The 57,671-nt window shown below is 47.6% G+C and carries 53 protein-coding genes, 1 CRISPR repeat array and 1 other annotated feature; of the genes, 45 read left to right on the forward strand and 8 right to left on the reverse strand.

Annotated features, from left to right (window positions below):
* From L696_RS0118700 to L696_RS0118820, 25 genes are all read left to right on the forward strand, one after another.
* A partial coding sequence (locus L696_RS0118700) for a cell wall hydrolase (protein WP_025684997.1) occupies window positions 1-251 on the forward strand: 251 nt, incomplete at its 5' end.
* 143 nt (window positions 252-394) lie between these two features.
* Window positions 395-1,675, forward strand: a complete 1,281-nt coding sequence (yfmF, locus tag L696_RS0118705) for an EF-P 5-aminopentanol modification-associated protein YfmF (RefSeq protein WP_025684998.1) — start codon at window positions 395-397, stop codon at window positions 1,673-1,675.
* Between the two features lie 3 nt (window positions 1,676-1,678).
* Window positions 1,679-2,959 (forward strand): EF-P 5-aminopentanol modification-associated protein YfmH, encoded by a 1,281-nt coding sequence (gene yfmH, locus L696_RS0118710; RefSeq protein ID WP_025684999.1) that lies wholly within the window; start codon window positions 1,679-1,681, stop codon window positions 2,957-2,959.
* On the forward strand, window positions 2,959-3,747 hold the full coding sequence (gene ymfI / locus L696_RS0118715; RefSeq protein WP_049827447.1) for an elongation factor P 5-aminopentanone reductase: 789 nt from the start codon (window positions 2,959-2,961) through the stop codon (window positions 3,745-3,747). The genes yfmH and ymfI overlap by 1 nt, the downstream gene beginning before the upstream one ends.
* 106 nt (window positions 3,748-3,853) lie before the next feature.
* Window positions 3,854-4,108, forward strand: a complete 255-nt coding sequence (locus tag L696_RS0118720; RefSeq protein WP_014281144.1) for a DUF3243 domain-containing protein — start codon at window positions 3,854-3,856, stop codon at window positions 4,106-4,108.
* Window positions 4,109-4,346: 238 nt separating this feature from the next.
* A complete protein-coding gene (locus L696_RS0118725; protein ID WP_025685001.1) occupies window positions 4,347-5,120 on the forward strand; it encodes a DUF3388 domain-containing protein in 774 nt (257 codons plus the stop codon).
* A 30-nt stretch (window positions 5,121-5,150) separates the two neighbouring features.
* A complete protein-coding gene (locus tag L696_RS0118730; protein ID WP_025685002.1) occupies window positions 5,151-6,263 on the forward strand; it encodes a helix-turn-helix domain-containing protein in 1,113 nt (370 codons plus the stop codon).
* Between the two features lie 84 nt (window positions 6,264-6,347).
* A complete protein-coding gene (locus tag L696_RS31240) occupies window positions 6,348-6,512 on the forward strand; it encodes a hypothetical protein (RefSeq protein WP_162833917.1) in 165 nt (54 codons plus the stop codon).
* Between the two features lie 145 nt (window positions 6,513-6,657).
* On the forward strand, window positions 6,658-7,149 hold the full coding sequence (locus tag L696_RS0118740; protein ID WP_025685003.1) for a YajQ family cyclic di-GMP-binding protein: 492 nt from the start codon (window positions 6,658-6,660) through the stop codon (window positions 7,147-7,149).
* Window positions 7,150-7,357: 208 nt separating this feature from the next.
* Window positions 7,358-7,945, forward strand: a complete 588-nt coding sequence (gene pgsA, locus L696_RS0118745) for a CDP-diacylglycerol--glycerol-3-phosphate 3-phosphatidyltransferase (RefSeq protein ID WP_025685004.1) — start codon at window positions 7,358-7,360, stop codon at window positions 7,943-7,945.
* A gap of 95 nt (window positions 7,946-8,040) precedes the next feature.
* Window positions 8,041-9,309, forward strand: coding sequence for a competence/damage-inducible protein A (locus L696_RS0118750; RefSeq protein WP_025685005.1), 1,269 nt, complete (start codon window positions 8,041-8,043; stop codon window positions 9,307-9,309).
* 247 nt (window positions 9,310-9,556) lie between these two features.
* The gene (gene recA, locus L696_RS0118755; RefSeq protein WP_025685006.1) at window positions 9,557-10,618 is read left to right on the forward strand and encodes a recombinase RecA; all 1,062 of its coding nucleotides are present in this window, start codon (window positions 9,557-9,559) and stop codon (window positions 10,616-10,618) included.
* Between the two features lie 195 nt (window positions 10,619-10,813).
* The gene (locus L696_RS0118760; protein ID WP_025685007.1) at window positions 10,814-11,563 is read left to right on the forward strand and encodes a regulatory protein RecX; all 750 of its coding nucleotides are present in this window, start codon (window positions 10,814-10,816) and stop codon (window positions 11,561-11,563) included.
* A 374-nt stretch (window positions 11,564-11,937) separates the two neighbouring features.
* Window positions 11,938-13,482 carry a ribonuclease Y gene (gene rny, locus L696_RS0118765; RefSeq protein ID WP_014281153.1) on the forward strand — a complete coding sequence of 515 codons (1,545 nt, stop codon included), beginning with the start codon at window positions 11,938-11,940 and terminating at the stop codon, window positions 13,480-13,482.
* A 76-nt stretch (window positions 13,483-13,558) separates the two neighbouring features.
* Window positions 13,559-14,353, forward strand: coding sequence for a TIGR00282 family metallophosphoesterase (locus tag L696_RS0118770; protein WP_025685008.1), 795 nt, complete (start codon window positions 13,559-13,561; stop codon window positions 14,351-14,353).
* 129 nt (window positions 14,354-14,482) lie between these two features.
* A complete protein-coding gene (locus L696_RS0118775) occupies window positions 14,483-14,743 on the forward strand; it encodes a stage V sporulation protein S (protein WP_007430104.1) in 261 nt (86 codons plus the stop codon).
* A 127-nt stretch (window positions 14,744-14,870) separates the two neighbouring features.
* Window positions 14,871-15,884 (forward strand): dipeptidase, encoded by a 1,014-nt coding sequence (locus tag L696_RS0118780; RefSeq protein ID WP_025685009.1) that lies wholly within the window; start codon window positions 14,871-14,873, stop codon window positions 15,882-15,884.
* Window positions 15,885-16,077: 193 nt separating this feature from the next.
* Window positions 16,078-17,166, forward strand: a complete 1,089-nt coding sequence (locus L696_RS0118785) for a low temperature requirement protein A (protein WP_025685010.1) — start codon at window positions 16,078-16,080, stop codon at window positions 17,164-17,166.
* A gap of 164 nt (window positions 17,167-17,330) precedes the next feature.
* On the forward strand, window positions 17,331-17,903 hold the full coding sequence (pduL, locus tag L696_RS0118790; protein ID WP_013309962.1) for a phosphate propanoyltransferase: 573 nt from the start codon (window positions 17,331-17,333) through the stop codon (window positions 17,901-17,903).
* A gap of 295 nt (window positions 17,904-18,198) precedes the next feature.
* Window positions 18,199-19,752, forward strand: a complete 1,554-nt coding sequence (gene miaB, locus L696_RS0118795) for a tRNA (N6-isopentenyl adenosine(37)-C2)-methylthiotransferase MiaB (RefSeq protein WP_025685011.1) — start codon at window positions 18,199-18,201, stop codon at window positions 19,750-19,752.
* An 83-nt stretch (window positions 19,753-19,835) separates the two neighbouring features.
* Window positions 19,836-20,288 carry a YlbF/YmcA family competence regulator gene (locus tag L696_RS0118800; protein ID WP_025685012.1) on the forward strand — a complete coding sequence of 151 codons (453 nt, stop codon included), beginning with the start codon at window positions 19,836-19,838 and terminating at the stop codon, window positions 20,286-20,288.
* 121 nt (window positions 20,289-20,409) lie between these two features.
* Window positions 20,410-20,832 (forward strand): PaaI family thioesterase, encoded by a 423-nt coding sequence (locus L696_RS0118805; RefSeq protein WP_025685013.1) that lies wholly within the window; start codon window positions 20,410-20,412, stop codon window positions 20,830-20,832.
* Between the two features lie 65 nt (window positions 20,833-20,897).
* Window positions 20,898-21,686, forward strand: coding sequence for an NUDIX domain-containing protein (locus L696_RS0118810; RefSeq protein WP_025685014.1), 789 nt, complete (start codon window positions 20,898-20,900; stop codon window positions 21,684-21,686).
* Between the two features lie 68 nt (window positions 21,687-21,754).
* The gene (locus tag L696_RS0118815; protein WP_025685015.1) at window positions 21,755-22,321 is read left to right on the forward strand and encodes a cysteine hydrolase family protein; all 567 of its coding nucleotides are present in this window, start codon (window positions 21,755-21,757) and stop codon (window positions 22,319-22,321) included.
* Window positions 22,322-22,440: 119 nt separating this feature from the next.
* A complete protein-coding gene (locus L696_RS0118820) occupies window positions 22,441-23,904 on the forward strand; it encodes a nicotinate phosphoribosyltransferase (protein WP_025685016.1) in 1,464 nt (487 codons plus the stop codon).
* Between the two features lie 71 nt (window positions 23,905-23,975).
* Here the strand turns inward: L696_RS0118820 and L696_RS0118825 are convergent, their stop codons facing one another.
* Window positions 23,976-24,491: a MogA/MoaB family molybdenum cofactor biosynthesis protein gene (locus L696_RS0118825; RefSeq protein ID WP_025685017.1), complete on the reverse strand. Its 516-nt coding sequence runs from the start codon at window positions 24,489-24,491 to the stop codon at window positions 23,976-23,978.
* A 260-nt stretch (window positions 24,492-24,751) separates the two neighbouring features.
* On the opposite strand from L696_RS0118825, the gene L696_RS0118830 reads away from it, so the two are divergent.
* The 3 genes from L696_RS0118830 (at window position 24,752) to L696_RS0118840 (ending at window position 28,375) form a co-directional block, all read left to right on the forward strand.
* Window positions 24,752-25,081 carry a four-helix bundle copper-binding protein gene (locus L696_RS0118830; protein ID WP_025685018.1) on the forward strand — a complete coding sequence of 110 codons (330 nt, stop codon included), beginning with the start codon at window positions 24,752-24,754 and terminating at the stop codon, window positions 25,079-25,081.
* 78 nt (window positions 25,082-25,159) lie between these two features.
* Window positions 25,160-25,416, forward strand: a binding site (T-box leader).
* A 61-nt stretch (window positions 25,417-25,477) separates the two neighbouring features.
* Window positions 25,478-27,202: an arginine--tRNA ligase gene (gene argS / locus L696_RS0118835; RefSeq protein WP_025685019.1), complete on the forward strand. Its 1,725-nt coding sequence runs from the start codon at window positions 25,478-25,480 to the stop codon at window positions 27,200-27,202.
* Between the two features lie 204 nt (window positions 27,203-27,406).
* Entirely contained in the window at window positions 27,407-28,375 is a 969-nt protein-coding gene (locus L696_RS0118840) for an S-layer homology domain-containing protein (RefSeq protein WP_025685020.1), read from the forward strand.
* A 109-nt stretch (window positions 28,376-28,484) separates the two neighbouring features.
* On the opposite strand, the gene L696_RS0118845 is transcribed toward L696_RS0118840, so the two are convergent.
* Both L696_RS0118845 and L696_RS0118850 read right to left on the reverse strand, forming a co-directional pair.
* Window positions 28,485-30,677 (reverse strand): ABC transporter ATP-binding protein, encoded by a 2,193-nt coding sequence (locus L696_RS0118845; RefSeq protein WP_025685021.1) that lies wholly within the window; start codon window positions 30,675-30,677, stop codon window positions 28,485-28,487.
* On the reverse strand, window positions 30,677-32,434 hold the full coding sequence (locus tag L696_RS0118850; RefSeq protein WP_025685022.1) for an ABC transporter ATP-binding protein: 1,758 nt from the start codon (window positions 32,432-32,434) through the stop codon (window positions 30,677-30,679). The genes L696_RS0118845 and L696_RS0118850 overlap by 1 nt, the downstream gene beginning before the upstream one ends.
* A gap of 590 nt (window positions 32,435-33,024) precedes the next feature.
* Here L696_RS0118850 and L696_RS0118855 point away from each other — a divergent pair.
* Window positions 33,025-33,327 carry a HesB/YadR/YfhF family protein gene (locus L696_RS0118855; RefSeq protein ID WP_014281172.1) on the forward strand — a complete coding sequence of 101 codons (303 nt, stop codon included), beginning with the start codon at window positions 33,025-33,027 and terminating at the stop codon, window positions 33,325-33,327.
* A 135-nt stretch (window positions 33,328-33,462) separates the two neighbouring features.
* On the opposite strand, the gene L696_RS0118860 is transcribed toward L696_RS0118855, so the two are convergent.
* The 3 genes from L696_RS0118860 to L696_RS0118870 all read right to left on the reverse strand — a co-directional run bounded on the left by L696_RS0118860 (window position 33,463) and on the right by L696_RS0118870 (window position 35,553).
* Complete coding sequence (locus tag L696_RS0118860; RefSeq protein WP_025685023.1) at window positions 33,463-33,975, reverse strand: hypothetical protein; 513 nt, start codon at window positions 33,973-33,975, stop codon at window positions 33,463-33,465.
* Window positions 33,976-34,115: 140 nt separating this feature from the next.
* Window positions 34,116-34,559: a DUF441 domain-containing protein gene (locus tag L696_RS0118865; RefSeq protein WP_025685024.1), complete on the reverse strand. Its 444-nt coding sequence runs from the start codon at window positions 34,557-34,559 to the stop codon at window positions 34,116-34,118.
* Window positions 34,560-34,581: 22 nt separating this feature from the next.
* Window positions 34,582-35,553 (reverse strand): YpdA family putative bacillithiol disulfide reductase, encoded by a 972-nt coding sequence (locus L696_RS0118870; RefSeq protein WP_025685025.1) that lies wholly within the window; start codon window positions 35,551-35,553, stop codon window positions 34,582-34,584.
* Between the two features lie 321 nt (window positions 35,554-35,874).
* Here L696_RS0118870 and L696_RS0118875 point away from each other — a divergent pair, with 321 nt between their 5' ends.
* The 3 genes from L696_RS0118875 (at window position 35,875) to L696_RS0118890 (ending at window position 38,431) form a co-directional block, all read left to right on the forward strand.
* Window positions 35,875-36,471 (forward strand): DUF2087 domain-containing protein, encoded by a 597-nt coding sequence (locus L696_RS0118875; protein WP_025685026.1) that lies wholly within the window; start codon window positions 35,875-35,877, stop codon window positions 36,469-36,471.
* A gap of 447 nt (window positions 36,472-36,918) precedes the next feature.
* Window positions 36,919-38,016 carry a ribosome small subunit-dependent GTPase A gene (gene rsgA, locus L696_RS0118885; RefSeq protein WP_025685027.1) on the forward strand — a complete coding sequence of 366 codons (1,098 nt, stop codon included), beginning with the start codon at window positions 36,919-36,921 and terminating at the stop codon, window positions 38,014-38,016.
* Window positions 38,017-38,092: 76 nt separating this feature from the next.
* A complete protein-coding gene (locus L696_RS0118890) occupies window positions 38,093-38,431 on the forward strand; it encodes a L,D-transpeptidase (protein ID WP_025685028.1) in 339 nt (112 codons plus the stop codon).
* Between the two features lie 43 nt (window positions 38,432-38,474).
* Here the strand turns inward: L696_RS0118890 and L696_RS0118895 are convergent, their stop codons facing one another.
* Entirely contained in the window at window positions 38,475-39,494 is a 1,020-nt protein-coding gene (locus L696_RS0118895) for a flagellar motor protein MotB (protein WP_245233399.1), read from the reverse strand.
* 216 nt (window positions 39,495-39,710) lie between these two features.
* Between L696_RS0118895 and L696_RS31245 the strand changes: the two genes are divergently transcribed.
* Window positions 39,711-39,863, forward strand: a complete 153-nt coding sequence (locus tag L696_RS31245) for a hypothetical protein (RefSeq protein WP_162833918.1) — start codon at window positions 39,711-39,713, stop codon at window positions 39,861-39,863.
* Between the two features lie 125 nt (window positions 39,864-39,988).
* Here L696_RS31245 and L696_RS32075 read toward each other — a convergent pair whose 3' ends face one another.
* On the reverse strand, window positions 39,989-40,228 hold the full coding sequence (locus tag L696_RS32075; protein ID WP_081473730.1) for a hypothetical protein: 240 nt from the start codon (window positions 40,226-40,228) through the stop codon (window positions 39,989-39,991).
* 395 nt (window positions 40,229-40,623) lie between these two features.
* On the opposite strand from L696_RS32075, the gene L696_RS0118905 reads away from it, so the two are divergent.
* The 12 genes from L696_RS0118905 to L696_RS0118965 all read left to right on the forward strand — a co-directional run bounded on the left by L696_RS0118905 (window position 40,624) and on the right by L696_RS0118965 (window position 56,880).
* On the forward strand, window positions 40,624-40,944 hold the full coding sequence (locus L696_RS0118905; protein ID WP_025685030.1) for a hypothetical protein: 321 nt from the start codon (window positions 40,624-40,626) through the stop codon (window positions 40,942-40,944).
* A gap of 67 nt (window positions 40,945-41,011) precedes the next feature.
* Entirely contained in the window at window positions 41,012-45,007 is a 3,996-nt protein-coding gene (gene essC / locus L696_RS0118910; protein ID WP_025685031.1) for a type VII secretion protein EssC, read from the forward strand.
* Between the two features lie 16 nt (window positions 45,008-45,023).
* Window positions 45,024-45,866, forward strand: a complete 843-nt coding sequence (locus tag L696_RS0118915) for a hypothetical protein (RefSeq protein ID WP_025685032.1) — start codon at window positions 45,024-45,026, stop codon at window positions 45,864-45,866.
* Between the two features lie 5 nt (window positions 45,867-45,871).
* Window positions 45,872-46,408: a WXG100 family type VII secretion target gene (locus L696_RS0118920; protein ID WP_025685033.1), complete on the forward strand. Its 537-nt coding sequence runs from the start codon at window positions 45,872-45,874 to the stop codon at window positions 46,406-46,408.
* Between the two features lie 245 nt (window positions 46,409-46,653).
* Window positions 46,654-46,929, forward strand: coding sequence for a WXG100 family type VII secretion target (locus L696_RS0118925; RefSeq protein WP_013309990.1), 276 nt, complete (start codon window positions 46,654-46,656; stop codon window positions 46,927-46,929).
* A gap of 207 nt (window positions 46,930-47,136) precedes the next feature.
* Window positions 47,137-49,161, forward strand: coding sequence for a serine/threonine-protein kinase (locus L696_RS0118930; protein ID WP_025685034.1), 2,025 nt, complete (start codon window positions 47,137-47,139; stop codon window positions 49,159-49,161).
* Between the two features lie 75 nt (window positions 49,162-49,236).
* Window positions 49,237-49,989 (forward strand): vWA domain-containing protein, encoded by a 753-nt coding sequence (locus L696_RS0118935; protein WP_025685035.1) that lies wholly within the window; start codon window positions 49,237-49,239, stop codon window positions 49,987-49,989.
* Window positions 49,990-50,001: 12 nt separating this feature from the next.
* Entirely contained in the window at window positions 50,002-50,838 is an 837-nt protein-coding gene (locus L696_RS0118940) for a hypothetical protein (RefSeq protein WP_025685036.1), read from the forward strand.
* 247 nt (window positions 50,839-51,085) lie between these two features.
* Window positions 51,086-51,895, forward strand: coding sequence for an SDR family oxidoreductase (locus L696_RS0118945; protein ID WP_025685037.1), 810 nt, complete (start codon window positions 51,086-51,088; stop codon window positions 51,893-51,895).
* Between the two features lie 245 nt (window positions 51,896-52,140).
* A CRISPR array of direct repeats spans window positions 52,141-52,914; the repeat unit is 32 nt; unit sequence GTCGCACTCTATATGAGTGCGTGGATTGAAAT.
* A 256-nt stretch (window positions 52,915-53,170) separates the two neighbouring features.
* Entirely contained in the window at window positions 53,171-54,655 is a 1,485-nt protein-coding gene (locus L696_RS0118955; RefSeq protein WP_025685038.1) for an aminotransferase-like domain-containing protein, read from the forward strand.
* Between the two features lie 109 nt (window positions 54,656-54,764).
* A complete protein-coding gene (locus L696_RS0118960; RefSeq protein WP_025685039.1) occupies window positions 54,765-55,694 on the forward strand; it encodes a D-alanine--D-alanine ligase in 930 nt (309 codons plus the stop codon).
* Between the two features lies 1 nt (window position 55,695).
* Window positions 55,696-56,880: an aminotransferase class I/II-fold pyridoxal phosphate-dependent enzyme gene (locus tag L696_RS0118965; protein ID WP_025685040.1), complete on the forward strand. Its 1,185-nt coding sequence runs from the start codon at window positions 55,696-55,698 to the stop codon at window positions 56,878-56,880.
* Window positions 56,881-57,671 lie beyond the last annotated feature (791 nt).

Here is a 57,671-nt window from a genome sequence, read left to right on the forward strand (position 1 = left end):
TAAAATCACCCAGCTTTCCGAACACTCCATCGGGAGTCATTTTTCAGCCCGGGGCTTTTACAGCCGTGGCAGACGGTCAGATTTGGCTAAAGCCGAATGAAAGCGCGCAGAAGGCGGTACGTCAGGCGTTAAATGGCTGGGACCCGAGCGGAGGGTGTCTGTATTATTTTAATCCAAGAACAGCCACCTCCAAATGGATTTGGACCCGTCCTCAGGTGAAAACCATCGGGGAACATATTTTCTGCATGTAAAACGCCGAAGCAGCCGGGAGCTTGTCTCCGGTTGCTTCTTGGCTTTTGCATGGTTAGAATAAAGATTGGTACACTTTACCTCTTTACAGGAGGATACTAAACAAAGGCTAGACGCAAATTGACGTCACAAAGGAGTTTTGGACTTGAACAAAACAGGTTTCGAGCGTGGTACGAGCAGACAATTAAGGATTCATGTACTGCCGACCAAGCGCTTCAAGACGTTTGCCATATCATTGTATGTAGGCACTCCGCTACGGGAGGAAACCGTAACCCGCGTAGGTCTTGCGCCTTTCGTTCTGCGTCGTGGTACGGAATCATATCCTCAAACCACGCAATTTAGAGAGCAATTGGAGCAATTGTACGGTGCCGGCTTTGGATTCGATGTATATAAACGCGGAGATTATCAAATCGTGCAATTTCGAATGGATACGATTAATGACAGCTTTGTAAACAGCTCGGACAGCTTGCTGGATCGTTCATTTGCTTTTCTCGGAGAGGTGTTGACGAAGCCTGCCTTGGAGAATGGAACATTTCAGACCGGATACGTCCAGCAGGAGCGGGAAAACGTACGCAAGAAGCTGGAATCTATAGTCAATGATAAAATTCGTTATGCTGGAGAGCGCTGCATGGAGGAAATGTGCAAAAATGAGCCTTATCGTCTGCACCCCCTCGGTCAGCGGTCTGATCTGGATAGTATAGATGCGCAAGGCTTGTATCAGGCTTATGGAGAATGGCTGAACAACGCCAGCATGGATTTGTATGTAGTTGGAGATACGACGCTGGAGGAAGTGGAGAAGTTCGTAGACCGCTATTTCCAACTGAACCGTTCGGAAGTAAAGGGCTATGCTCCTGAACAACCAAAATCGGTGGAGCGTGATGTACAAACGGTGGTAGAGCGTCTTGATGTAAATCAGGGCAAGCTGAACATGGGATTGCGCACCCCGATTACGTATGGTGATGATCGATATGCCTCTGCATTGATGTACAACGGGATTTTAGGCGGTTATCCTCACTCCAAGCTGTTCGTCAACGTGCGTGAGAAGGAAAGCTTGGCGTATTACGCCTCATCAAGGTATGACGGGCACAAGGGCATAGGTACGATTCAATCCGGTATCGAAATTCCCAATTATGAAAAAGCGGTTACCATTATCCGCAAGCAATTGGAAGATACGCAAAATGGGGCGATTACCGAGCTGGAGATGACTCAAACACAGGCGATGATTCGCAACTTGTTAAAGGAAATGCAGGATTCCGCTTTTGAAATGATTGCTTACGATTTTAACAGACAGCTTTCCGGCAAAGAGCGGACGGTAGATGAGCTGCTGAGTCAGGTGGAGGCCGTCAAGGTGCAGGATGTTCAGGATGCCGCCCGGACGTTCCGACTGGACACCATTTATTTCTTGAGAGACCAGAAGGGGGAATAGCGGGTGGAGCACATACCTTATGAGCATTTGCAGGAAACGCTGTACTATGAAGTGATGGATAACGGATTACACGTCTATGTTTTGCCCAAACCGGGCTTTCAAAAGACATACGCTACATTTGCAACCAAATACGGTTCGGTCGATAATCATTTTCGCGTGGAAGGTCAGCAGCCGGTTAAAGTGCCGGATGGCATCGCCCATTTTTTGGAGCATAAAATGTTTGAAGAGCCTCAAGGCGATATTTTTGCTACTTTTTCCTCCAATGGAGCATCGGCCAATGCATTTACGAGCTTTGATCAAACGGTATATTTATTTTCCGCAACCGAGCATATTCAGGAGAATTTGACCACATTGGTCAATTTTGTACAGCACCCTTACTTTACAGATGAAAATGTGGAGAAGGAAAAAGGCATTATCGGCCAGGAAATCAATATGTATGAGGATAACCCGGACTGGCGGAGCTACTTTGGTCTGATCGAAGCGCTATACAAGGTCCATCCGGTACATATTGATATTGCAGGTACCGTTCAATCCATCAGCACGATTACGAAAGAAACGCTGTATAGCTGTTATGAGGCTTTTTACCACCCGAGCAATATGATTCTTTTTGTGGTAGGCGGAGTGGACCCGGCGGAAGTAATGGAACTGGTGCGTAACAATCAGGCGAAAAAGGATTACAAGTCGCAAGGAGAGATTGAGCGAATTTTTGACAATGAGCCTGCTACTGTGGCAGAGAAGCGTCGTGAGGTAAAGCTGGCGGTTTCTCTGCCCAAGCTGTTGTTCGGATTCAAGGAAGCCAAGGTAGGCCTAACGGGGAAAGAACTGCTCCGTCATGATCTGGAAACCAAGCTGATGCTCGATCTCTTGTTTGGCTCCAGTACGCAGCTGTATCAAAAGCTCTACGATGAGGACCTCATTTCAGACAGCTTCGGGCATGAGTACAACAGTACCCCACAGTATGCGTTCTCTGCTATCGGCGGAGATACAAAGGACCCGGATCGGCTGTTGGCGCGGATACGTGAAGAGGTGGAGTCCATCCAGAAGCAGGGCTTCACGGCGGAACACTTTGAACGGGCACGTAAAAAGAAAATTGGCGGTTACCTGCGCATGCTCAATTCGCCCGAAAATATTGCGCATGAGTTTACGAGACATCGCTTCCGGGACAGCGATTTTTTCCAACTGCTTCCGGTCTATGAAAGCATTACGCTTGAGGATGTTAACCGCCGTCTGAAAGATCATATTCAGTGGGATCAGATGGCCATATCGCTGGTGGTGAGTCCGTAATGTCCAGGGAGAGGGAACCGATTACCACCAAGGATGGGGAATTAAAAGCTATTGGCGATACGACTGTGCTGATCACAGGAGCAAGCGGCGGGATTGGAGCGGCAATTGCTGAGCGTTTTGCGGCTGTTGGGATGAACGTGGTCATTCACTACATGAAATCCCATGAAAAAGCGAATGAAGTTGCCCGTCGCTGTATGGCTTATTCAGGCAAGGTGATGACCGTGTCAGCGGACCTGCGGAGCAAGGAACAGATTGAACGCATGCGCGAGAAGCTGGAGAATCACGGGATGAAGCCAGATATTCTTGTGAATAACGCCGGATTATCTCATTATGGATTGCTGACGGATGTGTCGGAAGAGGAATGGGATGAAGTGATGGCCGTCAATGTGAAGGGAACCTTTCTGTGTACGCAGGTATTTATGCCACATATGATTTCCCAACGCTATGGCCGTATCGTGAATGTGTCATCTGTATGGGGAATATGCGGCGCTTCGTGCGAGGTGCTGTATTCCACCACCAAAGGGGGGATTAACGCATTCACTAAAGCGCTGGCTCAAGAAGTTGCGCCTTCAGGGGTAACGGTCAATGCTGTAGCTCCGGGAGCGGTGGATACGTCGATGCTGGATCATCTGGACGAAGGGGAAATCTCCAGTCTCGAAGAAGAAATTCCTGCCGGTCGATTGGCTCGGCCTGATGAAATTTCGTCATTGGTTTATTTTCTGGCGCTTCCTGAATCGGGTTATATTAACGGGCAGGTCATAAGTCCTAACGGAGGATGGGTAACTTGATGGGAAGTACAGATTTTGGAGGAAACCTTCCAGTATAGTGAGCACCTGAGAAGAGCATATTATAACTGTTGATTTTAAATCTGAATCATCTAAGGAGGATTTAAGTATGTCAACAGTTGTTCAGAATTTCGATACCTGGAAGAAGTTCCTTGGTCAGCGTGTGGAACAGGCGGAGAAGCTGGGAATCAGCCAGGATACCATTTCAGAGCTTGCTTATGAAATCGGTGATTTTCTGGATGAGAAGGTCGATCCGGCCAACCACTCCAACCGCGCACTGAAAGAACTGTGGGGAGTTGCCGATGAGGACGAGCGTCACACTATCGCCCGGCTGATGGTCAAATTAGCCAAAAGCAACGCATAAGCAGGAACCAACATGAAAAGCTCCCTTTTGGGGGCTTTTCTGTAATGGTTACAGAGCTGTTCTTGTAATTCCGTTGTAATTTATATATCATAAACGTGATTGAGGCTTATGCAATTGTGTTGAATACAGGAAGCCTTTGTGGTCTCAATAATTGGTTTTGTCGAATGGTGTTATTTTATGATACAATAAGGCTTTGATTGGAAATGTTGACGGTTTTGAATGTGAATGAGGTGCTAATGTGACGGAAGAAATGAAACAGTGGTACATGGAGTACAAGATACATAAAAATCGTCCCGGATTGCTGGGAGACATTGCTTCCATGCTTGGTATTCTGGGGGTTAATATACTAACGATCAACGGTGTTGAAGGCGAAAGACGGGGGATGCTGCTGGAAACGGACGATGACGAGAAGATACGCATTCTCGGAGATACCTTAAAGAAGGCCAGCAATATTACAGTTACGGCCTTACGTGCCCCGAAGCTGGTCGATATATTGGCAGTAAGACACGGACGATACATTGACCGGGATTCGGATGACCGCAAAACATTCCGCTTTACACGGGAGGAGCTTGGGTTACTGGTCGATTTTTTGGGTGAAGTATTAAAGAGGGATGGCAATCAGGTCATTGGACTTCGAGGAATGCCCCGTGTGGGAAAAACCGAATCCATTATAGCCAGTAGCGTATGCGCCATGAAGCGCTGGACTTTTGTGTCTTCAACGCTGCTACGGCAGACGGTGCGCAGCCAGCTCTCCGAAGAGGAAATGAACCCTAACAATGTTTTTATTATTGACGGCATTGTGAGTACGATTCGGTCAAATGAAAGACATTATCACCTGCTTCAGGAAATTATGAGCATGCCGAGTACAAAGGTTATTGAGCATCCTGACGTTTTTGTACGTGAATCGGGATACAGCTTCGACGATTTCAATATCATTATTGAACTTCGCAATAATCCGGCTGAGGAAATTACTTATGATACCTTTACAGCCAGTTATACAGAAGATCTTTAAATAAGCGTAATTATACAAGGAGATGATGACATGTCAGAACTGGGTCAGCAATTAAAGGAGGCCCGGCTGCAAAAGGGATTGAGCCTTGACGATGTTCAGGAAATGACGAAGATACGCAAACGTTATCTGGAAGCCATTGAGACGGGCGATTACAAAGTGCTGCCGGGAAGCTTTTATGTCAAAGCTTTTATTAAAACGTACGCTGAAACGGTCGGTTTAAACCCCGACGAGATTCTTGAAGGACATAAAAGCAATGTGCCTGAACCGGAGCCGGAAGCTGTCATGGAGCCTGTGACACAGAAACGCTCCAGCCGTCCGGCTACGATTGGAAATCTCAAATGGTTGCCGACAGCTTTAATGTGGCTTTTTCTGGTTCTCATTGTTGGGGTTATTTATGCTTATTGGGTGAGTAACAACCATACGGCTCCAAAAACAGCCGAGAATACAACACCGATTACGACACCAAGTACGTCCACTCCTGACAGCACTAATAAGGGGACTACGACACCGCCACAAAATACGACAACAACTCCTCCTCAGGGAAGCGGGCAGACGACAACGCCGAATAACGGTCAAACGGCAGCTCCCAATGGTGGCGGCGGACAAACCACTCCTGATACGGGACAAACAGGGCAAACCCAACCGGGAGGTACAGGAACGGATACGACCACTCCTGACAGTAGCCAGCAGCCGATTACTACTACGCCGCAACAAGGTGTAACCGTGGCTCAGGATGGCAAGCAAGGTAAAACGACGATTTTCAAAGTTTCCAGTGCAACCGGAGCTACAGTCAAGGTCGATATTAAGGCAACGGGAGAAAGCTGGCTTGAGGTGTACAAGGGACAAAACTCGCGTGGTGAAAAGCTGAGCTATGGCATGACCAAAAGCGGAGATGCTATGTCCTTTGACATCGGTCCAGAAGGCTTGTATATCAAATCAGGACGTTCTTCTGCCACGGATATTTCCGTAGCAGGTCAACCGATAACTGATAATAAATCGACGACTCGTGTTTTGATACAGCAAGGAGAAGCTTCTTCGACCGGAACAAGTGCCGGGGTGAGTGGTACTACTACGGATTCGACCACAGGCAGTACGGATTCAACACAGAGCGGTACAGCTCCTTCGACTACTGGTGGTGAATAAACCCTCTATTGCGCGGAAATACTAATGACTGTAATTCATGGAAAGCCAGTCATTTCATTTTCCGCAAAGTGAGGTGTATCTATTATGACCGTCAGCTGGATTGTGACAGGGCTTGGTATAATTGTCAGTCTACTTGGCTATTATCTGACCCCAAGTGCTTGGGGCTATGGCATACTGGGCTTTGGTCTTGCTCACATTGTGCTCGGACTTCTGGATATGTTCCGGAATCCGACCCGTAGCCACAGTTAGATATGTTGACTGTGGAATGAAATAAAGGCGTTTTTGTCAGCTTAACTGGCAAGAGCGCCTTTTTAGTGAGCGGATTATTGGATTTTTGTAAATGACTAGCCTATAATTAGTTATTGAACTTTGTTGTGGAAAGGAAAGTGAAACGATGGCTTCAGAAAATTCATTTGATATCGTCTCCAAAATGGATATGCAGGAATTGACCAATGCGGTTCATCAGACGGAGCGTGAAATTGAAACACGATTTGATTTTAAGGGGAGCAAAAGCAGCCTTAAGCTTGAAAAGGAAGCTCTTACGATTGCATCGGAAGACGAATACAAGCTCAATGCGGTAATTGATATTTTGCAATCCAAAATGGCCAAGCGCGGTTTATCCCTTAAAAACGTGGAGTACGGTAAGCTGGAACCAGCCTCTTTGGGTTCAGTACGCCAGCGTCTTGCACTCAAGCAGGGGATTGATCAGGATAATGCCAAAAAAATTAACATTCTTATTCGGGACTCCAAGCTGAAAGTGAAAAGTCAGATTCAAGGTGATCAGATCCGTGTGACTGGAAAAAACAGGGATGATTTGCAAGCAGTCATTCAGTTGTTGCGCAAAGCTGATCTGCCATTGGAGCTTCAATTTACGAATATGAAATAAAGCCGTTTTCCCTCATGCAGATTGTAAGAAAAAATGATACTTGATGCGCGGCAGGTTATTTTGACATGCGTTTTGCACCATATTATACTTGTAACGAAAATGCAGATGATCAGGTGTATAGCGGTAATCAAAACGATTTACATAGGATTGAATTCAATCCGAAAACTGCCATTTTTAATCAAGTACGATAATCAGGGGAGAGTGTGTTGTGAATTTACCCAACAGAATTACAATAACGCGGATTTGCCTCATCCCGGTGATGATGCTGGCCTTGCTGGTGGATTTTGATTTCTATCCGCCGCCGATTGAGATCGGAGCTTTCAAGTTGCCGTATAATCAGTTGATTGCGGCTATTATTTTCCTCATAGCCGCCAGCACGGATGGTCTTGACGGATATTTGGCCCGTAAAAATAACATGGTCACCAACTTGGGAAAATTGCTGGACCCTCTTGCGGATAAGCTTTTGGTAACTGCTATTTTGGTTTCTTTGGTGGAATTGGGCAAGATTGATTCGTGGATTGTTGTTGTCATTGTTAGCCGTGAGTTTGCGGTTACCGGTCTGCGTCAAATTGCTTTACTGGATGGCTCTGTGGTCGCTGCAAGCAACTGGGGCAAAATAAAGACTGTCATCCAGATCGTTGCCATTGTAGCGTTACTCATTAATAATTTCCCGTTTGTTTTTCTGGGTATTCCGTTTGATTTGATAGCGATATGGGCGGCTGCGTTAATTACCATTTACTCGGGCATTGACTATTTTGTAAAGAACAGTCATTTACTCCGCTCATCCAAGGTTTAACAGGATACGTTTCATGGGAACAGCGATAGGAAGTTTGCTTATTGCTGTTTCTTTGTATAATTCCCACAACATTCGCTCTACAGGAGGCAGAAACGATGAAAGCTGAAATCATCGCAGTAGGAACTGAATTATTGCTTGGACAAATTGTGAATACAAATGCCCAATATTTGTCACAAGAGTTGGCTACGATTGGGATTGATGTATATTTCCAGACGGTTGTCGGCGATAACATGGATCGACTTCAGGAAGCGGTGCGTCTGGCTCAGAAGCGTGCAGATATTATTTTGTTCTCGGGCGGTTTGGGACCGACTCAGGATGATTTGACAAAAGATGCAATTGCTGCTGTGCTGGGGCGTAAATTGCATATAGACCGTCTTGCTATGGATAAGCTGGAACAGTTTTTCCGTAATCGCGGGGTGGAGATGACCGAGAATAACCGCCGTCAGGCGCTTTCTATTGAAGGAGCTAGCCCTCTTGAAAATGAGACAGGGCTGGCTGTGGGCGATGCGATTGCACAGGAAGGTAAATATTATGTGATTTTGCCTGGTCCGCCGAAGGAACTTAAGCCGATGTTCGAGAATCAGGCAAAACCTTGGTTGCTCCAGCAAGCACTGAGCGGTAAGGAAATGCCGATTTATTCGAAAATGCTAAAGTTTGCAGGAATCGGTGAGTCTGCTCTCGAAACCCGGTTGCTGGATCTGATCAAATCACAGACAGACCCGACCATTGCTCCTTATGCCAAGGAGGGAGAGGTCACGATCCGTATATCCACCAAGGCGGCCAGCGAGAGCGAGGCGCTGGTTAAGCTGGGGGCTACGGAAGCAGAAATTCAGCAGCGTCTTTCGGAATACATGTATGCGAGCGAGGACGTCACGCTGGAGAAGGTTATTGTGGATTTGATGTCCAATCGCGGACTGACTGTTAGCGCGGCAGAAAGCTGCACAGGTGGAATGCTGATGGAGCACATCACTTCCGTTCCAGGCAGCTCAGTTATGTTTCAGGGCGGTATCGTGTGTTATTCCAATGAAATGAAGAAGAAGCTGCTCAACGTGCCTCATGATTATTTGGAGGGGGACAATGCGCCCGGGGCAGTAAGCGAGGAAGTAGCCCTTGTCCTTGCGGAGCAGGCAAGAATGGTCATGGACACTGATTTCGGACTCTCGGTTACAGGTGTAGCTGGACCCGGATATTCTGAGCGGAAGCCAGTCGGTCTGGTTTATATCGGTATTGCCGAGCGTGACAAGGAAACTGAGGTTTACGAGCTGAAGCTGAGCGGGAATCGTGAAACGATCCGGTTGCGGTCTGTTAAGGCAATCCTGTACAGATTATGGCGCAGACTGGTGGAAAATGAGAAGTTCTCTTAAGGAGCTGTATACGACGCGAGTTTTCATAGAGTTGTTTTAGGTAGATGATTAATGGTATAATCCTATTATCGGAAGAACCGTTGCAAAAGCTTTTTTGCCTGCGGTTCTTTTTTTGATTTAAGAGACAGATGGAAGTATAGAAGAGAACCGACCAAACAAAAAAACGAATGTATGTTCGAAAAAATGCTTGGCAAGCGTGTCAAAACAAGGTATTATTAAACTACAAACAATGAAGGATGTGAGTTTATTGTCAGATCGTCGTGCTGCGCTGGATATGGCGCTCCGTCAAATAGAAAAGCAATTCGGTAAAGGTTCCGTTATGAAGTTGGGTGAGTCCACCCACATGCAAGTGGAAACGATTACCAGCGGTTCGATTGCTTTGGATATTGCGTTAGGAACGGGCGGCTTCCCGAGAGGCCGAATTATTGAAGTATATGGACCAGAATCATCCGGTAAAACAACGGTAGCTCTTCACGCTATAGCAGAGGTACAAAAAACAGGCGGTCAAGCCGCTTTTATCGACGCCGAGCATGCTCTTGATCCGTCGTATGCCAGCAAGCTGGGTGTCAATATTGATGAGTTGTTGCTATCGCAGCCAGATACAGGAGAGCAAGCACTTGAGATTGCTGAAGCGCTTGTACGTAGTGGAGCAGTAGACATTATTGTTGTTGACTCTGTAGCGGCACTTGTGCCAAAAGCGGAGATTGAAGGTGAAATGGGAGATTCCCATGTTGGTCTTCAAGCCCGTTTAATGTCACAGGCATTGCGTAAGCTGTCCGGTGCTATTAACAAGTCGAACACCATTGCTATCTTTATTAACCAATTACGTGAAAAAATAGGTGTTATGTTCGGTAACCCTGAAACGACACCGGGTGGACGTGCTCTGAAATTTTATTCTACAGTTCGTTTGGATGTCCGTCGCATTGAAAGCTTGAAAAACGGTAATGATGTTGTAGGTAACCGCACACGTATTAAAGTGGTGAAGAACAAAGTCGCACCTCCTTTCCGTCAGGCGGAAGTGGACATTATGTACGGCGAGGGCATCTCCAAGGCAGGCAGTTTGATCGACATTGGTACGGAGTATGACATTGTTGATAAGAGCGGAGCCTGGTATTCCTATGAAGGTGAACGACTAGGTCAGGGACGTGAAAATGCGAAGCAATTTTTGAAGGAAAATCCGAACATTGCTAGCACGATCGAACAAAAAATTCGGGTGGCCAGCAATTTGATTACGACGGTAGCTCCGCCGACAGAAGAAGAGTTGGCACAGCAAGCCAAGGAAGAACAGGAATTGCTGGAGCTTGAATAAAGCTTGGTGAATCCTGATTTGTGAACTGGAGCCAAGGGTTATGGCACAGCCGTTTGAATAGCATGATTCTGATGCCCTGTACAGTTGTGCAGGGTATTTTTGCATCGAATGTGGCCTGCGTGTCAGCTACATTTTACTTTTGCGTGGCGGGCGTTCTCAGCTTGCTTTCGTGAATATCAAAGTGAGGGAAGCACATTGCAATTGGGAGATGAAGGTGAACACACTTCGAAGGAAAATGAGCAGCAAGGCATTTCCCTTTTTCCTGATCATGAGGAATTGATGGTTACGAGGGTGGAACAGGGGCAGGGTAGGAAACGCGGAAGATACACGATTCATTTTGGCCCGTATTCATTGTCCATATTGGAAGATGTAATGATCAAGTACAATATGTTCAAAGGAACGACTTTCGTCAAAAAGGAACTGGAAGAAATCGTTCTGGCGGACGAAAAGCAACAGGCATACGTGCACGCGCTTCGTTATTTGGGACGAAAGCCGCGTACACGTCAGGAGATTGAGCAGCGTTTGACGCAAAAGGAAATGGGTCAAGCTGTTATTGACGAAGTGCTGAACCGTCTGGAGCGGGAGCGACTTGTGGATGACGATCTATACGCCCGTCAGTGGGCAAGACAGCGCATAACGAGCCAGCGGAAGGGGAAGATGTGGGTAAGGCAGGAACTGCGTCAAAAGGGCATCTCTAAAGCCTCTATCGGGGAAGCTTTAGGTGAGGTCAGCGAGCAGGAGGAATGGGAGAGCGCTTTGGTTGTCGGACGCAAGAAATGGAATCAGGTGCGTGGAGATATAATGGAGAAAAAACGCAAAACGTATCCCTTTCTTGTGAGGCGTGGATATTCGGGAGATATGACACGCCGCGTAGTTAATCATCTCACGATGGCCGAGCAGGATGAGACTTCCGATGATGAGGAATTATCGCAGTGGGATGAATAGTTATTAAACAGTCGGGTATCCATTAGCTGGCACAAGTGAACAGGATGAGCTGGCTATCGTATGGAAAGCCACATGGTAATCTACTAAAGTTTGCATTCCCTTGACAATGCCATTTGTCAAATAATAAAATATACATGAAACGATGCTTGTGGAACACCCTTTTTCCTTCCAAAAAAGCGGAGTCCACGGGTACGTTCTCATCGCCAAATAACAAGTGATGCCGCTATGCCAGGCGGAATTGTACATGTGAAAGCATGTGCATATGAAATGAAACGGCCGCGTGCCGTTATCTTAGTTTGACGATCAAAGCTAATGTGACAATTGCAAAAAGTCCCAAGGAATGCCTTGGAGGAACCAACGAGGAGGTGAACAGTATGATGACTGCGATCTGGTTCGTTCTCGTTGCTGTAGCCGCGTTATTCTTTGGGTTCGGGATTGGTTATTTTATTCGCAAATCTATTGCAGAGGCTAAAATCTCCAGTGCGGAAGAAGCTGCCGCGCAAATCGTGGAGAACGCGAAAAAAGAGGCAGAAGCGCTGAAGAAGGAAACGGTATTGGAAGCGAAAGACGAAATTCACCGCATCCGTGCCGAAGCTGAAAAGGAAACTCGTGAGCGTCGTAATGAAATTCAACGGCAGGAACGAAGACTGCTGCAAAAAGAAGAGTCGCTGGATAAAAAATTGGAATCGCTGGAACGTAAAGAAGAACAAGTGGCCAACAAAGAGAAACGAATCGATGAAACCCAGCAGCAGATTGATTTGATTTACAAGAGTCAGGTAACTGAGCTGGAGCGTATTTCCAATCTGACGACGGAAGATGCGAGAAGTATTATTCTGTCCAACGTAGAACAGGAAGTTCGTCATGAAACCGCTCAGATGATTAAGGAAATTGAGCAACAGGCCAAAGAGGAAGCGGACAAAAAGTCTCGTGAAATCATCACACTGGCCATCCAACGCTGTGCAGCGGACCATGTGGCGGAAACGACGGTTTCCGTGGTCACATTGCCGAATGAAGAAATGAAAGGCCGGATTATCGGACGTGAAGGCCGTAATATCCGTGCGCTTGAAACCCTTACGGGAATTGACCTCATTATTGATGATACGCCGGAAGCTGTTATTTTGTCCGGATTTGATCCGATTCGCAGAGAGATTGCGCGTACTGCGCTTGAGAAGCTCGTAGCGGACGGACGGATACATCCGGCTCGTATTGAAGAAATGGTGGAAAAATCCCGTAAAGAAGTGGATGAACGAATTCGCGAGTATGGCGAACAAGCCACCTTCGAGGTGGGTGTGCATAGCCTGCATCCGGATTTAATCAAGATCCTGGGACGTCTCAAGTTCCGTACAAGCTACGGACAGAACGTATTGAAGCACTCGATGGAAGTTGCATACTTGACAGGTCTGATGGCCGGAGAACTGGGCGAGGACGTTACACTGGCAAGACGGGCAGGGTTGCTGCATGACATCGGGAAGGCGCTGGATCACGAAGTGGAAGGATCACACGTTGAAATTGGCGTGGAACTGGCGAAGAAGTACAAGGAACACCCGGTCGTCATCAACAGTATTGCTTCACATCACGGCGACTGCGAAGCGACTTCGGTGATTGCCATGCTGGTTGGGGCGGCAGATGCCCTGTCGGCAGCAAGACCGGGAGCGCGGCGTGAAACACTGGAGACGTACATCCGTCGTCTTGAGAAGCTGGAACGCATTTCCGAATCTTTTGAAGGCGTGGAAAAATCGTACGCCATTCAAGCTGGACGCGAAGTTCGCGTCATGGTGCAGCCAGAGAAAATTGATGATGCGGAAGCATTCCGACTGGCTCGCGATATAACGAAAACGATTGAAAATGAACTGGATTATCCAGGGCATATCAAGGTTACCGTCATTCGCGAGACCCGTGCGGTAGAATACGCAAAATAAAAGCAATTTAACGAAAAGTGGCCGCTGTTTGTAGGGCCACTTTTCGTTATGTAAGGCATACCAGGGAGGGTTTTCTATCAACGTACTATTTATTGGAGATATTTTCGGTAGTGTAGGCAGAAAGGCATTAAGGGAAAATCTCCCTTCGCTAAAATCAAAATACAACCCGCATATTATTATCGTGAACGGGGAAAATTCAGCTTCAGGAAGAGGTATTACTCCAGCTATCGCCAGAGAATTTTTTGATTGGGGCGTACATGGGATTACAATGGGTAATCATACTTGGGACAATAAGGATATATTTGATTTTATAGATGATGAGCCGCGTATCATACGTCCGGCAAACTTCCCGCCAGGAACGCCGGGGCGAGGCTATACCGTGGTGAAAGGTGGAGGCAAGGAGCTGGCGATCGTTAACTTGCAGGGCAGAACCTTTCTGCCACCCATCGATTGCCCGTTCCGTGCAGCAGATGAGATCGTAGATGAATTGCGCAAGAAGCATAAGCACATTCTGGTTGATTTTCATGCCGAAGCGACATCGGAAAAAATCGCTATGGGTTGGCATCTAGATGGCCGTGCTTCAATTGTTGTTGGTACACACACCCATGTGCAGAGCAACGATGATACGATTTTACCGCAAGGAACTGCGTATCAGACAGATGTGGGCATGGTAGGTCCCTATGAAGGAGTACTTGGCATGCAGAAAGACGCCGTGTTGCAGAAATTTCAGACTCAGCTTCCAGTACGTTTTCAACCGGACAACGGAAAATGGCATTTTCACGCAGTTAGCGTAGAGTTGAATGACACCGACGGTATGGCGCGCAAAATTCAGAAAATCAGACTCAAAGAAGATGAATGGCGGATGGATTAACGTTTTTGGAAGCTGATTAAGGAAAGAATAAGGAAAACTGTCACCAAAAAGCAGGAATTTTTTGCTGACCCTCGAATAACATCTAATAGTGGAATCAAACCATCATCATTCCCAGGGGAGGTACTTACTATGGATGTATTAAAAGTATCAGCAAAATCCAATCCCAATTCAGTTGCAGGCGCACTCGCAGGGGTACTGCGTGAACGCGGAAATGCCGAATTGCAGGCGATTGGAGCAGGTGCACTGAACCAAGCCATTAAAGCTGTAGCCATTGCCCGGGGATTTGTCGCACCAAGCGGAGTGGATTTGATTTGTATTCCTGCTTTTACGGATATTGTTATTGACGGAGAAGACCGGACTGCAATCAAGCTGATTGTAGAGCCAAGATAATAAATGCTAGTTGCCTGAGCCTGTTTACGATGGTGTAAACGGGCTTTTTTGCATGGAAGTCTCCTTTTATTACATAGATTGTAAGATAACTTCATCACGCTGTAATCTATGAATGGAGGTAAGATGCATGAACAGTAAACTACACATGAAATGGTCGGTTGCCGATTTGCATTGTGATGTGTTGTGTAAGATGCAGCTCAATCCGCAGGTGGATTTCAGTCATCCGTCGCTTGATGTTACAAGAGAGCGTTTGCTAGAAGGCCATGTGCACTTGCAAACATTCGCTATATATATTTCTCAGGTGCTGGGTACGCCAAGATTTGAGCATGTAATTCGTCAGGTTGAACTGTTTAGGCAGCATATGATATCCCCACCTGGCGGGTTGAAGCCGCTATTGTGGAAGGAAGACTTGGAAGAACGTAAGGATACATTAGTGGGACATCGGGAAGGCAATGGAATGCAACAACTTCAAGGATCACCGTGGGCTCTGCTATCACTGGAGGGAGTGGACGCGTTGGAAGGGAATCCGTTTTATGCTGAACTGTGCTATGCCTTGGGAATCCGTTTGATTGGGCTGACGTGGAATTATGCAAATTGGGCGGCTGACGGCATTATGGAGCAAAGAGGCGGCGGCCTGACGCGCAAGGGGCATGAGCTGGTCAAGCGCTGTAATGAGTTAGGCTTGCTGCTAGATGTATCGCATTTGTCCGTACAAGGCTTCTGGGAAGTTCTGGAGGCGGCGTCTCAGCCGCCGATTGCTTCGCACTCTAACTCCTTCGCGATATGTCCTCACCCACGTAATCTTCGGGATGAACAGATTCGTGCGCTGATCGCGCGTAACGGACGGATCGGTTTGACCTTCGTCACGATGTTTCTCAAAGAGCAGGGTACGGTGACCGCTGAGGATTTGTTGCCACACATTGAACATATTTGTTCACTAGGCGGCGAACGTCATTTGATGTTCGGATCTGATTTTGACGGTATCGAGCATCATGTGCAAGGGCTGGAGCATCCGGGGAAATATCCGGGTTTTGCAGAACTGCTGCTGAAGCATTATCCTGGGGAACTGGTCAAGGGGTGGCTGGGGGGACATGCGCTGGAATATTTGCAAACGAATCTGCCTTCCAAAATGTCTTCTTAAATAGCTATTTAATAGCAGTTATTTTTAGTTGCTTAATACCCTTGACAATGCGAGCTATATTACGAAATAATTGGAGCATCCTAGTATTGCATGGTGCTAAAAAACAACGCTTGCTGAAATATGACATACCTTGGGGCGAGCCTGACGAGTCACCATGCTGTACCGCCATGTCAGAGGGGAGCTCCATTACATAATGTTGATAAAAAAGGTTACCTGGCTTGAACTCTTTTATGACTTATTATTCGTAGCCGCTGTCTCCAAGGCCACTCATGTTTTACTACATGTTGAGCATGATAGTATTTCTTGGGAGCATCTGGAAAAGTTTATTTTGATTTTTATTCCGATATGGTGGGCTTGGGTGGGACAAACTGTCTACAACAACCGTTTTGGTCAAGACAGTATAACGCATCGAATCTTTATGATCCTTCAATTGTTTTTCGTGTTAATCATGACTGCTAGCCTTAATATAGATTTTGACGCGTATTATGTATCTTTTTTTGTTGGCTATATTGGTTTAAGAGGCTTGACTGCCGTTCAATATTTACTTTCGGCACCCAAAGAAACGGCTCATAAACAGGAAACAGCTCATTTTTTCGGTACCTATTTTTGGATCGGAATAGTCATCTCCAGTTGCTCGCTCTTCTTTGACTCTTGGGTTCGATATTTGATTTTATATGCCGGCATTGCTGTTGATATCCTCGTTCCTTTGATTGGTCGTAAAAAATTGGTGATTACACCTATCCATACGGAGCATCTATTAGAGCGCTTTGCACAGTTCACCTTAATCCTGCTTGGCGAATCAGTGATCAGTATGCTTGCTGTTTTACAATCTGATCATTTTACGGTCTCTTCCGTTGTATTTGCTGCCTTGGCTTTTGTATTAGTCATCGCAATCTGGTGGCAATATTTTGAGAATATGGAGAAGCGGGTAGATAAATCAAAACAATCAGCAGGACAGACTATTATTTATGGTCATTTGTTTATTTATTGTTCACTTAGCATGCTAGCAGCTTCGATACAGCTCTTGTTTTTGGGACAGGTCGCCTATATCTTTGCACTTTGCTTTACCTTTGCTTCTGTATTTATTTACTTTCTGTCAGTTCTGCTGGTATTCCATCGGTACAGATTAAGCCATCTTAAACCAAGTCTTAGAGTCATTCTTTTCTTAACTGGAGTCCTCTGTGTCTTGTTTATCCTTAATGTATTTATTGTTGTTCCCTCTCATCTCATCGTAGCTGAAATCATGCTGTTCTTTCTCCTGTTTGCTAAAACGACGGTTTGATCTGTCAAGGATGTAGTGTTAATCTGGCGAGTGGGACGATATTTAACGCTGATTGGGGCGAAAAACGGAACTTTGTCCCGCGCTCCTTTTCTTTCTTGGCAAAGTAGGAGTATAATATCATAGATGTGTAAAGTATTGTATAGAGAAAAAGGAGTGACCATACGATGAGTAAAATCGTACCTGTCGGCGTTTCTGCACGCCATATTCACCTGACTCAAGAGCATATTGAAATTTTGTTCGGAGCAGGATATCAACTGACTGAATTTAAACCACTGTCCCAACCAGGACAATTTGCCGCAAATGAAACGGTAGCTGTAATTGGTTCTAAGGGCCAATTTGATAAGGTTCGTATTCTAGGACCAGCTCGTCCAGCTTCCCAGCTTGAAATCTCTCGCACAGATTCCTTTGCTATCGGTGTAAAAGCGCCTGTACGCGAATCTGGCAGCATTGACGGTACACCAGGAATCACAGTAAAAGGCCCAGCCGGAGAAGTGGAACTGCAAGAGGGTGTAATCGTAGCTGCCCGTCATATTCATTTCCATACATCTGATGCAGCGAAATGGGACATTAAGGACAAACAGTTGCTGAAAGTACGTGTCGGCGGCGAACGTGGTCTTGTATTTGAAAATGTTCTTGCGCGTGTGTCCGATTCTTTTGCTTTGGATATGCACATTGATACGGATGAAGCGAACGGAGCCGGTGTGAAAAACGGTGACAACGCTGAAATCGTAGACTAATATACGTATATAATGCCGAAAGGTAAGGGCCCGATTCTTGCTAAAGAGTCGGGCTTTTTTTACATACTAAGGATTCTCAAAATTTTTATCTATAAAATTATGGGCATTAGATTCACTGCGTAACCAATTGGCGTTCACGGGGATATATGGCGATGGCTTATAAATCATGCTATAATTTAATGTAATGCCTTTTTCAAAGGAGTTTTTACGGGCTTAAAAGAGATTTACCCATATGCAAAGATACAGTAAAAGCGTGATTGGCGTGAAATAGATGGTGTAAGGAGTGACCGAAGGAATGGCCAAGGAAACGAAAGATTACTCTAAATATTTTGATTTCTCGGATGCAAAGATCATTTCTCAGGATGAGCATAGCAAAAAGATCCGCATTCGCGGACGTGAAATCAATATTATTGCGGAGCCGAATCATAGAAAAGAAAAGCAACGCGGTAAAGAAGACGTACAGGTATTGTACGATAACGCAGTTCCGGATGAGCTGAAGCATATCGGCGAGGGAAAGCATTACATCGTGTACACATTCGGTTGCCAGATGAACGAGCATGATTCCGAAACGATTAAAGGATTGCTGGAGCAAATGGGCTATCAGGCGACAGCGGATCGTAAGGAAGCGGACATCATCTTGCTGAATACGTGTGCGATCCGTGAAAATGCGGAGGACAAAGTATTTGGCGAACTGGGCCACCTCAAGCATCTTAAGACAGAGAAGCCGGGCATGCTGCTTGGCGTTTGTGGCTGCATGTCGCAGGAAGAGAGTGTCGTCAACCGGATTTTGCAAAAGCACGGTTTTGTCGATATGATTTTTGGTACCCATAATATTCACCGCTTGCCGCAGCTCGTCAAGGAAGCACTCTTCAGCAAAGAAATGGTGGTCGAGGTGTGGTCCAAGGAAGGCGACATTATCGAAAACCTGCCGAAGAAGCGCGAGGGTATGCGGGCTTGGGTGAACATTATGTACGGCTGCGATAAATTTTGCACCTATTGCATTGTTCCCTTCACTCGCGGTAAGGAAAGAAGCCGTCGCCCCGAGGATGTCATTGCTGAGGTACGGGATTTGGCGCGCCAGGGCTTTAAGGAAATTACCTTGCTGGGTCAGAACGTCAATGCCTATGGCAAGGATTTGAAGGATATGAATTATAGATTCGGGGATCTGATGGACGATATGCGTAAAATTGATATCCCGCGTGTACGTTTTACAACATCACATCCGCGTGATTTTGATGACCATTTGGTTGAAGTGCTTGGTAAGGGCGGCAATTTGGTGGAGCATATCCATCTGCCTGTTCAATCCGGCAATACGGATATATTGAAGAAAATGAACCGAAAATATACTCGTGAGCGCGTTCTGGAGCTGGCGGCGAAGATCAAAGCGGCTGTTCCGCATGTTTCGCTGACAACGGATATTATCGTAGGTTTTCCGGGCGAAACGGACGAACAGTTTGAAGATACCATTTCTCTCGTACGTGAGGTCGGTTACGACTTTGCCTACACCTTTATTTATTCACCACGTGAAGGTACTCCAGCCGCGTCCATGGAAGACAATGTGCCTATGTCGGTCAAAAAAGAGCGTCTACAGCGTCTGAACAATGTGGTGAACGAAAACAGCCTCCGCTTTAACGGTAGACTGCGTGGCGAGGTGGTTGAGGTGCTGGTGGAAGGCGAGAGCAAAAATAACAGCAAGGTGCTTGCCGGCCGGACCCGTTCCAATAAGCTGGTGCATTTTGAAGGCTCCAAGGATCTGATCGGTACCTTTGTGCAGGTGAAAATTACGGAGCCTATGACCTTTTACATCCAGGGTGATTTGGTTCAAACTGCCGTGACGGTTAACGGTTAACAAAATAGCGTAGCAAGGCTTGCATGTGGATCAAATATGAGTTGTATGTACGACCGTATAAGTGAGAAAAGGAGCGATGGACAGTGACAGAGGAGCGGTTGCAACAGTCAGAGCTTCAATCGGCAGCGCGCCAGCATGATCATTTGGTCAATCGTGATATGATATTGGCGAAAGCTCAAGAGTTGGCGGGGATTTTGGGCAACAGTGAGGAAGTGCAGGTATTTCGGAAAGCAGAAGATAAAATCCGTGATCATCAGCGCATCCAGCATCTGATTGCAGCGATGAAGAAAAAGCAAAAGGAAATTGTGGCCTTTGAATCCTTGAAGAATCAGACGATGATTGCCAAAATAGAGGCCGAGCTTCAGGAGCTTCAGGAAGAGCTTGACGGCATTCCGATTGTAACGGAGTTTCAACAAAGCCAGGTGGAAATTAATGAGCTGCTGCAAATGGTTATCATGGCGATTCGTGATACAGTTGCCGAAAAGGTGAATGTAGAAGAGGGAAAAAGTACTTCTTCCTCCAATTGCAGTGACTAGAATGATGTGTGGTGTGGAGGCTCAGCCTCCACGCCTTTTTTTCAGGTGCAACTTGTAATCATATGTACTGTGCCAGACCTCAAGAGGAAATGGGACACATAGAAAGGATGAAGGCTAGGAAATGGATATTTTGCGTAGTTTGGTAGAGGGTGAAGTAAATACATTTTGGGAGTATTTGGGCTGTGAATTGATCGAAGCTGATGCAAAAGAGGTACATATCGCTTTACAGGCCGGACCACAGCATACCAACGTGGTGGGTATTGTTCATGGGGGCGTACTCACAACATTGATGGATCAGGCGATGGGGATGGTTAGTATGGTTTCACGCAATATGGAATTATGTGTGACGACGAATCTGAACGTTCATTTTTTGTCAGCGATGAAACAAGGACGATTGGAGGTTAAGGCGCGAATTCTCCATCAAGGAGGGCGTACCATAACGACTGAGGCGGAAGTGAAGGATAGTGAAGGAACGCTCGGCTGCATGGCTACGGCGACATTCCGGGTATTGCGTAAACAACCAGATCATTTGGATAAGGCCTGACGCTTGACAAAACTTTTTATTATGTCATAATGAATTTATCAAAATGATATAATATGGTGATGCCAATGGATAACGAACGTATAAACGAAGAGGCGCAGAAGGCGTCGTATAACATTAAGAAATATCGCACCCCGGATGGTGCTCCGGCAGATATCGTCATGTTCACCTTGACCAAGCGGGAGCGCAAGACGGTGACGAAGACGTTGCCGATCCGTGAGCTGAAGGTAATGCTTATCAAGCGCCGCAGATGGCCGTTTGCTGGACGTTGGGCGTTGCCCGGGGGCTTTTGTCAGGAAGATGAATCCATGTACGGAGCCGCCAAGCGCGAGCTGTTAGAGGAAACCGGCGTAGATGGTGGGCATCTGGAGTATCTAGGTGTGTATAGTGGACCTGGGCGTGATCCGCGCGGGTGGATTATATCACATGCGTTTTTTGCACTGGTAGAGGAGTGGATGCTGGAGCAGCGGCAAGCGGCGGATGATGCTTCGGAGGTCGGACTGTTTACGATCCGTGAAGCGCTGGAGGAGTTGGAGCTGGCGTTTGACCATCGGGACATTATTGTGGATGCCTACCGGAAGATTCAGTTGCAAATGCTTCAGACGACGATAGCCAAGCAGTTTTTGCCTCTGCATTTTACATTGGGCGAGCTGTATCAGGTCATTCAAAGTGTCGTACCGGATTTCGAGGAGCCGAACTTTATTCGTAAAATAACGTCGACTCGCAGCAGACAGGGAATATTAGAAGAGGTACGGGACGAGAACGGCAAACCGCTCAGCTCCAATCAGTATTCACAGAGACCTGCACAGCTTTATCGTTTTAGTGACAGGGTGCCGCGGTTGTCTATCTACACCTAATGTATTGTAGTAGGTCACGTAAAGAAGCGCACAATCCCCAATTTGAGGATGAAGGAGCTGGCTGTACGATGAAGGCGTTGATTGTTATTGATTACACGAATGATTTTGTGGACGGTAGTCTGCCTGTAGGCCAACCGGCAGTTGAGCTGGATGACCGGATGGCAGCTATAACGCAGGCGTATGTAGATCAAGGGGACTTTGTCGTAATGGCAGTGGATCTGCATGAGGAAAAAGACCTTTATCACCCGGAAAGCAAGCTGTTTCCTCCACATAATATTCGTGGAACCGGGGGACGAGATTTGTATGGCAAGCTCCATAATCTCTATGCGAAACAGAGGGATTCCATCTATTGGATGGACAAAACACGATACAGCGCCTTTGCTGGCACGGATCTGGAACTCAGGTTGCGTGAACGTGGTATTACGGAAGTTCATTTGATCGGTGTGTGTACGGATATATGTGTACTGCATACGGCTGTAGACGCTTATAACAAAGGCTTTGCGATTACGGTATACAAGGACGCTGTGGCGAGCTTTAATCAGGCCGGACATGATTGGGCTTTGGGTCATTTTCAGGGCAGTCTCGGAGCCGACGTATGGTCGGCTGAGGATACGATTTTACGCCAGAAGAAGTAAATAACTTAACGATTGTGCACCCATATCCGATAACAGAATGGAGTTGGATATGGGTGCATACGGATGGACAAGGCGGTACGCCGCTGCCAAACCGGGGACAGTCAGAGAGGATGATTACGATGCAGTCAACGAGCCTCGCATTACATACAGATAAATATCAAATTAATATGATGTACGCCCACTGGGTGAACGGAAGTCACCAGCGCAAAGCTGTGTTTGAGGCATATTTTCGCAAGCTGCCTTTTGGCAACGGATATGCGGTGTTCGCAGGTTTGGAACGCATTGTGAATTATATTGCAAATCTGCGCTTTACAGAAGAGGATATCCGTTACCTCTCAGAGCAAGAGGAGAAGTATGATCCCATGTTTCTGGAGGCATTGCGCCAGTTTAGGTTTGGCGGAACCGTTCATTCGATGAAAGAAGGGGCGCTTGTTTTCCCAAATGAGCCTCTGGTACGCGTCGAAGGAACGATTATGGAAACACAACTGGTTGAGACAGCGTTGTTGAATTTTATGAACTACCAGACGCTGATTGCGACGAAGGCGTCGCGCATCAAGCAGGTGGCAAGCGGCGATACGCTGCTGGAATTTGGCACACGGCGGGCGCAGGAAGCAGATGCGGCGATTTGGGGAGCACGGGCAGCTTATGTAGCGGGCTTTGACGCAACTTCTAATATGCTGGCAGGTGAGCACTTTGGTATTCCGACCAAGGGAACGCATGCTCATTCCTGGGTGCAGACCTTTATGAGCGAGCAGGAGGCTTTTGACGTGTATGCGAAGGTTTTACCGGATCAGGTCACACTGCTGGTGGACACCTTTGATACGCTGGAGAGCGGTGTTCCCCATGCGATTCGGACAGCGAAGATGCTGGAGAGTCAGGGCAAACGCATGAAGTCGATCCGTTTGGATAGTGGTGACTTAGCTTATTTGTCCATTCAGGCGCGAGAAATGCTGGATGCCGAAGGCTTGGATTACGTACAAATTGTAGCCTCCAATGATTTGGATGAAAATACGATTTTTAACTTAAAGGCCCAAGGTGCGCGTATTGATGTATGGGGTGTGGGAACACAGCTCATTACAGCTTCGGATCAACCTTCACTGGGCGGGGTGTACAAGCTGGTCGAGCGGGAAGTAGAAGGCGAAATGCTGCCGACGATTAAAATTTCGGGCAATCCGGAAAAGGTATCCACACCGGGCAAGAAGGATGTATATCGTATTATAGATAAGAAGAAAGGGAGAGCTGTCGCCGATTATATTTCTTTTCCGGACGAAGATCGTCCGCGCAATGGAAAGCGGCTGAAGCTCTTTAACCCGCTGCATCCGTATATGAAGAAGTATGTGGAAAATTACGAAGCAGTTCCGATGCTGGAGCCTATTTTCGTAAATGGACAGAAAGTGTATGAGCTTCCCGAGCTGGATGAAATTCGTGCTTACCATACTTCCCAGTTGCAATTGTTCTGGCCGGAATATTTGCGGAAGCTAAACCCGGAAATTTACCGTGTAAATCTCAGTGAAAAGGTATGGGGGCTGAAACAAAAGCTGATCGACAGCTATATGCAGCCAGAAGTAGAAGAAAAGGAATAGCTTTAAGAAGGCACCCTGCAAGTGATGAGGTGCCTCTTTGTGTTTCAGAGCGTGGGAGGGAAATATGTGTGTTATTTGTAAATTTCCCTCATGACATGCCGCAGCTCAGGTATAATGATGCGCTCCATCGCCAAACGGACGGCTCCACGCGAGCCTGGCATGGAAAATACGGCTGTCCGGCCCACGGTGCCTGCCACAGCACGACTCAATATCGCTGCTGAACCAATATCCTCGGCAAAGCTTAAATAACGGAAGATTTCCCCGAATCCGGGCAGTTCCTTATCCAGCAGAGAGGAGACGGCTTCATATGTTGTATCACGCGGGGAAATACCGGTGCCGCCTGTCAAAAGAACAGCCTCAATGTCATCGCGTTCGGCGGCTTCGGATACGAGCTGCCGGATGCCGTCATAGTCGTCTTTGACGATAACATATCGGACTACCTGATAGCCGTTCGTTTCCAGCAAATCCACCAGTAGTCGTCCTCCGGTATCTGTCTCCATGGTACGGGTGTCGGAGACGGTTACAACCATGCAGCTAACCTGCTGTGGGGCCTCCAGTCGATGCTCCTCTACAGAAGATATATTCATTGCAATGCTCACTCCTTGATCTATGTTAGACATACTCTTTTTACAATAGAGGAATGATTGCTGGTGTGCAAGTCAGTAGTAGGCACGAGGAAGGGGTGTGATTTATTCCCTTGCACGGATGGGTTGGAATATAGTACACTTCCTTACATAAGTCGGGATTTCTTGTCTGGTCATTGATGAAAGCGTGAACAACGGTTGATTAATCTCAATTGTCGGCGGGTAATAATGCAGCAGGGTCAACAACAGGGAGGTAATGTATTATGAAACATTCATACCAACAATGCGTAGATGCTTGCCTGGAATGTATGAACGCTTGCAACGTTTGTTACGTGGCGAGCTTGAAGGAATATGATTTGGCTATGCTGCGTGAGTGTATTCGAGTGAGCAGGGAATGTGCAGAAATATGCGGGTTTGCTGCTCAAATGCTGGAACGCGGAACGGAATTTGCCGAGCAAATTTGTGAGTTGTGTGCCAAAGCCTGTGAAGTATGTGCTGCTGAATGCGGTAAGCACGCCCATGAGCATTGCAAGCAATGTGCAGAAGCCTGCCGCCGTTGTGTTCAGGCTTGTCGCCAAATGGTGGCTGTGTAATTACATATTATCGAGTCAGCGCCTGAACAGAAAATAAAAGATTGCTTTCCACTGGATAGGTTTGTATAATGATGGGAATTAACGTCTTGGAACGGGAGAGTAGCAGGGGAGCCATATCATTACAGCGAGCCGGAAAAGGTGGAAGCCGGTATGAGGCCCAACGTGAAGCGCACCCGGGAGACGGTTGTTCCAACACGGAGTTCCGTTAGTAGATCAACCCGGTGGACACCGTTATTTGTCATTGGAGTGAAATCGGCGATTAATGCATAAGTTCGTTGCGCAATCCGATTTACGAAGAGTGGTACCGCGGGGATATTGAAGTTCTCGTCTCTTGAATAATTCAAGAGGCGGGAGCTTTTTTTGTTAGATTCTAAATGAAAAAAAGGAGAGAAAGCTATGCTGCTGTCGATCGCTACTCAGGCTATTTCCGCCCATACGGGCTTGGAGGAAAAGGAGATTTCGTCTTTATTGGAGGTACCGCCACAGCCGGAATGGGGAGATGTGGCGTTTCCCTGTTTTTTGCTGGCTAAAAAGTTTCGGAAGTCTCCACAGCAAATCGCACTGGAACTGGCGGAAGCAATAAATCGTGAGGAAGGACTGACTGCTTCGGCATCAGGAGCCTATGTAAATATAACACTGGGGCGTTCCGTTCATATTCCACTCATGCTGGCTGAATTGAGCCAACCCGAATTTTTCAAGCCAGATATCGGACACAGACAGCGGATAGTGATAGATATGTCTTCGCCCAATATTGCCAAACCGTTTGGTATCGGCCATCTTCGCTCTACTGTCATCGGTGCTGCATTGTACCGCATTCTCGGAGAAATGGGATATATTCCGGTTAGTGTGAATCATCTGGGGGATTGGGGAACACAGTTTGGTAAGCAAATTGCGGCTTATAAAAGATGGGGAAATGAGGAGCAGCTACAGCAGGATCCGATTGGAGAATCTCTGAAGCTGTACGTGCGTTTTCATGAGGAAGCCGAGCATGACTCATCTTTGGAGGACGAAGGTCGAGAATGGTTCCGCCGTCTGGAGCATGGAGATGCCGAGGCTCAGCGGCTATGGGAGTTTTTTGTTGAAGTCAGCTTGCGTGAATTTGATCGTATGTACCAGCGTCTGAACATTACATTCGACCATGTGCTGGGAGAGAGCTTTTACAATGATAAAATGCAGGCGGTTGTTGTCCAATTAAGGACGAAAGGGCTGCTGGAAGAAAGTGACGGTGCACTTGTGGTGCGTCTGGAGGATGAAGGGCTGCCGCCTTGTCTTATTTTGAAAAAGGATGGGACTACCATCTATCCGACACGTGATTTGGCTACGGCGATCTACCGTCATGAGGTTATGAAAGCTGATCGGTTGCTGTACGTGGTAGGTGGAGAGCAGCAGTTGCATTTCCGTCAGGTGTTTGCGGTGCTAAAGCGTGCGGGAGAGACGTGGGCGGAGCAGTGTGAGCATGTGCCGTTTGGTCTGATGCGCTTTGCAGGTAAAAAAATGTCCACAAGACGCGGCAAGGTCGTAAAGCTGGAGGAGGTGCTGGATGAAGCAGTAGCCCGTGCTCGATCTATCATAACCCAGAAGAATCCCGATTTACAGGATCAACAGGAAATAGCCGAGGACGTCGGCATTGGGGCGATCATTTTTGGCGACTTAAAAAATAACCGCCTGAACGAAGTGGATTTCTCACTGGAAGACGCGTTAACCTTTGAAGGTGAGACAGGCCCTTATGTACAATACACACATGCACGTATACGTAGTCTTTTGGAAAAAGCTCATGCTGGCACTGGTACGGTGGCTGGATCTAGTATAGATGTTCCCGCGGGGGAACGTCATGCACCTGATTCAACGTATACATCCGATGAAATGCTGGGGGATGCAGGTTGGGCGCTGCTTAAGCAACTGATTCGTTATCAGGGACAACTGGTACGTGCGGCTCGGCAACTGGAACCTTCGGTTATCGCGAGGTTTGCGCTGGATACGGCGCAGGCGTTCAACCGCTTTTACGCCAAGGAACGGATTGTCGATGGTGGGCCGTGGCGCATTCAGTTGGCGGAACAAACCGCTGATATTTTGGCACATACGCTGCAACTTCTTGGTCTGAAAGCACTTTATCGGATGTAGTCAAATGGTCTGAGGAAGAATGCCCGCAAAGTGAGTATCCTTAGAATGTATCCTAGGACGTGAGCAGAAAAGAGTTAAACGGGTTACACTAACTGTAAGTATCGTAAGCTTTTTTACAATCAATTTTTGAGTATCTGAAACATTTGTTGATAGTATTGCGTCGATAAGTATAGAAGAAACATAGTAAATATGGAGGTGTATCTCATGAAAAAAAACAAAAGCGTGACAGCAGCTTTGCTCGTGATCTGTTCGTTGGCAGTGGCTACGTCAGCTTCTGCTTTTCGTGATATAAAAGGAACCGAGCAGGAGAAGATTGTAAGTTCGCTTCAGAACAGAGGGATTATTCAGGGCATTACCAAGGATAAGTTTGCGCCTGATCAATCACTTACGTATGCACAAGGGGTGCATTTGGTCGTTAATGCGATGGATCTTCAGGTTATGCCGGATTTCACGACGGGTTCCTTCGCAAATATTCCGTCTTCGGCATGGTATGCCAAGTCTTACCGGATTGCGGCTCAACACCAAATTCCTTTGTCACCGGATATTGATCCAAGCACTCAGATGACAAGAGAACAATTCGCGAATATACTGTACAAAGCGGTTAGTGCAACCGGAGAATATCCAACAGTCCGCATGTACATTAATGTGGCGGATGGCAAGAAGCTGGACCAAGATTCAAGCGAAGCGGTTCAGTTCCTGCTGTTGACCAAAATTGCAAAATTAGATGAAAAGAGCAACTTTAATCCGGAACGTAAGGTAACCCGAATGGAGGCAGCAGAGATGGTCTATAATGCATCCGAATTTGTGCAAAATCATAAACCGATTGAATCTACTCCAGAAAATCCGGCTGAGCCTTCAGATCCGGGCCAGCAAAATGGTATTAGTATGAGCGTAGAGAAGGTGAATGACCAACAGAATAAGGTAACATTAACCCGGTTCCAGGCACCCAATCCCGGTTACGGTATTGAAGTGGATCATATCGACTATGTAGATGACGCCAATGCAGTGATTTACTACAAGTTGACAAGTCCAAAGCCGGGGGAAATGAATATCCAGGTCATTACGGATACCCACACCAGTACCCTGGTGGACAGCAAGTATAAAGTTACGATTAAGGCAGTAGAGGGAACCGTTTTTCCTTCTACAGGATCAGGCACCTCGGTAGCCCAATAATACTTGTAGCCTACACACAAAACATATATTTAGATAAAGCAAAACAGCAAGCCTCCATTGTATTTATCCGGAGACTTGCTGTTTTTTATGCATGCTTTGTGGGCTTGCTTTATGCGCTTCCTCCAGCCAAGCCAGGTCCGTTTTGACCTGAGCCCGGTTTCTGCAAGGAGCGGGTACCTGCTCGGGTATCGGCTTTTCCAGAAGTCGCAGCTCCTGCTGCTACAGCAGTTTGCTCTGCAAGCAAAGCTTCCTGTTCCGACGATGCAGTAGAGAATGCATTTGTACCTGTTGCCGTTGTTCCTGACTGGAGCTGATACATCTGGAAGTAGCGACCGCCCTGAGCCATGAGTTCGTCATGGTTACCGCGTTCGACAATCTCACCCCGATGCAGCACCAGAATTTGGTCCGCACTGCGGATAGTCGACAGACGGTGAGCAATGATAAAGGTAGTACGCCCTTTTTTGAGCACCTCCAGCGCAGATTGGATAAGCGCCTCGGTTTCAGTGTCAATATTGGCAGTAGCTTCATCGAGAATCAGAATCGCCGGATCAAAGGCCAACGCGCGGGCGAAGGAAATGAGCTGACGCTGCCCGGCTGATAAAGTACTTCCTTTTTCGATCACTGGCTCGTCAAAGCCTTGTGGCAAGTGGGCCAGCAGTTTGTCAGCCCCAACATCACACAGTGCTTTGTTCACCTGTTCTCTGGTAATCCGGCTATCTCCCAGACTGACATTGGAGGCTACTGTACCTGTAAACAAATATGGATCTTGAAGAACGATTCCCATATGATGGCGTAGCCACTGCTTCGGTATGTCCTTGACAGAGGTTCCGTCAATGGTGATCGTTCCTTTTTGCGGATCATAAAACCGGAACAGCAGGTTAATAATCGAGCTTTTTCCCGATCCGGTATGTCCGACGAGTGCAACCGTTTGGCCGGGATGTGCTGTAAAGGAAATATGCTTAAGGACATCATCCTTTTTGTAGGCAAAGGTTACGTCGTCGAACTCCACCAGACCTTTGTAACGCGGCATCGTGCCGTCTGTTACCTGTTCTCCGGTTTCATCCATCAGTTCAAATACCCGTCCCGAGGATACGATTGAAGTATCCAGCACCGCAAGCTGGTTGACCATACCAGTCATCGGTTGGAAGAGTCGTCCCAATACATCGACGAAGGCGTATAGTACGCCTAGTGATACAGCACTGCCTGTCGTGCCAAGCGCCTCGGCTCCGAAATACCACAACACGACGGCAAAGGCAAGATTTCTCAGCACATTGACCAGATTGTGTGAAGTGAAGGCGTTCAAATTCAGCATTTTATTCTGATGCTTCATATAATCATCGTTCAGTTCTTCAAACTCATGTTGCGTTTGTTTCTGGTGCCGGAACACGCGAATAATGGACATCCCTTGAATAGATTCGTTGATAATTGCATTAATCTCACTGAGTCGGGACCGAATGATCGTATTAAAGCGGGTGGCGACTTTGCGGTACAGTACAATCCACAAGATCAGCAGCGGTACAATGAACAGAGAGATCAGACCCAGTCTGAAGTCCAGCAAAAAGAGTGCGACATATACACCGGCCATCGTCACAATACCTGAAGTGAAGTTCGACAGTACGGCCACGAATAAATCTTTTACCGCTTCTGTGTCATTCGTAACACGGGATACGACCTTGCCTGCGGGCAGATTGTCAAAAAAGTAAACTGGCAACCGTTGAATATGTGCGTAGAGGTCAAGCCGAAGCTTTTGAATAACCTTGTTGGCCGAGGATTGCAGCCAGTAGGTTTTACCAAATTCAGCAAAAATCGAAATGACCAGAAAGAAGCAATACCAGCCAATCAGTTGAAAGATACCGGGCATTTCCGGCTTGTAAAAGCTATACAGCTCATCGGCTGTCAAAGCCTTGGCATCATAGCGAAAGGTGTCGGAGCCGCGCGTCACCGTCAGCGTGCCGTTCGTAAAGGAACGGTTACCGTCAGCTACCTGCACCGAGCCATCAATAAATACGAAGGATTTTCCAACTTGTAAAATCCTTGCTTCACGCCCTTTGGGCTCCCCGGCCTCAAAGCGGTCTTCACGCTTAAAATGGGTCCCGGCATAAATTACGGTGCCGTCCACGCTAGTTGTCTCGTAAAATGGTTTTTCAATAGCGAGCATATGGTCGTCGATCATCGTTTTGGCAATGAAGGGTCCGGCCAGCTCAGCGGCTACCCCGATAGCCAACGCGATGAGTGCGGCGATAAAGCCTGCTTTGCTCGTCAGGGCATACTGGAATAGCCTTTTGCCGATATTGAGTTTCATTAGGATACCTCCTCTGAGGTCAGAACAGATTCCACTTGCTGCCGTTCATACTGTTGACGGTACCATCCGTCCGTCTGAAGCAGCTCGTTGTGGGTTCCTTCCTCAATAATGCGTCCTTGCTCCAGCACGACGATCCGGTCTGCATGTTCTACAGCCGAGAGACGGTGAGTGGAGATCAGAGTTGTTTTACCCGAGCGTTTACGTCGAATATTATCAATGATACGTGCTTCTGTTCGAGCATCAACCGCGGACAGTGCATCGTCTAGCACCAGAATATCCGGATCGCCGATAAAGGCGCGTGCCAGCGAAACACGTTGCTTCTGGCCGCCGGACAGGGCAATGCCTTTTTCTCCGACAAGTGTATCTAGTCCATCGGACAAGGTGCCTAAATCCTGATCGAAGGCTGCGGTACGGATCGCTTCCATGATGTCTTCATCATCTGCACGCGGTTTACCGAACTGAATGTTCTCACGCACTGATTTGGAAAACAGAATTTGCTCCTGTGGCACGTAGCCGATCCAGCTGTGCAGTTGTTCAACTGCAATGTCCTCCAGCCGAGTGCCAGAGATTAAAATGTCACCGCTACCCGTCGGGTATTCATGCAGTAGCTGTTTGAGCAAGGTGGACTTCCCGCTGCCCGTTCGGCCGACGACACCCAGCGTTTCCCCTCGTTTCAGCTCCAAATTCACATGTAACAGATTGTCAACAGATGAGGTTGGATAGCGGAAGGTAACATCTTTCATCGTAATGGACTCGGGGTGGTTAACCGTTACAGGCTGAGCTGCATCTTGTACGTCCGGCTCCACATGGAGAATTTCGTTCACCCGATCGAGGGAAGCGCTACCGCGCTGCATAATGTTGATCAGTTCGCCAATGGCAAACATCGGCCAAATCATCATCCCCAGATACATGTTAAAGGATACCAGTTCACCCAGCGTGATATCGTTATGAAATACCAGATAAATACCATAGCCAAGTCCGATCACATAGCTAAGCCCTACGCATAAGCGGATCGTCGGTTCGAAGAGAGCGTCCATTCGGGCGACCGCCAGATTTTTGCGAAATACGTCATCGGTAATATCGGCGAACCGTTTTTCATCCATTCGTTCCTGTACATAGGCGCGAATGACCCGGATACCTGCCACGGATTCCAGCACTTGGTCGTTCATATCGCCAAATGCATCCTGTGCCAGCGTGTAACGCTCGTGAACGGCTTTACCGTAAATGCTCATTGCCAGCGCGATAAAAGGAAGGGGCAGAACCGCCGCCAGCGTCAGCTTCCAGCTAATCAGGGTGCCCATGGCGACCAGCACGACGCTCAGGTAAACTGTAGAGTCAGTTAGCGTCAGCATGCCAAAGCCCGCAGTACTTGCCACGGAACGAAGGTCGTTCGTAGCACGAGCCATCAGGTCACCAGTACGATTGCGTTCAAAAAATGGAGGTGTCATCCGCAGCAGATGGTTCATAAAGCGTGTGCGCAACAGGCGCTCCACCAGATTGGCACCCCCAAACAGCTTGTGCATCCATATGTACGTAATGTAGTAGATGACGGCAAGAATGCCCAAAATGTAAAAAATATAACGCCAGAGCGAGGACCATGAAATTGAACCGCGTACGATCTCATCAATAGCGCTGCCTAGCAGCCGAGGCGGAGCCAGCTCCAGCACGCCAACGGCTATCAGCATAAACAGCCCAATCGAGTACCGGCTTCGTTCTCTTTTAAAAAACCAGCTTAAATTTTTGAGTACCGAAAACAAGAGGAATCCCATCCTTTCATGAAAAGCTCATGCGAGAGTTGTTGTACCATTTTGAATAAACAATAACGGCTTGCTACCACTAGCTTCAATCCGGTAACAGGCGCAAAAAAGGCATACCGTCCGCAGACGATATGCCTTAAATCTCAATATCATATGGCGCGCAGGTATTTTCAGCACACTCACCACTGAAAAACTGCTCAAACGCAGGCAGCCACTCGTATTAAACCATACAACGTGAATGGCCCAATTCCGAAGGATGCGTCAGGGGAGATGCTCCGGTATGAAGTTGTTGTGTTTGTAGAGTTGGGTAAAAGGCGAGATGAATGTTTAGCACCGGTAACACTCCTTTCTTCTTCGAATTGGATTCATTCTGACCATGAGTAATCGTTCAAATTGGTAATTAATTTCAAAATGGATCTCGTATGCTTGAATCTTAACACCGTCTTTTGCGAATTGTCAAACCTTTTTCAAAAAAATGTATATCGCTCGCTGGATATTTTTACTTGAGTAAGGGGCGGTTGGTGGCCATTCTAAAGAATACTATGATATAGTTAACAGGACGTAATTGTACAAGGAGATGAGCATAACGCATGAGCATACAGGTAACTGAACCAGCGGCACAGTGGTACATCAAGGAGCTTGGTCTGAACCGTGGAGATACCATCCGTTTTTTTGCCCGCTATAGTTCTGGCGGTGGGTTACATCCAGGCTTCTCTCTGGGAATTGCCGTAGAGCCTCCGCAGCACCCCGTACTACAACATGAAGCGGCTGGCATTACGTTTTATATGGAGGACCAGGATTACTGGTACTTGAAGGGTCATCATCTGGAAGTAAAGTATCTGGAGGAACATGACGACATTATTTACACGTATGCCGAGGAAGAGCAGTCTTAATGCTCTAACGTTAGAAATAGCTTGCAGGTTAACCGTTTGGAGACATGAAAAAGCGGCGGAGTATCGCATTACAGGGGATTAACCTGTGTGTGATACTCCGCCGTTTTGTTGTCCTTGGGACGCGTGTGCTGCATGTTAAGGGTTGTTAAGCATCGGACCATCCACCGCAAAATCAAAATCATCAATATCGTACACATGTACAGGTACGGAAGCTTCAATAATGCGATGAATCCAGTCCAGTTGATCTGTCAAAATGGGTAATTCTTCACGTTGGGCTGTTAGCACCAGTTCGGTCTCGATTGGATCAAAATATTCTCCGTAATGCGCAGTGTCGACGGCATTAATGACGATCAGTGAGGTGTTAGCGTCGAACAGGATGGGCAAGCTTTTGGCCCAGGGCATCTGAAGCGCGCGCCGGATTTTTTTCTGATTCAAAGGTTCCTCAAAATAGCTGATCAGTTCGCTTACCTTTCGCTTCACATGCTGATCGTCCGCAGGATTATCCATGAGCGGCTCTGTGCTATCCTGAAATTCGTATAGCTCCAGCAGCGACGTGTAAGGTACTATATATTCCACAGGGGCGGGAGTTGTAAGCAGTTGGCCATATATGGCAACCATTACAGCTTCCGTTACAAATTTTCGGGACATCGGTCAAGCCTCCTGCATTTACCAAATTATGCGATAAGAGTATAACACAAAGCGAGACTGAATTCAGTCCGTCATGCAGATTGCTCAGGTTTTTTATGGACAGCATCTTCCAACGACAGACGAAGGATAAGCGAGGAAGTCTAGGTGCGTCCGATTAACAGTGACAGCAGCCCGGCGGCGATGAGCGGCCCTACAGGAACACCTTTGAAGAAGGCGACACCAATCACGGTTCCGATAAGCAAACCCGTCACAATGATGGGCTGTCCGGACATCAGAGTTACTCCGCGGCCGCCAAGGTAGGCTACCAGGATGCCAATAGCAATAGCGAGCAGCGACTTCCAGTGAAGGAAGGACTCTATCACCTGGCTAATGCTGATTTTACCGCTGGCCAGAGGGGTCATCACACCAATGGTCAGAATGATGATCCCGATCGTCAATCCATACTTTTCAAGCCAGGGGAAAGCAGTATGAAAATGGGTTACCCGAAGTAGCAGTAGTACGACCATGGCAATGGTGATGGTGGAGTTGCCGCTGACAATTCCAAGACCAGTCAGTACCAGCAGGATGAGTGAACTGTAATCCATATCTGTGTTCTCCTTAGTTCATTTAGCTTTGAATATGTTCAGCGATTTGGCGACCGTGCCAGCGGCCTGTTTCAATGAACACCTCATTGGCATTGCTGCCGGAAGCGATGACACCCGCCACATATATACCCGGTATATTGGTCTCCATCGTGGAAGGATCATATTCCGGTTTGTCCAGACCCTCAGCCATGTGGACACCTACAGACTCCAGTAGCTTCCGTTCCGGGTGAAACCCGGTCAGAGCCAGTACAAAATCATTTTCGAGCCGGAAAGCTTCTGCCTCCAACGGGGTGACCACTACATAATCCGGATGAACTTCAGTGATGCGCGCGCCCAGATGGAGCGTAATTTTTCCTTTTTGCACCATACTGTCGAACAGTGGACGAACCCACGGCTTAATGTATTCAGACAGTTCGGTTCGGCGATACACCATGTCAATGGTAGCCCCGACACGTACGAGTTCTATCGCTGCATCCACCGCTGAATTGCTGCCGCCGATGATTGCGACCCGCGTGCCGGTATAGGGATGGGCTTCACTGAAATAATGAGTAACTTTATCTAATTGTTCCCCGGGAATGCCCAAATAGTTCGGATGATCAAAATATCCTGTAGCCACGACGACATAGCGTGACGAATACGTTTTGGCTATTCCCTGCTTACTCACCGTATGTACAGTAAATGTAGCATCATCCTGTCGTGTGATCGTTTTTGCTTCCTCATAATGACGGATGTTCAGGTTATAGTGTGCAGTTACCTTGCGGTAATACGCCAGTGCTTCATGACGATAAGGCTTGTCATTAGGCGTACTGAACGGAACATCGCCAATTTCCAGCAGTTCAGCCGTGCTGAAAAACTGCATGTTCGTCGGGTACAGAAAAATAGAGTGAACAATGTTACTTTTTTCGATAATGACGGTTTGCAAGCCTCTGCGGCTGCATTCGATTGCAGCGGACAGCCCGCAAGGCCCGCCTCCAATAATGATTACGTCGTGCATTTCGATGAACCTCCCGTGATATTGGTCTGTTGCGCCTGTTTTGCAGTAGTATGGTAGACGTTTCAAAGCGCTAATTCATAAAAATTTGAAAAGGCGAAACAAATGAATATATGCAATCTCTGCACAAAAGTCAAGTAATATCATCCTACCGCAATGCGTACACAATATCCAGCCGTTTTCAGAAAGAAGTAAAAGAATGATACGATTGACAGCTACTTTTAACAATCATATAATTAGATATATATCTATTGTTATGTGTAGAATTTAATTTTTCACGCAAAGTATATGGAGAGTAGTTAGTGATGAAAAGAGGCGTTAACGATGCAACTGGATAAAATGGTCAACTATCATAAAGCGCTTGCTGATCCTACGCGTATGCGTATATTGCTGCTCTTGTCACGTGGAGAGATGCATGGTCAGGCTTTGGCGGAAAAACTGAATTTATCCCAACCGACTGTCACGCATCATGCTTCCAAGCTTCGTGAAACGGGGTTAATCAAGGAGCGGCGTGATAAGAATACGGTATATTTCACACTGAATCCTGAACTGATCAGGCAGCATGCCGAGGCGACGGTGCGATTTATTTTTGAAAAAGGAGAGGGGGAGGAAGAAATGTCAGAGGTTAATGAAACGCTGGAAGCGACAGTCTTGCGTAATTTTTTTTCCAAGGACGGCAAGCTGCGTCAAATTCCCTCGCAATACAAGAAAAAGCTGATTGTACTTCACATGCTGGCAGAAAAGCTGGAGCCGGGCCGCGTGTATCCTGAACGTGAGCTAAACGAGTGGATTAAGCAGTATCATGAGGATTTTGCGACAATTCGGCGTGAGCTGATTATGCATCAGTTTATGTACAGGGAACGTGAAATGTATGAATTGAATCCACGTGAGATGTGGACGCGTTGGGATCAAGTGCGCTAAAAGAAACTTGAAAAGATTTAAAAAAGGTTTGCGGCAGACTTGACAGACGAATTGTGGACTTGTATGATTAAGGAAATTTTAGGAGGAGGCGATGTTATATGCGTACGAACATGAATGGATTGGTTCAGCAGCAGTATGACGTTGTCTCCCGCACGGATGATGCACAGTTGAAAACTATATGAAATAAGTATAGTTTTTACATGGCATTCGGTTGAGCAGTAGAACCGATGAAATCCGCAGGGAGCGATTCCCTGCGGATTTTTTTATGATTAGGGTCTTGGGATAGCCTCGGCCTGAATCATACACCCTCCGCAGGGGTTTTCCCTGCGGATTTTTTGCGTTTTTTGCTCGCGGGAGAGAACATTTACAAGCACCGAGTAACACGAAAATAAAAAAACATCAACTTTTTAACATCAACAATAAACGATGATTCACAGGAGGAAAACAATGAGTATACATGAATACGGCTGGTCTGATTACTGGAACGGCTTTTGGGATCAATGGAAACAAAGCTTTGAAGAACGAGCAGAAAATACACAGGTATGCCCTGCCCGTCTGATTGCCGATTATGGTCAAAAAGTAAAGCTTATGACTATGGATGGAGAACGCTGGGGAGTTGCTTCCGGCAAGCTGAGACATGCTATCGTCGATCCGGCAGAAATGCCGGCTGTGGGGGATTGGGTGGCTGTCACCGTGCCAGATGGAGTCTCGGATGCAGTCATTCATGCCGTGCTGCCACGTAAAAGTCGGATATCTCGGCAGGCTGCGGGCTTTGAGACGAAGGAGCAATTGATTGCGACAAATGTAGATACGCTCTTTCTCGTCAATGCGCTGAATCACGATTTTAATGTGCGTAGGCTGGAGCGGTATTTAATTATGGCGTGGAACAGCGGGGTCGACCCGGTCGTTGTGTTGAGCAAAAGCGATCTTTGTCCCGATGTGGAAGAGCGGGTGGCTGAAGCGGAGGGGGTGGCCCCCGGTGTGCCAGTCATCGTTATTTCTGCCTTGCAGAACGAAGGGAGAGAGCAACTGGAGGCGTTTCTTCAACCCGGCCGCACAGTTGCCTTGACAGGCTCATCCGGCAGCGGCAAATCAACAATTGTGAACTGGCTGTCAGGGGCCGAGGTTCAGCTTACACAGGATGTGAGGGAAGAGGACAGTCGAGGGCGTCATACGACCACCCACCGACAGCTGTTTCCCATATTGAAGCAAGCCGTTCTGCTGGATACGCCGGGAATGCGTGAGCTGAATCTGTGGGATGATTCCACCGGGGTCGCCAATACCTTCGCGGATATTACGGAAATGGCACAAAAATGCCGTTTTGCAGACTGCAAGCATCAGGGTGAAGCCGGATGTGCAGTGGAGGAAGCTGTGCAGCGTGGTGAGTTATCTGAATCCAGAGTGAACAACTATCGCAAAATGCAGCGGGAGCTGGAGTATCAGGCGCGTAAAGAAGCAGATCGGCGGAAAAAGGATCAACGTTCAGGCACAAACCAGAGCCGAAGCGGTAATCGAAGTGGCTGGAGACGTGATGTGGAGTGGTGAGATGAAGAAGGGTCATTTATAAAAATCACAGGAGAATCTGCGGTGTGGTCGGCATATCCTGTAGAGGGGTGAGTATATGCCGAATTATAGTATCGTGGTGAGTTTGTCGGATCGTCGTCTGTATTTAAAAGATGGCGGTCAGACTGTACTTAGTTATCCGGTCGGTATCGGTAAAATCGCTACACAGACACCGCACGGACAATTTACCATCATCAATAAACAGCCCAATCCCGGCGGCCCCTTCGGAGCGTTCTGGATGGGGCTGTCCAAGCCGCATTATGGCATCCATGGCACCAATGCGCCTTGGTCCATTGGCAAGCTGGTGTCGCATGGTTGCATACGTATGCAGAACAAGGATGTGCTGGAGCTTCAGGAAAAGGTTAGCATCGGCACGCCGGTCACCATACAGCCTTAGTGACCGACAAGTTACACTACCCTGCAAGCCATGTGCTGTCCAATTATGATTTGGGTTGAATAGGGATACGGGCTTCAATCCGTTTGGAGCCCTCTTTGTCGTCTGCGGATTTAACTAGCGTGCCGGAAAGATGCTCTCCGCTTGCTCCATACACTCGTTTCGCATTCGCCCACATGTCTTCATTAGGCTCGAAAATGATAACCATGGTGTAACGATTAGCCAGGCTCGGTTTTTTGACCCTCATACTGAAAGAGCCGTCAGGCATGACTTTGGTTTGGTCGTCATAACCGAACTGCCAGCGTCCCGGGAAATCAATAGTGAGCTTGACATCTGACCCTTCCAGCAAATTACTGCGCGCATATACATGATAATAGTTGCCTTCCTGCTGCACATCCGGCTTGATCCACACTTTGGGGCTACCGTAATCCTTTGGTTTGTTCCAGACAGGCTTGACCAGCGGGGTGCTTTGTTCCTGCTCAGGATCAAACTCTGCGCCAATCCGGACTTCTTGCCGAAGCTGTTCCTTTTCTTCGTATTGATATACATAGGGCCCTTGCAATTGCTCACCACCGCTGCCGTAAAGATTGCGTATCGGGTCGTCTTGGTCGGACGGACGGAACAAAACCGTCAGATCCATGCTGCCCTGTATGCCTGGCCGTTGCACACGAAGTACAAAGCTTCCGTCCTTTTGAACCGTTGCTTCGTCCGTGTACCCGGTGAGCAGGGAGTTTTTGACCGCGAGATTACCCTTAATCCGCGCTCCGGCGGGGAGGTTGGAGCGCCCTGTGACCTTTACGGTTTTCCTGTCTATACTTACGTCGCCTGATATTTCGACATAACTGCTGCCTTGTTGATGTACAGGGGTGCGATTGGCAGCTCGTTCATCCAGGGAGGACGTATTCTGGTTCGGATTCCCGGTAACAGTGTAGGCGCGGGCCGCAGCCTCATGTTGGGCCATACTGCGGGTAGAGGCTTTTTCCCTGCTACATGCAGACAGAATTGTCAGCAACAACAAAGTGTATAAAAATATCCAGCCTATTTTGGCCAATCTTTGCTTTTCCATAGTTTCTGCTCGCTCCTCGTTCATAGCTTCCAGATTTAAAGCGGTCAATCCTTTGAAACTTTATGTATTTACCCTTTTTAAAGGTTATGTAATCCAGCCTGTTTTATCCAACAGGGTGCCTATTTGTTTAAACCACAAGCAGAATGGTTAAAAATGGATAACCTGATCATTCCCTTGGAAAGAAAGGGCAGCATGTTGTAAAGGAGCCTGAGTCATATGTCCATTGACCGTTTTATCCTGAAAAAGCTGGACAACTGCCGGGAAGAGCATACACGCGCTAATTTACTGGAACTGTTTAGAATACGAATTGAGAAGGCGCAGAAGATGGAACGTGGTGGTAAAAAAGGTTATCGCAGAAGAATACTATAAGCAGATTTCTATAAAATGATAGGTTCGGCTGTTACATGTATCATGTTTCAAAGCCGCCGATACGGAGAGGGTGCTTAATCACTCTCTCTTTTTTGCTATGATTTCGGAACAAAAAAAAGTCCCTCTTAATAGAGGGACAGTGCCAATGAATCATTTTCGCTAACGCTATGCAAGATGGCTTCACAACCGACAATTTCTATACTGATCAAAGAGTTAAGACATTTTTGAAGGGCACGCTTGCCTCTGGAGATTTTGTTCTCCAAAGTGTTGCTTAGAAGTTTTAGCGTTTTTTGTACAGGTTGTTTGTTTTCTTGGTTGAAGTATACGGGAATACGTTTGTTTTGAAATGTAATTAATGTTCTCACAAAAATCACCTCGCTTGAGTTATTTCATGGCTTTATTGTAGAGCCCGTTTCTTAAAATTACCTTAAAAACACCTTATAAAAACATAAAGGTCTGAAAAATTTACAAAGTGTTCACAATGCTCTGGCAAACAAATTGAATTTGGTTCTAATCTATCGACAAAATGACGTATATGCGAATTCTGCAAAACTCTGAAAATATAGTTTATTGATTCATATGACTCTTTTAAGATATAAAAATACAACTAAAGTCATGATTCTATAGCGCGTGTGGGTAGTTTGTAACAAATTGACAGCCTAATAGACGGATGCTACAGTTACGATAGCCATATTTTCATAGAAAATAGGCTCTTTGTGTGAGCTTTACTGTATATATTAAGGATCGGGAGGGATGACAGATGATCCTGACCGTACTTTCGGGACGACAGGAAACAGAGTGGTTTGACATCGAGGTGGCTGATGAATACTCGGTGGATCATTTGAAGCTGATGCTGGGTGTGCGTATCTTTGGTGAGCCTCCGGCGGAAGGAATGCAATATATTATGGAAGCAAAATTCCCGGAGGGGCTTTGGTTCAGGGTGGATGACGACCAGCTGTTGATAGGAGCAGGCCTACGGGAAGGCTGTACGGTGCGTATTCAGCGAGCTTTTTCGACAACCCGGGACGAAGCTCCTGTATATGGACGGCGTTCGCTGTTTCAAAGTGAAAAAAATGGGTAAATACACACATGAAATTATATGAAACCTTGGTAAAATGAAATAGTAAGCGAAAAGGGGGACTTTTGTCTTGAATGTATTATACCAGCGCTCCCCGAGATTAAGACCGGCGCTCCGAGAGGAGAAGCTGGAGATTTTACGGCCTCCGGCTGAGCCGAGCAAGCCGTCTTTTTCCATTATATCTATACTTATTCCGTTAATGATGACGTTGGTAACGATTGGTTTTTACGTATATATGAGCAAAACAGGCAAGATGGGCAACAGTAACTACCTGATGTTTCAGATGGTTACTGTTGTCATGATGCTTACATCCTATACCATTCCTTTTTTCGTGTATTTGAACAATAAGAAGGAATACAAGCGCAAGCTGGAGGAACGTGACCGGATGTACCGGGAACAGCTCCAGAAGCATCGGGAAGAGCTTGAATTGAAACGCGAAGAGCAAATTCGTACGCTGTATGAAATACACGGTGACCCGCAAATCTGCGCTCAAATCGTCAAAAACCGTAACAGCTCTCTCTGGGAGCGTTCACCGGAGGATGAGGATTTTTTGCAAGTGCGTATTGGAACCGGACAAGTTCCGTTTCATATCAAGCTGCAAATCCCGCGCCCGGACGGCTATGACCGAGACCCGTTGCTGGGAGCTGCGGATGAATTGGGGGAAGAGTTTCGTCTGGTGGACGCTGCTTCCATTGCATTGCCGCTGTTCCAATCCAAGGTGGTTGGGTTGGTTGGAGAGCGGGAGCATACTCTTGCAGCATTAAGAGTGATTCTGGCACAGGTGACTGTCCGACACTCGCCGGATGAAGTGAAAATCGCTTCCTTTTATGATGAACGGGAAGAAAATGAGTGGAATTGGATGCGTTGGCTTCCGCATGTGTGGGACGATGACAGAACTGGGCGGATGATGTCAGACCGTAGCAGCAGCGCCCATCAATTGGCCGATTTTCTGTTTGCCAGATTGAACCGCCGTAAAAACAACCGCAATGAACGTAATGGAAAAGGGATGGAAGTCCCGTGTTATGTGGTTGTTTTATCAGATAGCCAGCTAATTGAGGAAGAGCCGCTGCTTCCGTTGCTGTTGGAGGACGGACGGGCAATTGATGCGTGTACCATCGTGCTGGCCTCTCGCAAGGAAGCTTTGCCGATGCAGTGTCAGCTTATCGTGGAGGCTTCCAAGGAGCAGGGCGTATATGCTCGCAAATCGGAGTCACCGGAGGTTGAACAGCAAAGCTTTAAACCGGATCGTCTGTCGAGAGAGGAAGCAGATGCATTGGCGCGGTATATGGCTCCTATTCGCTTGAAGCGTTCCTCGGCTTCCGATATTCCCTCAGTGCTGCCTCTGTTCGATATGATGAGTGTAGCGGGTGTGGAAGAACTGGACGTGACAGAACGGTGGCGGCGCAATCGCCATCCTGATACCTTACCTGTACCCATGGGTGTGCGGGCAGGCGGCAAGAAGATCATGATTAATCTGCATGATAAAATCGAGCGTCAGGGACACGGTCCCCACGGCTTGATCGCGGGTACGACAGGTTCTGGGAAGAGTGAGGTTATTCAGTCCATCGTAGCCTCCCTTGCTGCTGAGTTTCACCCGCATGATCTTGCGTTTATGCTGATTGACTATAAGGGTGGCGGTATGTCCAATACGTTCGTTAATTTGCCGCATGTAGTAGGCACGATTACGAATTTGGACAATAACCTGATCGAACGCGCCAAAATTTCATTAAAAGCAGAACTGGTTCGCAGACAGAAAATATTAAACGATGCGGGCAATTTACAGCATATTGATGAATATTACAGATTGCTCCGGCAGCGGCACGCACAACCGCTGCCTCATCTGGTTATTATTATTGATGAATTTGCACAATTAAAACGGGATCAGCCCGAGTTCATGGATGAGCTGATCAGTATTGCCGCCATTGGGCGGACCTTGGGTGTCCATCTGATTTTGGCGACTCAAAAGCCTGCCGGCGTGGTGGACGATAAAATCTGGAGTAACTCCAGGTTCCGTATCTGCTTACGGGTGCAGAGCGAAGGCGACAGCCGTGATATGTTGAAAATACCGAATGCTGCGTGGATCACGAAGCCGGGCCGAGGGTATTTTCAGGTCGGCAGTGATGAGGTGTTTGAAGAGATGCAGTTTGCCTGGAGCGGTGCGCCGTATGTAGGCAACAGCGATATTTCGTCTGCGCTGCCTGTGCACGAGGTGAGACTGAACGGCAAGCGTGAGGCGCTGCTGACTGGCGGTGAACGGGCAAGCTCAGGCTTAAAAGGAGAAGAAGCTCCTAAACAGCTCCAGATATTCATTGATTATATTGCAGAAGAAGCTGCCAAGGCAGGGATCGAACGGCTTCAGGGACCGTGGCTTCCACCGCTGCCTGAATTGCTGGATTTGACTAATTTGTCTCCATGCGCCGAAACGGGCAGTCCAACATCGCCTCAAGAGCTGAAGGCGGTCATGGGTCTGGTTGATGATTTGCCGAACCAGCGACAGGAGCCAATTTATGCATCGCTGGATCATGGTCATTGGGCAGTGTACGGTATGCCGGGCATGGGTAAAACGACCTTTTTGCAGACAATGCTGATGTCGATGGCTCAGCGCTTTCATGCGAATCGTTGGAACGGTTATATCATTGATATGGGTCGAACGATGCGTGACTTTGCGGAGCTTCCCCAGATCGGTGCTGTGATGATGGCAGAGGAGGACGACCGGATTAAGCGGTTGTTCCGTTATCTGTTCAAGCTGGTGGCTGTACGCAAGGACATGATCTCCGAAGCTGGCGTCAAAACGATAAGCTCTTATCGACGTTCTGCTGTTGAGGATGTGCCGCAAATTATCGTAGTCATTGACGGCTACCTTAATTTCCGTAATGCTTATCCAGATGAAAATGAGCTGCTGGAATCTCTTTTGCGTGAAGGTGGCAGTCTCGGCATTACATTTATCATTACAGCGAATCGGATTACCGATGTGTTTGAGAAGTTCCGCAGTAATATTCCGAACGCCGTTTCTTTTGAAATGTCTGACCCGAGTGATTATTATTATGCGGTAGGACGACCAGCCAAAACACCGGGGCCTTTAATTCCGGGTCGGGCTTTGGTTAAAGGGCATATCCCGCCGCTGGAGTTCCAGACGGCGTTGCCTTCACCCGGAGAAGATGAAACGGAACGTTCAGCACGGTTGCGCCGCAATATCGCGGGCATCGTACAGGAATGGAAGGGCAAAAACGCCCCAGCCATTCTTCCGTTGCCCGAGCGAATCCCGTTGGCGGAGCTGCTTCAGCAGTGGGACCGGACGAGTGGGCCTTCGGGTGCGCTTCCTTATGAGGTGCCTGTAGGGCTACAGAGCGACGATCTGGAGCCTTTCTTACTGAATCTCAAGGAAGGTCCTAATTTTATCGTTGGTAGTCCTATGGAGGGAGGAAAAACCTCTTTCCTCATGAGCTGGATCATATCGCTGGCTTATTACGCATCGCCGAGTCAATTGGAAGTCTATACAGTCGATACCCGCTATGGAGGCGGAGGACTATCGCGATTGCGGCATCTTCCTCATGTCAAGGCTGCTGCTGAAAGCGAGGAAGAGCTTGGACCTTTGGTACAGCAAATGTATGATATCGTTCAACAGCGGAACAAGGACGGAAATGATCCCGAATTGCTGCTGGTCATTGATGATGCGGATATGCTAAGCAAGCAATTGAACGATTTTATGATAAAGGATCAGCTTTCTGCCATTGTGCGGTTGGGACGTGATCGCAATGTGCATGTCGTGCTGTCGGGCGTGCCATCTGATTTCCCGACCTTTGGCGTGGACTGGTTTAATGATGTTAAGGCAAATCAAAGCGGTATGCTTTTCGGAACACTGGATTCGAATGATTTATCGTTCTTTCGTATCCCCTATTCTGAAGCGAATGCCGCCGCTGGTGGCCTAAAAGTCCTGCCCCCTGGGCAGGGATACTACGTACGACGCAAATTTACCAGGGTAAAAGCGGCAATTCCCTTCTCAGAGCAAGTGAGCTGTGAGGATTGGATAACGAAAATTCGTGACCGATGGCATGTTGTAGTTTGAAGGGAGGTGGCTCATAATGTTAACGTTTCAAGCTTCCAAGCAGAAGTTAATAACCCTCAAGTCGAAGGAACTGTTTTTTCTGGCAGGCGTGTTGGGTTCTGACAGGCTGCTTGGGGTGGAAGATCCGTTTAAGGGCTATCTGGCAGAAGAGTTGGCGGAAGAGTGGGAGCAGGTAAAAGCCTCTCTTCTGGAAAAGGGTTATCTAAAGCGAGTAGATGAGGGTACTGAGTTGTCAATGCCCCCTACCGTTTTTTCGAGGGTTGCTATCGCGGGATTATCTAACCGGGCTTGCCGCATACGCTATGCGCGGGGCGGCAAGCAGTTCGAAGGTTACCTCCATTGTACGAACGAGCGTGTCGTGGAGCTAGTAAAATCCGTTGATGATCCCGATGAGTACGGCCTGTATGATCTGGGTAATGTGGAGAAGGCTTGCGAGACATTGATTGATAAAATGGGCTGGGTAGATCGGCTCGTGCCTGAATCTCCCGCACTTATGTTCTCCAAGCAGGCATTTAATGAAATTTACAAGCAATCTGCAGGAGACAGTGTTTCTCAGCTTAACAGCAAACTGACCGAGGCGAGCGGAGATGCAGAAGGTTCTGCGAGACTTGCCCAGTCATTGAGTTCCCGTATAGCCGAAGGAGAACTGCAATTGCTGGTCTGGAACGGCAGGGAGTGGGAATCACAGCGGGTTGCCTTTGTCCTGTGTCCAACGATGAACTGGATATTTCGTATGAGCTCTAATGGCAACGGAGATTGGCTTATTGCAGCCATGGCATCAAGAGATCAGTTTGTGGATTTATTATTGAATTGGTTGAGACAGTCAGCAGTGACAGAAGAAGTGACAGAAGAAGGGTGATGGATATGCGCATTCGAGTTGAACCGGATGTGCTTCGGGGGCTTAGCGGGCAGCTACAGCATGCGGCGGAGCAAATTCAACAGTTAACAGCAGGGTTGGAGCAGGCGTTACAATCGCTTGATTGGGATGTATCTGCACGTGAGTCGGTCTTGAATCATTGGATGCAGGCCAAACGGATGTCGGAGCAGATTTATGCTTATCTCCATACATCAGGGACACAACTGAATCGAAAGGCAGAACAGTTTCAGTCTGTTGACCACAACTATCATACGATTCTGTCATTTTCCAGCCAACCATTAGGACGACCAGTCACGATGCTGGATTGGTCGAATCAGCAGTCACCGTCTATTTTGCCCGAGCAACCTTCGGAAGGAAGCGGTCCGATTTCGGACCCGCAGTCTGTCGTGCGTGCCATTGCTGGTGTACAGTCGTCGGATGCAGGTACGCTGAATCAGGATATTTTGAAACAGGCGTCCTCCAGCAATCCGCAGGAATGGTATTTTGCTGACCCGGCTATAGTTAGGGATCAGCCTGTCGCTTAGTAGATTCTTGGGACTCTCATGCCTAGACATAAGGGTCCATATAAATTCAGTTCATGAAATCCTGATTTTTTGGGACTTATTAGGTACTAACTCTATTGATATTATACTGTTAGATGCTGTTTTTTAGTTAAAAAGTGGGATTATTACAATTAGGACCTTCGCCTTTTGTAGGAAATTAAATAAACATAGTACAATTTGAAGCAGTTAAACAAAACATTTAGTTATCATCAAGGAGGACTCATAATATGGCAGGACGCATTTTAATTACCCCGGAACAGGTTGATCAGGTAGCTAACCAATTTAAGCAAAGTGGTGAGCAAAGCCAGCAGATCGTTTCCAGCTTGACACAGTCCATCTCAGGTATGGAAGGTCAATGGGAAGGTATGACCAAACAACGCTTCTTTCAAGAGTTTCAGGAAGCCAGCAAACAAATGCAAGCTTTCGTAACGACTTTGAACAGCATCAGCCAGGAACTGACGGCTATCGCTAACAAATTCCGTACTGTTGACCAAACGAAGTAAGATGCGTGATAGGCATCACCTTATAATATACCACTCTATGAAGAAGCAATATGGTTGAACCATTTCTTGTGGTTTGTACATTAGGTATAGTGGTTATCAGGAAAAACCGGGCGATCTTCGGACACCCGGTTTTCTTGCCATCCACAGATTGTATATAATAGGGTGAGGAAACTAGCATACTGAACGATGTAAGGAGAGGGATTTTCCATGTCTTTTCAACCGAATCCGGGAGACGAATTGATCATAAACGGCATAGCCTATGTGATTGGGCGACATCCTGTTGCACCCGGTTTGGCTTATGCTCAAGCGGGGCGGCAGGGGATCGTATACCAGCTGAATGCCAAAAGCGGAGCGCCGCATGAGGCTAAAGCCCTTAAAGTGTTTTTTCCAAAGTTTCGTATCCCGGCCATGGTTTATCAATCTGAGCATATGGAAGCGTATGGGGATATTCCCGGTTTGCAGGTATGCAAGCGTGATGTGCTCACTCCAGAAAGAAACGGAAGTCTGATCGCCGAGCAGCCTGATTTGCTGTATGCAGTGCTGATGCCATGGATTCATGGTACGACATGGTTCGATTGTCTCACAGCTCAGCAGCAGCTTGAGGCTTCCGATAGTCTGGCTTTAGCCAGAGCGCTGGCAGGGATCGGTTCAGCAATGGAGCAAAAAGGACTGGCGCACTGTGATTTATCTGCGCCGAATGTCATGCTTCCGTTTTTTTCTGAAGTGGAACTGCCTGAAGGCACATCAGCTGTAGAATTGGTCGATGTGGAACAAATGTACAGTACCAAAATGGATCGTCCGGATGCTCTATTGGCGGGTTCTCCAGGGTATGCGGCGCACCGTACCGTTCACAGCGGATTATGGAGCGCGTATGCGGACCGTTTTGCAGGGGCCGTTATTATCGGCGAAATGCTGGGATGGTCAGACCGTGTGGTGGTCGATAAAGCGTGGGGCGAAAGTTATTTTGATCAGCATGAAATGCAGACGCCTTGCGAACGTTACTATATTTTACGCAAGTCGCTGGAAGCCCGTTGGGGAAGCAAAGTGGTAGAGCTGTTTAGCCGTGCCTGGGACAGTCAGGATCTGAGCAGTTGTCCTACCTTTGGTGAATGGCTGGTTGTACTCAATGCACTTACCGAGCAAGAGATTCCTGTTGAAGTAGAGATGGTGGAACCCGAGGCGACAGAGGCAGCAGCATTAGCTACTGGCGAGTCCGGGAAAGCTGCATCCTCCTTGGTTGCACCGCTCCAAGCGGAACAAGATGCGATACTGAATCAGGCGGCCCGGGAGCAAGGAGAGCGTGGGGTGACGGACAAGCTGTTCCGACAGGCGCGTGAACTGGAGAAGCAAAACAAGCCTGCTGCGGCCCTGGAGGTATATCGGTCGTTGTATCATTTTGTAGAAGACGGCAGTCCTCTGCATGTGGAGGTATCGGCTGCCATTATGGGGCTGGAGGAGCAGTTGAATCCCAAGCCGCCTGAGCAGCCGGAAAAATCAGCAGCATGGTACCGCTCCAAAAAGTTCATTGTGACAACGGCGGCGGCTGTCGTTCTGCTGGCTGTTGGCATCCCAGCCGTGAATATTCTGGCGGATCAGTCCAATCAGCGGCAAATCGAGGCAGCCAAGCAGGAAGAAGCCGCAAAGGCGGCGGAAGCGAAGCTGGCTGCCGAACAGGCGGCCTCTCAAAAGGCACTGACGGAGAAGCAACGGCAGGAAGCTAGGCAGCAGGCCAAACAACAGGCTCTTGCTGCCCAAAAGCAGCAGGAAGAGCAGAAAAAACAACAGGCCCTTGTAGCTCAGCAGGTCAAATATGAAGCCTACCTTGCTCAAAAGGAACAAAACAAGCAGGCGGCCGCCAAGCTGGCAAAGCAGAAAGCGTATGATCAGCAGGCGAAGTACGAAACATATTTGGCTTGGAAAAAGAACCAGGCTGCCCGCGCAGCGCAGGAAGAGGCAGCACGTAAGGCGGCGGCAGAGGCGGAGCAAAAGCAAAAAGCATCAATTCATGCAAGTAACAAACAGAATGTTCTCCAGCTTATTTCCCTGTATAACAAGGCTTATGCCTCTCAGGAGGGCGGAAGCACGGCGAAGGCGAAGGGTTTTGCCAATCGTTTTAGAGCATTGTACGAAAGTAATTCTTCCTATTATCGTTCGGTAGGCGAAGTTGGGTATCGGGCTTCCTCTATCTATAACTTTTTAAGCGATACGAATTTTAGACTGCCTAAAATTTAATTTTTTCATTTTTTCATATCTTAGATGAAGTGACACAAGATGATAAAAGGTAACTGAGGGGAGCGTGTGCAAACGATGAATTATACCATACAGGCTTCTCAGCGTACCCCCGCCCTGATCATTTACCTAATTGACATTAGCGCGTCAATGAACATGCTCATGGAGGGGCGGCGGCGAATTGATGTTGTCTATGAAGCCATATCACTGGCGATCCGGCAGATGGTTTTCCGTTCGACTAAAGGAAATCGGCTGACTGCACGCTACCGGATTGCGATTTTGGCCTATAGTGACGACGTATATGATCTGCTCAACGGTGTGAAGGGGATTGATGAAATTGCGGCGATTGGCTCGTTGCCCGATTTGACACCCAAACGGTTTTCAGATTCGGCAAAAGCTTTCTTGCAAGCCGAACGTATTTTACAGGCGGAGCTGCCGGGGATGCAGGATTGCCCTGCGCCTTTGGTTTGTCATATGACAGATGGTGTTTCCACAGGTGATGATCCGGAACCGATTGCGAAGCGTATTATGAGCATGAGTGTACCGGACGGCAATGTACTGGTGGAAAATATATTTTTATCGGACAGACTTTTGGAAACGCCTATTCAGGACCCCCGCCGCTGGAAAGGTCTTACGCATAATACGCCGTTACAGGATGAACATGCTGTGAAATTGCGTAATATGTCTTCTGTACTTCCTGAAAGCTATCGGGAAATGCTGTTTGAGGCAGATTATCAGCTAGGTGAGGGAGCAGTTATGATGCTGCCCGGAACCTGTCCGGAACTGGTGTCCATCGGTTTTCAAATGTCGGCCGCAACGCCTGTACGGTAAGGAGGTAAACGCATGAATCCACTGCTGTCTCTGCTCCCCACGAGCAAAAGGAAGGGAATGAATGCACGGCTGGCGCAGCATTTTTCCTACATAAGCTCTCAGACGGGCGATCAGCCACTATCGACTCATCATAGCCGCTTTATGTGCCGTTATGGTTACGGAAGGTCTGCCGAATCTGCCAGTATGGGTGAAAGTGGACAGGATTTCGCCGCAGTGCGTATTCATAAATCTGTCTGTTGTTTTGTTCTGTGTGATGGTGTCGGGCTTAGTTACCAGGGAGATTTTGCAGCCCGCTATCTGGGCTCCTCTTTGCTAGATTGGATGGTACAGGGGCAGGATCTGTCTGCTGATAAACTGGGACTGTACCTCGAACGTTTGGCAGGCACAGCTGCGGAGGAACTGGATCGGCAGCCTTTGCATCATGAATCGGGTTTGATTCGTTCGGTGCTGGAGGATAAACGTCGTCAAGGAAGCCAGTCGATGTATATTTGCGGTAAAATCGAACTGCCGAAGCGCGGCACCCGCGGGCGTCTCAGACTTGCCTGGCAAGGAGATTCACGATTGCGGCTGTGGAATGGTACGGAGGAGATCAGCGAATTATTTGATCATACCTTCTCTACAGCGGAACGCTGGTCCACAAGCCGTGGTCCAATTGGAGGTAAGCCTCATTGGTACGAAAGAAGCATACCCGCAGATATGCCGATGAGATTACAGGTATACAGTGACGGATTATCTGATTTGGACCCCATTCGTGAGCCTGTCCCTGATGAGCAGATACAGGTTTTGCTGGATGCCTCCCATACCGGAGGGCTTGATGATGATGCTGCATTTATTGAATTGCAGTGGTAATCGGAATCAAAAAAGGACGTTATGCATCCATACTGATGGCTGTATAGCGTCCCTTTTTAATGAATACATAGAAAGAAACTAATGGTCAACAAGAAAGCAGAAGAAAAGATGCGATAATGGGTGTATGAGGGTCCTTTTCTCGAATATCGCAGCAGAATAGCAAAAAATGCGCAAAAATGGTGATTATAAAGTATACCTTTTTGGGTAATCTTGTGATTATACAGGATACTGAAAGGGAGCGATACATATGAACTATACATTAGCAGGAGGCGCGCGCTTTGAAGGCAAAACGGCTTTGATCACAGGAGCCGGTTCTGGTATTGGCAAGGCAACGGCTATTCAAATGGCCAGAGAGGGAGCAAATGTCGCTCTTTTTGATGTGAGTAATGAACGGATTGTAGAGACGGAGAGAGAGATTAATACCATACGTGAAGGCGCCGCTCGGGCTTTTGACGTGGATATTGCCGATCCGGTGCGTGTGGAAAAAGCCGTTTTGGAAGCAGTTGAGCTGTTTGGCGGGCTGCATATCATTTTTGCCAATGCGGGGATTAACGGGGTTGTCGGACCGATTGAGGATTTGAGCATCGAGGATTGGCGGCAGACGCTGTCTACGAATCTGGATGGTACTTTCCTGACGGTGAAGTATACCGTGCCGCATTTGAAAAAAAACGGTGGCGGCAGTATTATCATTACCAGCTCTATTAATGGAAATCAGCGCTTTACCAGCTTTGGAATGTCAGCCTACAGTACGTCCAAGGCAGGCCAAACCGGGTTTGCTAAAATGGCTGCGCTGGAGCTAGCCAAGTTCCGTATCCGTGTCAATGTGATCTATCCGGGAGCTATTTCGACGAATATTGATGAAACAACGGAGAAATCCGAAAGGTTAAAGCAGATTACCATCCCCGTTCAGTTTCCCGAAGGAGGGCAGCCGTTGGCTGATGGGCCCGGTCAACCCGAGCAGGTAGCTGATTTGGTGACATTCTTGGCTTCCGATCATTCGCGTCATATTACTGGTGCGCAAATTGTGATTGACGGGGCAGAGTCCTTATTGTTTTAGCACTAAAGAATTCTCTGTGAGGGAAAAACGTTTTGTGGTATCCTGAATGTAATGTCTTGGTTAAGGTGCGAATGTGAAGCTCACATAAAAACCCCGGATCCTTCGCACCTCGAAATTTGTCGAAAAGGATTAGAATTCACTTTCTATAATAGAAGTCAAGGGTGGGTTCAAGCTTTTTTAGCATCGTTTTTTGCTGAAATGTATGGAATTGATATCAATAAGGTATGAATTACTGCATTTTCGCTGTCGCACTCTATATGAGTGCGTGGATTGAAATATCACAGGAGGTGCGACCCTTTTTAAGTCAAACCCGTCGCACTCTATATGAGTGCGTGGATTGAAATCTTAAACCGCGCCACAACTGCAAATGCGGCCTTCTGTCGCACTCTATATGAGTGCGTGGATTGAAATCATAATGGCATTAAACGTTGGAAACTCAATCCGCTTGGTCGCACTCTATATGAGTGCGTGGATTGAAATTTCATACCATCGCTCCCTTTTTTGTTTTTGTTAATCAGTCGCACTCTATATGAGTGCGTGGATTGAAATCATTAACAATTATGCAAATGACTACTCCAGCAAGCAAAAGTCGCACTCTATATGAGTGCGTGGATTGAAATAGCTCAAAAAGTACCGAATTGAAGATGTCATTAAGTCGCACTCTATATGAGTGCGTGGATTGAAATATACTTCCCCAAGCAAATTCTCCATTATATACACCGTCGCACTCTATATGAGTGCGTGGATTGAAATTGCACCTGCACCAGCCGACCAGCCCAACGTCCTGTCGCACTCTATATGAGTGCGTGGATTGAAATCACATTGCTGTTTACTGGGCTGTCTTTTGTCCACGTCGCACTCTATATGAGTGCGTGGATTGAAATCTAATGTTACTTAGTATACCTTGTGAGGCATGGCCGCGTCGCACTCTATATGAGTGCGTGGATTGAAATCAGTTGGAACGTTGCTTAAAACACAGGCCACAGCGTCGCACTCTATATGAGTGTGTGGATTGAAAAGATCCATACGCTGATCGACAGCCTGGATGACAAAGATGTTGACTATTACTTTCATCAGCTTCACGATACTTGGTGATATGTACAATGCTCGCAATGGGCGCGATGAGAGGCAATGATGCGGGGGAATGAGGCAAGAATATGAGGGCGTACAGGGGATAAAATGCGGAAGAACCACCGAAGGATGAAAAATCCAGTGCGGTGGTTCTTTTTTTTCACTCGTCTTGTATGCCATCATTATAGGGGGAGGCGATGAAGGATGTTCCAGGATTTCAAGCTCGTCAGTGACCGCCCGGTCTCGATACAAGTAAAAGAATACGTCAATCGTTTAATTATAAAAGGGGCGCTTCAGGCGGATCAGAAGCTGCCTTCCACACGAGAAATGAGCGTTCTACTTAAGGTGAGCCGCAATACAGTCATTGTAGCCTATGAAGGCTTGGAGGATGATGGATTTACGTATGCGATTCCCGGAAAGGGTAGTTATGTGGCCGCCATGGTGGGCCAGTCGGCCGTAGATAACGGGGGATCTGACGGCTCTGCCACCTGGGAGATCGACTGGAAGGCAAGAATGAACGAGTATGCTGTATCGGCTGTTGATCTGGATATGATGAAGCAGGGCATTCGTGCCCAAAAGGGAACTATCTCGTTCACAAGCATCGCTCCGGATGAGCAGCTGTTTGATCTGGGGGATGTAAGGCGAGCTTTTATGGATCGGATGGCAATCGAAGGGCAGGTGCTGCTCAACTACGGCTATGCCAAGGGCTACAAGCCGCTGATTGATTACCTGATGCATTATATGGAGAACAAGGGCGTCGATATAATTGGCAAGGATATGCTGATTACAGGCGGGTTTACAGAAGGCTTTGACATTGTGCTGTCGGCTTTACGCCCTTCTGCACGCCGCGGAGCAGCAATTTGTGAAAATCCGACCCATCACACAGCGATCAAAAATTTGAAGTTGCAAGGATTTGAGATTACCGGCATTCCGATGGAGCGTGACGGTATTGATGTGGAGCGGCTAGAGGAGGCACTGCAGACCAATAGCTTCGATTTGGCTTATTTGACTCCTTCCTATCATAATCCGACAGGCATCGTCATGTCGCCAGCAAAGCGCAGCGCTGTTATGAAATTAATGATGCGTTATCAGATTCCGGTGATCGAGGATGGATTCAATGAGGAGCTACGCTACTCGGGAGCGCATGTTGCGCCCTTAATAGCGACAGCAGGGCAAGGGAACGGAGTAATCTATATTGGCAGCTTCTCCAAGGTGCTGTTCCCTGGCTTGCGAGTAGGCTGGGTGCTTGGAGACCGAGCACTGATTGACACTCTGGAAAGCATTAAGCGTGCGCGCACCATTCATACCTCAACAATCGATCAATCGATTTTATACCAATATATGCTTAACGGAAATTTCGATAAACATGTAAAAAAAGCACGTACAGAGTATAAGCGCAAATATGAGCTGACAAAGACATGCTGTGAAGTACATCTTCCTGAGGCGCAGGTGTCTGGTGACGGGGGCTTGCATTTGTTCCTTACCTTCCCGACAGGCGTAAATACACGCCAGCTGCTAGAAGCTTGTACAGAACAGGGCGTCATTTTCACACCGGGAGACAAGTTTTTTATTCGAGAAGGCGAAGGGACGAATACATTGCGGCTTGGGTTTTCACGAGTAACAGATGAAAATATCGAACGGGGTATTCAAATAATCGGCAAACAGACGCTTAACTTTCTTAAAGCATAATGGTTAGAAAAGAGCTACAGAGACGGAATATTGTTCTGGAGAAGCACCAGCGATCAAAAGAACAATCCGTAACCACATAAAGATTTTTGAAGAAAAATGAGGTGTCATGATGAAAATTGGTGTTATTATGGGCGGTATTTCCTCTGAGCATGAGATTTCTCTGCAGACAGGTCAAGAGATGATCAATCATTTGGATCGCAGCCGTTATGAAGTGGTTCCAATTGTGATCGAGCAGCGAGCGGATTTAATTACGCAGGTCCAGCAGGCCGGCATCGATATCGCGCTGCTGGCACTACATGGTCAGTATGGCGAGGACGGCACGGTGCAGGGAGCGCTGGAGACGCTGGGCATTCCCTACACAGGCAGCGGTGTCCTGGCAAGCAGCTTATGCATGAATAAGCAGTTGTCCAAGACGCTGCTGAAGGCAGCGGGTGTGCATACGCCTGCAGGCCTTTGTTGGCAGGGGATGGACGATTATGATCCGCAGGTGGTGGAGCGTTTGGGCTACCCGGTTATTGTGAAGCCGAATACGGGGGGATCCAGCATTGGCATCCAGCTTGTACAAAATGAGAAGGAACTGCTACCAGCTGTTCAGGAGGCTTGCAGCTTGGATCAAGCGATCTTGATTGAGCCCTATTATAAAGGGACCGAGATTACCTGCTCGATCGTGGACGGCGAGGTATTGCCGATTATTAGCATTAGCTCCGCTCGTTCGAAGTGGTTCGACTACAAAGCCAAGTATGAGGTCGGCGGCGCTGAGGAGAAGGTGATCGAGCTTCCTCCCGTTATTGAGCAGCGTGTGCGCGAGGCGGCACTGGCCAGCTACCGGCTGCTGCAATGCAAGGTCTATGCAAGGGTCGATATGATTTTGTGTCAGGATAGGCCTTACGTGCTGGAAGTGAATACATTACCGGGTATGACCGCCAACAGCCTGCTTCCGAAAAGTGCCGCAGCTGCGGGTATAACCTTTACACAGCTGCTGGACCATATTATTGCCAGCTCGCTCCATGAGCGGAAACAGGAATGGGGGATGGCGTAATATGTTTAGTGAAAAGGGTACAGGGCGGTTTGTATCCTCGCGTGTACGGGATATTCGGCCATCGGGAATTCGCACTTTTTTTGATCTGAATGCAGCAGGAGGAGATACAATCGCCCTTGGGGTCGGAGAGCCTGATTTCGTTACACCGGAAAAGGTACGTGAAGCCTGCATTCAGGCATTGCGTGAAGGGCAGACGAAATATACTTCGAATGCCGGCTTGATAGAGCTGCGAGAGGAGATCTCTGCTTATTTTTCCGGCAGCTTCGCGCTTTCCTATGACCCTGAGCAGGAAATGATCGTAACGGTGGGAAGCAGTGAAGCCGTCGACCTGGCGCTGCGAGCAGTGATCGATCCAGGTGACGAGGTGCTGATTCCGGCACCAAGCTATATTGCCTATGAACCCATTACCCATCTGCATGGCGGTAAAATTGTAGAGGTGGCGGCTACGTCAGAGGAGCAATTCAAGCTGACCCCGCAAGCGCTGCAAGCGGCAATTACACCCCATTTAAAGGTTTTAATGATCAATTATCCCTGTAATCCGACTGGAACAGTTATGACGGAGCAGGATTGGCTGCCGATGACAGAGCTCATTATTAAACATAATCTGGTCGTCATTTCGGATGAAGTGTATGCGGAGCTGACTTACGGGAGAAAGCATGTCAGTATCGCCTCCTTGCCGGGCATGAAGGAGCGTACGATTGTCATTAGTGGTTTTTCCAAAGCATTTGCGATGACAGGCTGGCGGGTAGGCTATGCGTGCGGTCCACGTGAACTGATAGCCGGCATGCTGAAAATCCACCAGTACACAGCCATGTGTGCGCCCACCATCGCACAGATTGCCGCGCTCGAATCATTGCGTCATGGCTTGGCTGCCAAGGATGAGATGATGGCGAGCTACAACGAACGCCGCAAGATGTTTGTGGCCGGCTTGAATGCAATCGGGCTTGCCTGTCACAAACCTGAGGGGGCTTTTTATGCCTTCCCTTCAATTACTTCTACAGGTATGTCATCTGAGCAGTTTGCACTTCGTATGCTGAAGGAAGCAAAGGTGGCGGTAGTACCAGGACATGTATTCGGATCAGGCGGAGAGGGCTTTATTCGCTGCTCATATGCAACCTCGCACGTCGATTTGGAGAAGGCGTTGGAACGGATGGGAAGGTTTATGCAGGTAATGCAGCCGGTATGATGAACAGGGTTAATAACTCAATTCCGAGTTAAAGCTGGAACGTTCAGCTTTGGTGTTACTGGTGGGACCCTGCTTTTAAATGCGCTATCGATGAATTAATATATTCGAATGTGCGCTTCCTCTTTCACAGGTGGCAGAACTGGAAGAGGTGAAATAAGTTCAGGCAGGTATTTGCTGCTAAGCCAAAAAGCGAGTCTGTCCAGGTGCGAATGTGAAGCTCACATGAATTCCCCGAGAGATTCGCACCTCAGATTTTGTCGAAATTCTGTCGAATGTGAACAAGTTGTAAACGATCGCAAGGGGAATGAGGTAATAATAGAAGCGTTTTGGCTGAAATAACGCTAGAATATTACTTAAATAGGGGGGAGATTTGACCCATTTTCGCTGTCGCACTATATATGAGTGCGTGGATTGAAATTGGTGCTACAACCGCCGGAAACCCCTTTTCTGTATCGTCGCACTATATATGAGTGCGTGGATTGAAATTCCCACATATGTACTTGCCTCCGCAGCGTCATGAAGTCGCACTATATATGAGTGCGTGGATTGAAATCCCAAACTGAGGATTACCGCTTTTGTATCCAAAGTCGCACTATATATGAGTGCGTGGATTGAAATATCCAAGAGGCGTGCAGTTTCCGGCCAGAGCCATGTCGCACTATATATGAGTGCGTGGATTGAAATATTATAAGAAGGATAATAGTAATGTTTCCATATAAAGTCGCACTCTATATGAGTGCGTGGATTGAAATGAGTCTGGTATGATCCTGTTCCAATGGACGGATCATAGT

The organism is Paenibacillus maysiensis (assembly GCF_000520815.1).
GTDB classification, from domain to species: domain Bacteria; phylum Bacillota; class Bacilli; order Paenibacillales; family Paenibacillaceae; genus Paenibacillus; species Paenibacillus maysiensis.

What these genes read in the sequence shown, in the direction of transcription:
- L696_RS0118965 (WP_025685040.1), top strand. Translation starts at nt 55,696, where the DNA reads ATGTTTAGTGAAAAGGGTACAGGGCGGTTTGTATCCTCGCGTGTACGG.
- L696_RS0118830 (WP_025685018.1), top strand. Translation starts at nt 24,752, where the DNA reads ATGAAACATTCATACCAACAATGCGTAGATGCTTGCCTGGAATGTATG.
- L696_RS0118955 (WP_025685038.1), top strand. Translation starts at nt 53,171, where the DNA reads ATGTTCCAGGATTTCAAGCTCGTCAGTGACCGCCCGGTCTCGATACAA.
- rny (WP_014281153.1), top strand. Translation starts at nt 11,938, where the DNA reads ATGATGACTGCGATCTGGTTCGTTCTCGTTGCTGTAGCCGCGTTATTC.
- L696_RS0118915 (WP_025685032.1), top strand. Translation starts at nt 45,024, where the DNA reads ATGTTAACGTTTCAAGCTTCCAAGCAGAAGTTAATAACCCTCAAGTCG.
- L696_RS0118940 (WP_025685036.1), top strand. Translation starts at nt 50,002, where the DNA reads ATGAATCCACTGCTGTCTCTGCTCCCCACGAGCAAAAGGAAGGGAATG.
- L696_RS0118895 (WP_245233399.1), bottom strand. Translation starts at nt 39,494, where the DNA reads ATGGAAAAGCAAAGATTGGCCAAAATAGGCTGGATATTTTTATACACT.
- L696_RS31240 (WP_162833917.1), top strand. Translation starts at nt 6,348, where the DNA reads ATGACCGTCAGCTGGATTGTGACAGGGCTTGGTATAATTGTCAGTCTA.
- pduL (WP_013309962.1), top strand. Translation starts at nt 17,331, where the DNA reads ATGAGTAAAATCGTACCTGTCGGCGTTTCTGCACGCCATATTCACCTG.
- rsgA (WP_025685027.1), top strand. Translation starts at nt 36,919, where the DNA reads ATGAGTATACATGAATACGGCTGGTCTGATTACTGGAACGGCTTTTGG.
- L696_RS0118870 (WP_025685025.1), bottom strand. Translation starts at nt 35,553, where the DNA reads ATGCACGACGTAATCATTATTGGAGGCGGGCCTTGCGGGCTGTCCGCT.
- L696_RS0118935 (WP_025685035.1), top strand. Translation starts at nt 49,237, where the DNA reads ATGAATTATACCATACAGGCTTCTCAGCGTACCCCCGCCCTGATCATT.
- L696_RS0118865 (WP_025685024.1), bottom strand. Translation starts at nt 34,559, where the DNA reads ATGGATTACAGTTCACTCATCCTGCTGGTACTGACTGGTCTTGGAATT.
- L696_RS0118780 (WP_025685009.1), top strand. Translation starts at nt 14,871, where the DNA reads ATGAACAGTAAACTACACATGAAATGGTCGGTTGCCGATTTGCATTGT.
- L696_RS0118920 (WP_025685033.1), top strand. Translation starts at nt 45,872, where the DNA reads ATGCGCATTCGAGTTGAACCGGATGTGCTTCGGGGGCTTAGCGGGCAG.
- L696_RS0118945 (WP_025685037.1), top strand. Translation starts at nt 51,086, where the DNA reads ATGAACTATACATTAGCAGGAGGCGCGCGCTTTGAAGGCAAAACGGCT.
- L696_RS0118825 (WP_025685017.1), bottom strand. Translation starts at nt 24,491, where the DNA reads ATGAATATATCTTCTGTAGAGGAGCATCGACTGGAGGCCCCACAGCAG.
- L696_RS0118890 (WP_025685028.1), top strand. Translation starts at nt 38,093, where the DNA reads ATGCCGAATTATAGTATCGTGGTGAGTTTGTCGGATCGTCGTCTGTAT.
- L696_RS31245 (WP_162833918.1), top strand. Translation starts at nt 39,711, where the DNA reads ATGTCCATTGACCGTTTTATCCTGAAAAAGCTGGACAACTGCCGGGAA.
- L696_RS0118720 (WP_014281144.1), top strand. Translation starts at nt 3,854, where the DNA reads ATGTCAACAGTTGTTCAGAATTTCGATACCTGGAAGAAGTTCCTTGGT.
- argS (WP_025685019.1), top strand. Translation starts at nt 25,478, where the DNA reads ATGCTGCTGTCGATCGCTACTCAGGCTATTTCCGCCCATACGGGCTTG.
- L696_RS0118960 (WP_025685039.1), top strand. Translation starts at nt 54,765, where the DNA reads ATGAAAATTGGTGTTATTATGGGCGGTATTTCCTCTGAGCATGAGATT.
- L696_RS0118860 (WP_025685023.1), bottom strand. Translation starts at nt 33,975, where the DNA reads ATGTCCCGAAAATTTGTAACGGAAGCTGTAATGGTTGCCATATATGGC.
- L696_RS0118785 (WP_025685010.1), top strand. Translation starts at nt 16,078, where the DNA reads ATGTTGATAAAAAAGGTTACCTGGCTTGAACTCTTTTATGACTTATTA.
- L696_RS0118925 (WP_013309990.1), top strand. Translation starts at nt 46,654, where the DNA reads ATGGCAGGACGCATTTTAATTACCCCGGAACAGGTTGATCAGGTAGCT.
- L696_RS0118845 (WP_025685021.1), bottom strand. Translation starts at nt 30,677, where the DNA reads ATGAAACTCAATATCGGCAAAAGGCTATTCCAGTATGCCCTGACGAGC.
- L696_RS0118730 (WP_025685002.1), top strand. Translation starts at nt 5,151, where the DNA reads ATGTCAGAACTGGGTCAGCAATTAAAGGAGGCCCGGCTGCAAAAGGGA.
- L696_RS0118775 (WP_007430104.1), top strand. Translation starts at nt 14,483, where the DNA reads ATGGATGTATTAAAAGTATCAGCAAAATCCAATCCCAATTCAGTTGCA.
- L696_RS0118820 (WP_025685016.1), top strand. Translation starts at nt 22,441, where the DNA reads ATGCAGTCAACGAGCCTCGCATTACATACAGATAAATATCAAATTAAT.
- L696_RS0118805 (WP_025685013.1), top strand. Translation starts at nt 20,410, where the DNA reads ATGGATATTTTGCGTAGTTTGGTAGAGGGTGAAGTAAATACATTTTGG.
- ymfI (WP_049827447.1), top strand. Translation starts at nt 2,959, where the DNA reads ATGTCCAGGGAGAGGGAACCGATTACCACCAAGGATGGGGAATTAAAA.
- L696_RS0118750 (WP_025685005.1), top strand. Translation starts at nt 8,041, where the DNA reads ATGAAAGCTGAAATCATCGCAGTAGGAACTGAATTATTGCTTGGACAA.
- L696_RS0118840 (WP_025685020.1), top strand. Translation starts at nt 27,407, where the DNA reads ATGAAAAAAAACAAAAGCGTGACAGCAGCTTTGCTCGTGATCTGTTCG.
- L696_RS0118810 (WP_025685014.1), top strand. Translation starts at nt 20,898, where the DNA reads ATGGATAACGAACGTATAAACGAAGAGGCGCAGAAGGCGTCGTATAAC.
- L696_RS0118905 (WP_025685030.1), top strand. Translation starts at nt 40,624, where the DNA reads ATGATCCTGACCGTACTTTCGGGACGACAGGAAACAGAGTGGTTTGAC.
- L696_RS0118855 (WP_014281172.1), top strand. Translation starts at nt 33,025, where the DNA reads ATGAGCATACAGGTAACTGAACCAGCGGCACAGTGGTACATCAAGGAG.
- L696_RS0118930 (WP_025685034.1), top strand. Translation starts at nt 47,137, where the DNA reads ATGTCTTTTCAACCGAATCCGGGAGACGAATTGATCATAAACGGCATA.
- L696_RS0118815 (WP_025685015.1), top strand. Translation starts at nt 21,755, where the DNA reads ATGAAGGCGTTGATTGTTATTGATTACACGAATGATTTTGTGGACGGT.
- miaB (WP_025685011.1), top strand. Translation starts at nt 18,199, where the DNA reads ATGGCCAAGGAAACGAAAGATTACTCTAAATATTTTGATTTCTCGGAT.
- L696_RS0118875 (WP_025685026.1), top strand. Translation starts at nt 35,875, where the DNA reads ATGCAACTGGATAAAATGGTCAACTATCATAAAGCGCTTGCTGATCCT.
- L696_RS0118740 (WP_025685003.1), top strand. Translation starts at nt 6,658, where the DNA reads ATGGCTTCAGAAAATTCATTTGATATCGTCTCCAAAATGGATATGCAG.